The organism is Flavobacterium sp. NRK1 (assembly GCF_024054175.1).
Taxonomy (GTDB): domain Bacteria; phylum Bacteroidota; class Bacteroidia; order Flavobacteriales; family Flavobacteriaceae; genus Flavobacterium.
The window spans coordinates 2,192,836-2,248,650 of the sequence record NZ_JAMXLA010000001.1; the positions used below are offsets into that span (position 1 = coordinate 2,192,836).

The 55,815-nt window shown below is 36.6% G+C and carries 64 protein-coding genes, 1 tRNA gene and 1 riboswitch (2 of these 66 cut by a window edge); of the genes, 28 read left to right on the forward strand and 37 right to left on the reverse strand.

Features of this window, described 5'->3' with window-relative positions; all coding sequences use genetic code 11:
- Positions 1–50, forward strand: partial view of a DUF3892 domain-containing protein gene (locus NHE85_RS09905; RefSeq protein WP_252811864.1) — the end only. 280 nt of this gene lie to the left of the window's left edge; only the last 50 of its 330 coding nucleotides appear in the window; its start codon lies beyond the left edge, outside the window; it ends in the stop codon at positions 48–50.
- Positions 51–318: 268 nt separating this feature from the next.
- On the opposite strand, the gene NHE85_RS09910 is transcribed toward NHE85_RS09905, so the two are convergent.
- Entirely contained in the window at positions 319–1,767 is a 1,449-nt protein-coding gene (locus tag NHE85_RS09910; RefSeq protein ID WP_252811865.1) for a glyceraldehyde-3-phosphate dehydrogenase, read from the reverse strand.
- Between the two features lie 415 nt (positions 1,768–2,182).
- Here NHE85_RS09910 and NHE85_RS09915 point away from each other — a divergent pair, with 415 nt between their 5' ends.
- Positions 2,183–5,317: a GEVED domain-containing protein gene (locus NHE85_RS09915; RefSeq protein WP_252811866.1), complete on the forward strand. Its 3,135-nt coding sequence runs from the start codon at positions 2,183–2,185 to the stop codon at positions 5,315–5,317.
- A gap of 249 nt (positions 5,318–5,566) precedes the next feature.
- Positions 5,567–7,129: a tetratricopeptide repeat protein gene (locus tag NHE85_RS09920; RefSeq protein WP_252811867.1), complete on the forward strand. Its 1,563-nt coding sequence runs from the start codon at positions 5,567–5,569 to the stop codon at positions 7,127–7,129.
- Positions 7,130–7,372: 243 nt separating this feature from the next.
- Here NHE85_RS09920 and NHE85_RS09925 read toward each other — a convergent pair whose 3' ends face one another.
- Together NHE85_RS09925 and NHE85_RS09930 are read right to left on the reverse strand one after the other, a co-directional pair.
- A complete protein-coding gene (locus tag NHE85_RS09925) occupies positions 7,373–7,738 on the reverse strand; it encodes a hypothetical protein (RefSeq protein WP_252811868.1) in 366 nt (121 codons plus the stop codon).
- Between the two features lie 133 nt (positions 7,739–7,871).
- Positions 7,872–9,263 carry a S1C family serine protease gene (locus tag NHE85_RS09930; RefSeq protein ID WP_252811869.1) on the reverse strand — a complete coding sequence of 464 codons (1,392 nt, stop codon included), beginning with the start codon at positions 9,261–9,263 and terminating at the stop codon, positions 7,872–7,874.
- 114 nt (positions 9,264–9,377) lie between these two features.
- Between NHE85_RS09930 and dapF the strand changes: the two genes are divergently transcribed.
- From dapF to NHE85_RS09950, 4 genes are all read left to right on the forward strand, one after another.
- Complete coding sequence (gene dapF, locus NHE85_RS09935) at positions 9,378–10,160, forward strand: diaminopimelate epimerase (RefSeq protein WP_252811870.1); 783 nt, start codon at positions 9,378–9,380, stop codon at positions 10,158–10,160.
- A complete protein-coding gene (locus NHE85_RS09940; protein ID WP_252811871.1) occupies positions 10,154–10,684 on the forward strand; it encodes a GNAT family N-acetyltransferase in 531 nt (176 codons plus the stop codon). Before dapF ends, NHE85_RS09940 begins: the two co-directional genes overlap by 7 nt.
- Before the next feature lie 12 nt (positions 10,685–10,696).
- Complete coding sequence (gene mltG, locus NHE85_RS09945) at positions 10,697–11,737, forward strand: endolytic transglycosylase MltG (RefSeq protein ID WP_252811872.1); 1,041 nt, start codon at positions 10,697–10,699, stop codon at positions 11,735–11,737.
- A gap of 389 nt (positions 11,738–12,126) precedes the next feature.
- Complete coding sequence (locus NHE85_RS09950) at positions 12,127–12,774, forward strand: peptidoglycan-binding protein LysM (protein ID WP_252811873.1); 648 nt, start codon at positions 12,127–12,129, stop codon at positions 12,772–12,774.
- Positions 12,775–12,822: 48 nt separating this feature from the next.
- On the opposite strand, the gene NHE85_RS09955 is transcribed toward NHE85_RS09950, so the two are convergent.
- Entirely contained in the window at positions 12,823–13,221 is a 399-nt protein-coding gene (locus NHE85_RS09955) for a hypothetical protein (protein WP_252811874.1), read from the reverse strand.
- Positions 13,222–13,407: 186 nt separating this feature from the next.
- On the opposite strand from NHE85_RS09955, the gene NHE85_RS09960 reads away from it, so the two are divergent.
- Positions 13,408–14,721 carry a TIGR00341 family protein gene (locus NHE85_RS09960; RefSeq protein ID WP_252811875.1) on the forward strand — a complete coding sequence of 438 codons (1,314 nt, stop codon included), beginning with the start codon at positions 13,408–13,410 and terminating at the stop codon, positions 14,719–14,721.
- Here the strand turns inward: NHE85_RS09960 and nhaA are convergent.
- A complete protein-coding gene (gene nhaA / locus NHE85_RS09965; RefSeq protein WP_252811876.1) occupies positions 14,718–15,908 on the reverse strand; it encodes a Na+/H+ antiporter NhaA in 1,191 nt (396 codons plus the stop codon). The two genes, NHE85_RS09960 and nhaA, sit on opposite strands and share 4 nt — an antisense overlap.
- A gap of 65 nt (positions 15,909–15,973) precedes the next feature.
- Positions 15,974–17,491 carry a SulP family inorganic anion transporter gene (locus tag NHE85_RS09970; protein ID WP_252811877.1) on the reverse strand — a complete coding sequence of 506 codons (1,518 nt, stop codon included), beginning with the start codon at positions 17,489–17,491 and terminating at the stop codon, positions 15,974–15,976.
- Between the two features lie 271 nt (positions 17,492–17,762).
- Between NHE85_RS09970 and NHE85_RS09975 the strand changes: the two genes are divergently transcribed.
- The 4 genes from NHE85_RS09975 to arsB are packed head-to-tail and all read left to right on the forward strand — an operon-like array spanning position 17,763 to position 20,071.
- Entirely contained in the window at positions 17,763–18,098 is a 336-nt protein-coding gene (locus NHE85_RS09975; RefSeq protein ID WP_252811878.1) for a helix-turn-helix transcriptional regulator, read from the forward strand.
- Between the two features lie 11 nt (positions 18,099–18,109).
- On the forward strand, positions 18,110–18,583 hold the full coding sequence (locus NHE85_RS09980) for a DUF6428 family protein (protein WP_252811879.1): 474 nt from the start codon (positions 18,110–18,112) through the stop codon (positions 18,581–18,583).
- A 14-nt stretch (positions 18,584–18,597) separates the two neighbouring features.
- Positions 18,598–19,017, forward strand: coding sequence for an arsenate reductase ArsC (locus NHE85_RS09985; RefSeq protein WP_252811880.1), 420 nt, complete (start codon positions 18,598–18,600; stop codon positions 19,015–19,017).
- Positions 19,010–20,071, forward strand: a complete 1,062-nt coding sequence (arsB, locus tag NHE85_RS09990) for an ACR3 family arsenite efflux transporter (protein ID WP_252811881.1) — start codon at positions 19,010–19,012, stop codon at positions 20,069–20,071. Before NHE85_RS09985 ends, arsB begins: the two co-directional genes overlap by 8 nt.
- A gap of 21 nt (positions 20,072–20,092) precedes the next feature.
- Here arsB and NHE85_RS09995 read toward each other — a convergent pair whose 3' ends face one another.
- From NHE85_RS09995 to dnaA, 4 genes are read right to left on the reverse strand one after another with little or no spacing between them, the layout of a single operon-like run.
- The gene (locus NHE85_RS09995) at positions 20,093–20,809 is read right to left on the reverse strand and encodes an SAM-dependent methyltransferase (protein WP_252811882.1); all 717 of its coding nucleotides are present in this window, start codon (positions 20,807–20,809) and stop codon (positions 20,093–20,095) included.
- 5 nt (positions 20,810–20,814) lie between these two features.
- Positions 20,815–21,351 (reverse strand): STM3941 family protein, encoded by a 537-nt coding sequence (locus NHE85_RS10000; RefSeq protein WP_252811883.1) that lies wholly within the window; start codon positions 21,349–21,351, stop codon positions 20,815–20,817.
- Between the two features lie 11 nt (positions 21,352–21,362).
- Positions 21,363–21,830: a low molecular weight protein-tyrosine-phosphatase gene (locus tag NHE85_RS10005; RefSeq protein ID WP_252811884.1), complete on the reverse strand. Its 468-nt coding sequence runs from the start codon at positions 21,828–21,830 to the stop codon at positions 21,363–21,365.
- Positions 21,830–23,257: a chromosomal replication initiator protein DnaA gene (dnaA, locus tag NHE85_RS10010; RefSeq protein ID WP_252811885.1), complete on the reverse strand. Its 1,428-nt coding sequence runs from the start codon at positions 23,255–23,257 to the stop codon at positions 21,830–21,832. Before dnaA ends, NHE85_RS10005 begins: the two co-directional genes overlap by 1 nt.
- A gap of 190 nt (positions 23,258–23,447) precedes the next feature.
- Here dnaA and NHE85_RS10015 point away from each other — a divergent pair, with 190 nt between their 5' ends.
- Positions 23,448–23,852 carry a thioesterase family protein gene (locus NHE85_RS10015; RefSeq protein ID WP_252811886.1) on the forward strand — a complete coding sequence of 135 codons (405 nt, stop codon included), beginning with the start codon at positions 23,448–23,450 and terminating at the stop codon, positions 23,850–23,852.
- 142 nt (positions 23,853–23,994) lie between these two features.
- Here NHE85_RS10015 and NHE85_RS10020 read toward each other — a convergent pair whose 3' ends face one another.
- A complete protein-coding gene (locus NHE85_RS10020; RefSeq protein WP_252811887.1) occupies positions 23,995–24,600 on the reverse strand; it encodes a YigZ family protein in 606 nt (201 codons plus the stop codon).
- 166 nt (positions 24,601–24,766) lie between these two features.
- On the opposite strand from NHE85_RS10020, the gene NHE85_RS10025 reads away from it, so the two are divergent.
- Positions 24,767–25,165 carry a DUF4279 domain-containing protein gene (locus tag NHE85_RS10025; protein WP_252811888.1) on the forward strand — a complete coding sequence of 133 codons (399 nt, stop codon included), beginning with the start codon at positions 24,767–24,769 and terminating at the stop codon, positions 25,163–25,165.
- A gap of 98 nt (positions 25,166–25,263) precedes the next feature.
- On the forward strand, positions 25,264–25,863 hold the full coding sequence (locus NHE85_RS10030) for a transglycosylase domain-containing protein (protein ID WP_252811889.1): 600 nt from the start codon (positions 25,264–25,266) through the stop codon (positions 25,861–25,863).
- A 164-nt stretch (positions 25,864–26,027) separates the two neighbouring features.
- Here NHE85_RS10030 and NHE85_RS10035 read toward each other — a convergent pair whose 3' ends face one another.
- Together NHE85_RS10035 and ribD are read right to left on the reverse strand one after the other, a co-directional pair.
- Positions 26,028–26,645, reverse strand: coding sequence for an HAD-IA family hydrolase (locus NHE85_RS10035; protein WP_252811890.1), 618 nt, complete (start codon positions 26,643–26,645; stop codon positions 26,028–26,030).
- Positions 26,623–27,690 carry a bifunctional diaminohydroxyphosphoribosylaminopyrimidine deaminase/5-amino-6-(5-phosphoribosylamino)uracil reductase RibD gene (gene ribD, locus NHE85_RS10040; protein WP_256474564.1) on the reverse strand — a complete coding sequence of 356 codons (1,068 nt, stop codon included), beginning with the start codon at positions 27,688–27,690 and terminating at the stop codon, positions 26,623–26,625. The genes NHE85_RS10035 and ribD overlap by 23 nt, the downstream gene beginning before the upstream one ends.
- Positions 27,691–27,767: 77 nt before the next feature.
- On the opposite strand from ribD, the gene NHE85_RS10045 reads away from it, so the two are divergent.
- Both NHE85_RS10045 and prmC read left to right on the forward strand, forming a co-directional pair.
- The gene (locus tag NHE85_RS10045; protein ID WP_252811891.1) at positions 27,768–28,256 is read left to right on the forward strand and encodes a GNAT family N-acetyltransferase; all 489 of its coding nucleotides are present in this window, start codon (positions 27,768–27,770) and stop codon (positions 28,254–28,256) included.
- Positions 28,257–28,332: 76 nt separating this feature from the next.
- Positions 28,333–29,181: a peptide chain release factor N(5)-glutamine methyltransferase gene (prmC, locus tag NHE85_RS10050; protein WP_252811892.1), complete on the forward strand. Its 849-nt coding sequence runs from the start codon at positions 28,333–28,335 to the stop codon at positions 29,179–29,181.
- A gap of 107 nt (positions 29,182–29,288) precedes the next feature.
- On the opposite strand, the gene NHE85_RS10055 is transcribed toward prmC, so the two are convergent.
- Both NHE85_RS10055 and NHE85_RS10060 read right to left on the reverse strand, forming a co-directional pair.
- Positions 29,289–29,756 carry a hypothetical protein gene (locus tag NHE85_RS10055; RefSeq protein WP_252811893.1) on the reverse strand — a complete coding sequence of 156 codons (468 nt, stop codon included), beginning with the start codon at positions 29,754–29,756 and terminating at the stop codon, positions 29,289–29,291.
- Between the two features lie 106 nt (positions 29,757–29,862).
- Positions 29,863–31,107: an ABC transporter permease gene (locus NHE85_RS10060; protein WP_252811894.1), complete on the reverse strand. Its 1,245-nt coding sequence runs from the start codon at positions 31,105–31,107 to the stop codon at positions 29,863–29,865.
- Positions 31,108–31,273: 166 nt separating this feature from the next.
- Here NHE85_RS10060 and hisS point away from each other — a divergent pair, with 166 nt between their 5' ends.
- Positions 31,274–32,698, forward strand: coding sequence for a histidine--tRNA ligase (gene hisS, locus NHE85_RS10065; RefSeq protein ID WP_252811895.1), 1,425 nt, complete (start codon positions 31,274–31,276; stop codon positions 32,696–32,698).
- 81 nt (positions 32,699–32,779) lie between these two features.
- On the opposite strand, the gene NHE85_RS10070 is transcribed toward hisS, so the two are convergent.
- The 4 genes from NHE85_RS10070 to NHE85_RS10085 all read right to left on the reverse strand — a co-directional run bounded on the left by NHE85_RS10070 (position 32,780) and on the right by NHE85_RS10085 (position 34,865).
- Positions 32,780–33,013 (reverse strand): hypothetical protein, encoded by a 234-nt coding sequence (locus tag NHE85_RS10070; protein WP_252811896.1) that lies wholly within the window; start codon positions 33,011–33,013, stop codon positions 32,780–32,782.
- A gap of 150 nt (positions 33,014–33,163) precedes the next feature.
- Positions 33,164–33,742, reverse strand: a complete 579-nt coding sequence (locus tag NHE85_RS10075) for a hypothetical protein (RefSeq protein ID WP_252811897.1) — start codon at positions 33,740–33,742, stop codon at positions 33,164–33,166.
- Between the two features lie 78 nt (positions 33,743–33,820).
- Positions 33,821–34,438, reverse strand: coding sequence for a hypothetical protein (locus tag NHE85_RS10080; protein ID WP_252811898.1), 618 nt, complete (start codon positions 34,436–34,438; stop codon positions 33,821–33,823).
- Between the two features lie 70 nt (positions 34,439–34,508).
- Positions 34,509–34,865: a helix-turn-helix domain-containing protein gene (locus tag NHE85_RS10085; protein ID WP_252811899.1), complete on the reverse strand. Its 357-nt coding sequence runs from the start codon at positions 34,863–34,865 to the stop codon at positions 34,509–34,511.
- 128 nt (positions 34,866–34,993) lie between these two features.
- On the opposite strand from NHE85_RS10085, the gene NHE85_RS10090 reads away from it, so the two are divergent.
- From NHE85_RS10090 to NHE85_RS10100, 3 genes are all read left to right on the forward strand, one after another.
- Entirely contained in the window at positions 34,994–35,746 is a 753-nt protein-coding gene (locus NHE85_RS10090; RefSeq protein WP_252811900.1) for an SDR family NAD(P)-dependent oxidoreductase, read from the forward strand.
- A 106-nt stretch (positions 35,747–35,852) separates the two neighbouring features.
- On the forward strand, positions 35,853–36,062 hold the full coding sequence (locus tag NHE85_RS10095) for a hypothetical protein (RefSeq protein ID WP_252811901.1): 210 nt from the start codon (positions 35,853–35,855) through the stop codon (positions 36,060–36,062).
- A complete protein-coding gene (locus NHE85_RS10100) occupies positions 36,052–36,453 on the forward strand; it encodes a hypothetical protein (RefSeq protein WP_252811902.1) in 402 nt (133 codons plus the stop codon). Before NHE85_RS10095 ends, NHE85_RS10100 begins: the two co-directional genes overlap by 11 nt.
- 1 nt (position 36,454) lies before the next feature.
- Here NHE85_RS10100 and NHE85_RS10105 read toward each other — a convergent pair whose 3' ends face one another.
- Positions 36,455–36,643: a hypothetical protein gene (locus NHE85_RS10105; RefSeq protein ID WP_252811903.1), complete on the reverse strand. Its 189-nt coding sequence runs from the start codon at positions 36,641–36,643 to the stop codon at positions 36,455–36,457.
- A gap of 147 nt (positions 36,644–36,790) precedes the next feature.
- The gene (locus NHE85_RS10110) at positions 36,791–37,249 is read right to left on the reverse strand and encodes an NUDIX domain-containing protein (protein WP_252811904.1); all 459 of its coding nucleotides are present in this window, start codon (positions 37,247–37,249) and stop codon (positions 36,791–36,793) included.
- Between the two features lie 43 nt (positions 37,250–37,292).
- Between NHE85_RS10110 and NHE85_RS10115 the strand changes: the two genes are divergently transcribed.
- Positions 37,293–37,790: a DUF1648 domain-containing protein gene (locus tag NHE85_RS10115; RefSeq protein ID WP_252811905.1), complete on the forward strand. Its 498-nt coding sequence runs from the start codon at positions 37,293–37,295 to the stop codon at positions 37,788–37,790.
- Between the two features lie 7 nt (positions 37,791–37,797).
- Here the strand turns inward: NHE85_RS10115 and NHE85_RS10120 are convergent, their stop codons facing one another.
- Together NHE85_RS10120 and NHE85_RS10125 are read right to left on the reverse strand one after the other, a co-directional pair.
- Entirely contained in the window at positions 37,798–38,448 is a 651-nt protein-coding gene (locus NHE85_RS10120; RefSeq protein WP_252811906.1) for an EcsC family protein, read from the reverse strand.
- 234 nt (positions 38,449–38,682) lie between these two features.
- Entirely contained in the window at positions 38,683–38,943 is a 261-nt protein-coding gene (locus NHE85_RS10125) for a hypothetical protein (RefSeq protein WP_252811907.1), read from the reverse strand.
- Between the two features lie 218 nt (positions 38,944–39,161).
- Here NHE85_RS10125 and NHE85_RS10130 point away from each other — a divergent pair, with 218 nt between their 5' ends.
- Together NHE85_RS10130 and NHE85_RS10135 are read left to right on the forward strand one after the other, a co-directional pair.
- Positions 39,162–39,374, forward strand: a complete 213-nt coding sequence (locus tag NHE85_RS10130; RefSeq protein ID WP_252811908.1) for a hypothetical protein — start codon at positions 39,162–39,164, stop codon at positions 39,372–39,374.
- A gap of 128 nt (positions 39,375–39,502) precedes the next feature.
- A riboswitch (Fluoride riboswitch) is annotated at positions 39,503–39,567 on the forward strand.
- Positions 39,568–39,599: 32 nt separating this feature from the next.
- Positions 39,600–40,880: a voltage-gated chloride channel family protein gene (locus NHE85_RS10135; RefSeq protein WP_374676559.1), complete on the forward strand. Its 1,281-nt coding sequence runs from the start codon at positions 39,600–39,602 to the stop codon at positions 40,878–40,880.
- A gap of 426 nt (positions 40,881–41,306) precedes the next feature.
- On the opposite strand, the gene NHE85_RS10140 is transcribed toward NHE85_RS10135, so the two are convergent.
- The 4 genes from NHE85_RS10140 to NHE85_RS10155 all read right to left on the reverse strand — a co-directional run bounded on the left by NHE85_RS10140 (position 41,307) and on the right by NHE85_RS10155 (position 44,324).
- A complete protein-coding gene (locus NHE85_RS10140; protein ID WP_252811910.1) occupies positions 41,307–42,179 on the reverse strand; it encodes an alpha/beta hydrolase in 873 nt (290 codons plus the stop codon).
- 179 nt (positions 42,180–42,358) lie between these two features.
- Positions 42,359–42,934: a hypothetical protein gene (locus tag NHE85_RS10145; protein WP_252811911.1), complete on the reverse strand. Its 576-nt coding sequence runs from the start codon at positions 42,932–42,934 to the stop codon at positions 42,359–42,361.
- 268 nt (positions 42,935–43,202) lie between these two features.
- Positions 43,203–43,952 (reverse strand): hypothetical protein, encoded by a 750-nt coding sequence (locus tag NHE85_RS10150; protein WP_252811912.1) that lies wholly within the window; start codon positions 43,950–43,952, stop codon positions 43,203–43,205.
- Between the two features lie 298 nt (positions 43,953–44,250).
- A tRNA-Met gene (locus NHE85_RS10155) sits at positions 44,251–44,324 on the reverse strand.
- 150 nt (positions 44,325–44,474) lie between these two features.
- On the opposite strand from NHE85_RS10155, the gene NHE85_RS10160 reads away from it, so the two are divergent.
- Entirely contained in the window at positions 44,475–44,867 is a 393-nt protein-coding gene (locus tag NHE85_RS10160; protein WP_252811913.1) for an START-like domain-containing protein, read from the forward strand.
- A 52-nt stretch (positions 44,868–44,919) separates the two neighbouring features.
- Positions 44,920–45,759: an aminotransferase class IV gene (locus NHE85_RS10165; protein ID WP_252811914.1), complete on the forward strand. Its 840-nt coding sequence runs from the start codon at positions 44,920–44,922 to the stop codon at positions 45,757–45,759.
- Here NHE85_RS10165 and NHE85_RS10170 read toward each other — a convergent pair.
- From NHE85_RS10170 to NHE85_RS10185, 4 genes are all read right to left on the reverse strand, one after another.
- The gene (locus tag NHE85_RS10170; protein WP_252811915.1) at positions 45,756–46,316 is read right to left on the reverse strand and encodes a YqgE/AlgH family protein; all 561 of its coding nucleotides are present in this window, start codon (positions 46,314–46,316) and stop codon (positions 45,756–45,758) included. The genes NHE85_RS10165 and NHE85_RS10170 overlap by 4 nt on opposite strands.
- Before the next feature lie 118 nt (positions 46,317–46,434).
- Positions 46,435–46,713, reverse strand: a complete 279-nt coding sequence (locus tag NHE85_RS10175; protein ID WP_252811916.1) for an HU family DNA-binding protein — start codon at positions 46,711–46,713, stop codon at positions 46,435–46,437.
- Between the two features lie 189 nt (positions 46,714–46,902).
- Positions 46,903–47,850: a methionyl-tRNA formyltransferase gene (gene fmt, locus NHE85_RS10180; RefSeq protein WP_252811917.1), complete on the reverse strand. Its 948-nt coding sequence runs from the start codon at positions 47,848–47,850 to the stop codon at positions 46,903–46,905.
- Position 47,851: 1 nt separating this feature from the next.
- Positions 47,852–49,744: an ATP-dependent DNA helicase RecQ gene (locus NHE85_RS10185; protein ID WP_252811918.1), complete on the reverse strand. Its 1,893-nt coding sequence runs from the start codon at positions 49,742–49,744 to the stop codon at positions 47,852–47,854.
- A gap of 201 nt (positions 49,745–49,945) precedes the next feature.
- On the opposite strand from NHE85_RS10185, the gene NHE85_RS10190 reads away from it, so the two are divergent.
- Complete coding sequence (locus tag NHE85_RS10190; RefSeq protein ID WP_252811919.1) at positions 49,946–50,125, forward strand: hypothetical protein; 180 nt, start codon at positions 49,946–49,948, stop codon at positions 50,123–50,125.
- Positions 50,126–50,304: 179 nt separating this feature from the next.
- Here NHE85_RS10190 and NHE85_RS10195 read toward each other — a convergent pair whose 3' ends face one another.
- Positions 50,305–51,117, reverse strand: coding sequence for an SRPBCC family protein (locus tag NHE85_RS10195; RefSeq protein WP_252811920.1), 813 nt, complete (start codon positions 51,115–51,117; stop codon positions 50,305–50,307).
- 297 nt (positions 51,118–51,414) lie between these two features.
- Between NHE85_RS10195 and NHE85_RS10200 the strand changes: the two genes are divergently transcribed.
- Positions 51,415–51,909: a hypothetical protein gene (locus NHE85_RS10200; protein ID WP_252811921.1), complete on the forward strand. Its 495-nt coding sequence runs from the start codon at positions 51,415–51,417 to the stop codon at positions 51,907–51,909.
- A 209-nt stretch (positions 51,910–52,118) separates the two neighbouring features.
- Here NHE85_RS10200 and NHE85_RS10205 read toward each other — a convergent pair whose 3' ends face one another.
- The 5 genes from NHE85_RS10205 to NHE85_RS10225 form a co-directional block, all read right to left on the reverse strand.
- Positions 52,119–52,358, reverse strand: a complete 240-nt coding sequence (locus tag NHE85_RS10205) for a hypothetical protein (protein WP_252811922.1) — start codon at positions 52,356–52,358, stop codon at positions 52,119–52,121.
- Positions 52,359–52,375: 17 nt separating this feature from the next.
- Positions 52,376–52,600, reverse strand: a complete 225-nt coding sequence (locus tag NHE85_RS10210; RefSeq protein ID WP_252811923.1) for a hypothetical protein — start codon at positions 52,598–52,600, stop codon at positions 52,376–52,378.
- Between the two features lie 332 nt (positions 52,601–52,932).
- Positions 52,933–53,940 carry a glycosyltransferase family protein gene (locus NHE85_RS10215; protein ID WP_252811924.1) on the reverse strand — a complete coding sequence of 336 codons (1,008 nt, stop codon included), beginning with the start codon at positions 53,938–53,940 and terminating at the stop codon, positions 52,933–52,935.
- Positions 53,941–53,969: 29 nt separating this feature from the next.
- Positions 53,970–55,334, reverse strand: a complete 1,365-nt coding sequence (locus NHE85_RS10220) for a GH1 family beta-glucosidase (RefSeq protein ID WP_374676560.1) — start codon at positions 55,332–55,334, stop codon at positions 53,970–53,972.
- Positions 55,335–55,538: 204 nt separating this feature from the next.
- A protein-coding gene (locus NHE85_RS10225) for a hypothetical protein (protein ID WP_252811926.1) crosses the window boundary here: on the reverse strand, positions 55,539–55,815 show its 3' portion. The gene runs 8 nt beyond the window's last position; 277 of the gene's 285 nt are visible here — the last part of the coding sequence; the start codon falls outside the window, past its right edge; its stop codon occupies positions 55,539–55,541.

The following is a 55,815-nucleotide window of genomic DNA, read 5'->3' on the forward strand; positions in this document are numbered from 1 at the left end:
ACTTAAATCATCTTATAGATTATGATTGGCTCAGACCTTTGTTTAAATAAAGTAAATAGATCTTCTCTAGATCTTATAGAGTCAATATTCACGTAAGTAGAGGAATTACTATCGCCTTGCTACTGTTTGCTTCTAACACACCCCTAACCCTCTCAAGAGGGGAACAGCTTCACTCATGTGCTTTTAACCACCCCGCCTCTCGGCACCCCTCTAAGTAGGGGATGGCTTCACTCTAGTCCTAATCGATTAGGGTGTAAAACAAAAAAATCCGCAGTTGTAGCCTGCGGATTTAAGAAGAAATAGGTTGGTTTGTATCTATTAATAATAGGTATATCTCCTAACTTTTGCAATGTACTTGGCAAGACGGATAACCTGGTGGCTGTAGCCATATTCGTTATCGTACCATACATAAAGTACAATGTTTTTGCCATCGGCACTTACTATGGTAGCGTTGCTGTCGTAAATGGCAGGTTGTGCAGTACCAACAATATCGCTGGATACCAGTTCGTTGTTCATAGAGTATTTAATTTGCTCTACAAGTTCGCCTTCCAGTGCATAGTGTTTCATAATCTCGTTTACTTCTGCAACGTTTGTAGGTCTTTCCACCTCGAGGTTAAGTACAACAAGCGATCCGTTAGGCACCGGTACACGTATAGCGTTAGACGTTAATTTACCTGCTAACGAAGGCAGTGCCTTGGCAACAGCACTTCCTGCACCAGTTTCGGTAATAACCATGTTAAGGGCAGCAGCACGTCCGCGGCGATATTTTTTATGCATATTGTCAACCAGGTTCTGGTCGTTCGTATAAGCATGTATTGTTTCAAGGTGACCTTTTACAACACCAAGCGTGTCTTCAACCGCTTTAAGGATAGGCGTAATGGCGTTTGTAGTACACGATGCCGCAGAGAAAATATCTACTTCATCAGGGCTGTGCTCGTTATGGTTTACACCATACACAATGTTTGGTACGCCTTTACCCGGAGCGGTAAGCAATACTTTTTCAACTCCGTTTGAACTTAGGTGACGGCTCAGGGCTTCTTCGGTAGTAAAAGCTCCCGTGTTGTCTATAAGCAGGGCATTGTTAATGCCGTAAGCAGTATAGTCAATTTCTTCAGGGTTGGAAGCTGTTATTATGTGTACGGTTGTTCCGTTAATAATAAGTGCATTATTTTCGTGGTCTGCATTAACAGAACCTTCAAAATCTCCATGAATAGAATCGTAACGTAGTAACGAGGCTCTTTTTTCCAATAGGGTAGCATCGGCTTTATCGCGCACTACAATGGCTCTTAGCCTTAACTGGTTTCCTTTACCAATTTTGTGCATCATTTCGCGTGCAAGCAGTCTGCCTATACGCCCGAAACCGTAAAGAACAACGTCTTTTGGCTGTATGTTCCTGCTTACTTTAGCGTCTTTAAGTTTGTCTATAACAAATGCAGTAGCATCGTTATATTTATCATCTTCAAGATGGTACTCGTAAGTAAGCTTACCAATATCTATACGGGAGGGAGGTAAGTCTAGCGCCTCAATAGCACGTGCAATCTCCACAGAGTCGAATACATTAATTGGTTTTTGTACAAATTCACCCGCATATTCATGCAGGTTGATGATGTCGCTCACGTTCCTGTCTATTAGCTGATTTCTGAAAAGTACAAGCTCAATAGACTTGTCATACCACAAATCACTAACGATTTTAATGAATTCTACACCGGCTCTTCGCCTGTCAGCCTGAAAAGAAAGCTCTTTTTCGTATAAAACATTGTTGTTCATGAAGATAAAATTTTAATGGTGTTGTTTAGTGGTGCAAAAGTATAGATTTCAAACGTTTTCGTAAAAACTTTTTTGCATGTTTTTAGTTTATTTTTAAAAATGCCGCTAATTGGTTAAAACTGTGATGATAATTTCTTAACCAATAATTAAAACAATGAGTATTATTATGTTTTAGGATATTTAATTATCAAAAGCAGATTTTTTTATTTATAAAAGATCTGTAATATGTTAAAAAAACACAAGCTGTTTCTTAAATAATTCATTTAGATCTTGCTTAAAAACTCATTAATTAGGTGTTTTTTAATTGTATTGTTTGATAAATGTGAAATTTTAGTTAAATTTTTTGTTATATTTTTCATGTATTTATTAAAAATTGGTTAAATTTAGAATTCTATTAATCAACAACCTGAATTTTATGAAAAAACAATTACAATTATGGTTCAGCAGTTTTATGCTTTTATGTGCCCTTGGTATAGTCAGCACGGGGTATGCACAGGTTAATTACTCTGAAAACTTTAATGATGATGAAGGCGGCTGGGATGACCTGGATTTTTATTCCACCAGTTATCTTTCATGTGATGAATCAAGCCTTTTTGCCGAATTTTATTATTATAATGATCCTTTTTTTGGTGAACTTTCATACGCTCCTGAAACTGTTTCGCCTCTATTAGGAACTTCTAACGGTTTACCTGCTACTTTAACTTATAGCTATAAACTTTTAAACTATAGTGATGAGGAGGCTGTAACAAATGATGTTGATTGGGGAAATTTCACAGTAGAATATGGCCCTTCTGCATCAGGTCCCTGGACATTATTACAAACTATAAATAATACAAATCATGTTTCTTCATCTGACTGTGCTGTTAAAACAGTTAACTTTACACCTCCAACAGGGACGGGAGTATATTTAAGAGTTATTGCGACTCCCGGCAGTATATCTGAAACAGATATTTATTTTTTCCTGGATGATATATCAGTTGTTCAGGAATTACTTCCTTGTGACGGTACTCCTCCGGCTTCAGCAGCAGTGGCTGCCAGTACTTCTATATGTAATCAGGAAAATGCTATGTTGTCGCTTTCTCCTGCTTATACCTCTTCAGGATTAACTTTCCAATGGCAAAAATCTACAGATGGTATTACTTATACAGATGTTACTACCGATGGTACATCTGCAACATTATCTATAGCCCAAACGGTTCCAACATGGTATAAGGCAACTATTACCTGTACTGCTAGTACATTATCTGTTACAAGCACACCGGTACAGGTATTAAACAGCGGACTTAATTGCATGTGTGAAGTAGAGTTTAATTATGATATTGAACCTATTACTAATGTTACTTTTGCCTCAATAGATAATACTTCATCTAACGAAGTAAATGCTTGGCCGGCAGTAGAAGATTATAGTTCTTTGCCTCCGGCTGTAGTAACTAAAGGAATGACTTATCCTATTTCGCTGGAAGGAAACACAAATGGAGAGACTTATACGACATATTTTAAAGTATTCATAGATTTTAATCAGAATGGGACTTTGGATGATGATGGGGAATCTTTTGAAATAGGTAGTATTACGGGATCTACAGGTACTGACGGCCAAGCAGCTACAGGTACGATACAGATACCGTTAACAGCCACTACCGGAGTTACGTATATGAGGGTATTTAAGCTATACAATGTATATCCTGATAGCCCATGTGGCACAGAAGATTTTGGTTACGGACAGGTAGAAGATTATCTTTTAGATATACAGCCGTGTATGACAGAAGCTCCTGTTGCTGATGCAGCACAAACCCTTTGTGGCGGCTCTACAATTGCCGATATTGATGTAACAGGTACTGCTGTAAAATGGTATGCTGCGGAAACCGGCGGATCATCTTTACTGCCTACTCTTGCACTAACGGACGGCACAACATATTATGCAACACAAACAGAAGGATGTGAAAGTTTAACCAGGACTCCTGTTACAGTAACAATTACAACTGTACCTGTAGATGATCCTGCGGATGTTTCAGATTGCGGATCTTATATATTACCAGCATTAACAAATGGTGCCTATTATACTGAAATGAATGGTGAAGGTGATGTTGTTGCAGCCGGAACTGAAATTACAGAAACAACTACATTATATGTATATGCAACTTCTGGAACTTGTAGTGCAGAAAATGCATTTACTGTAACAATTGGTTCTGCACAAGCTGATGCTCCAGAAGATGTTACTTCATGTGGAGTATATACTCTTCCGGAACTAACTAATGGAAATTATTATACAGCTACCGGCGGAACAGGTGATATGCTTGCTGCAGGAACAACAGTAAATGCAACAACAACACTTTATGTTTATGCAAGTACTTCTCCTACATGTTTTGCAGAAAACAGTTTTACCATCACTATTTATAATGCTATAGCAGATGAAATGGATGATGTAACAGCATGTGGGTCTTATATACTTCCTGAATTAACAAATGGTGTTTACTTTACTGCAGCAGGAGGTCAGGGAGAAATACTTGAAGCCGGAGATGTTATAGAAGCTTCGGGTATTATTTATATATATGCTGAAAGTGGCAACGAAACTACTTTGTGTACTGCCGAAAATTCATTTATGGTAACTATACTTAATGCTATGGTAGATGAAATGGAAGATGTAACGGCTTGTGACTCTTATATACTTCCTGAATTAACAAATGGTAATTATTATACTGGCGGTTCAGGTTTAGGGGAAATGCTTATGGCAGGTGACGCTATTACTGAAACAAGTACTGTACACATTTATGCTGAAGAAGGTACTGAACCTAATATATGTACTGCTGAGAGTTCATTTACAATTACTATAGTAAACGTTGTGGCAGACCAGCTTGAAGATGTAACTACCTGTTCAGAATATATACTGCCGGAACTTGAAAATGGTACTTATTTTACAGAATCAGATGGTATGGGAGACGAGCTTTCTGCGGGTGATACCATAGATGAATCTATGATGGTATACATTTATGCAATGTCTGAAAGTGGTATGTGTACAGATGAAACTTCTTTCATGGTTACTGTAGCTGATGTGGATGCTCCTACCGGAGATGCTACTATAGAATATACATTAGATGCTACAGGCGGATTATTCTTATATGAGGTTGAACTTGAAGCAGAAGGTACTATTACATGGTATGCTACTGAAGAAGATGCTGAAAATGGAACGAATCCATTAACTGAAGATTTTGTTGTACCGGTAGGTACTAATACTTACTACGCAACACAAACTGTAGGGGAATGTGAAAGTGAGCCGTTTGAAGTTACTATAGATTTGTTGTTAAGCAATGATAAATTTGATTCTGCTTCTTTCAGCTACTATCCTAACCCGGTAAGTGATGTGTTAAATTTTAATTATTCTGCAAATATTACAGGTGTAGAAGTATTTAATTTATTAGGCCAGCAGATTATTGTAAAATCGTTCAACCAAAATAATGTACAGTTAAATGTTTCTCAACTGGCAGCAGGTACATATATGGTTAAGGTTTCAACTGAAAATGCTTCTAAAATAATTAAAGTGGTTAAAAAATAAGTAGTTAATTAATTTGAAATAGTTAATCTTAAGTATCTTTTTATACTAAAGATTGCATAACCCCCGAAAAATATTGTTCGGGGGTTATTTTTTTGCAATAATTAAAGCCACCCTCTTGTTTTTTATGGAAGAGACCAACTTCTTCATTATATTTGGTCATTAGAACCATAACGATGTAATTGTTAAGTGTATACTTTAAAGTCCGATAAATTATTTTTTTTCTTCCTCTGCATTTTATTGTGTATAAGATTGCATGCGCAAACTAAAATACAAGAGGCAGATTCTCTCATTCAGTTTGGCATTGATGCGATGCGGGAAGAAAAGTTCTCTAAATCTATTGAGCTGTTCACTAAGGCACGCACAATTGCAGAAAAAAATCATCTTGACAAGCAATTATTTCTTGCTTTGGTAAATATTGGAAACAATTACCAGAACATGTTTGATTATGGTGAAGCGTTAGACTATTTTCTTAAAGGTTATGCCATATCTATAAAGCTTGAACCGGAAGCAGAAATTATGGTTGTACATAATATTGCAAATGTTTATGTGCTTGAAGAGCTTTATGAAAAAGCTGAAGAATATTATAAAAAAGCTTATGAAACAGCTTTGCAGAACAATTCTGCCGATAATTTAAAAGGTGTATCTCTTGGAAGCATTGGTTATAGCATGATGCTGAGGGGAGAGGTTAAAAAATCGAGGGAATATATTGTAAAAGGGCTGAAATATCTGAAAGAATATCCGCGGGATGAATTTACTATAAAATCAATGCTTATTGAAAATACATTATTGATAGGGAATACAGCCGAGGCAAGAAAAGAAGCATTACAGTTGTATAATACCAGCCCTTATATTGATTATGGTGACGGGGGTGTTAACCTGCTTTTTATAGTAGCTAAAAGCTATTTAAAAGAAAAATCATTTGAGGAAGCAGAACGATATACCCGAAAAATTTTAGAAGAAGATCCTAATCTGGAATCTAAAAGAGAGATTTATTCGTTGCTTACAGATATATATATTCAAAAAGGCAGCCTGCTCAAAGCTTTAACCTATAAAGATTCTGTTTTTAAAATTCAGAATGAGCTTAATAATATTAAAAATGGCAGGCAGCTTGAAAACAATAAGGTAAAATTTGAGATACAGGGATATAAAAAACAGATTGCCGCTAACAAAGAGAAATTCAGGCTGGAAAGGCGTGTATATTATTCTGCCTTTGCAATAGTTCTGGCTATAATAGTTATAGTTTTTCTAATTTATAAGCAAAAAAGGGTAATTGCTGCACGTAACAGAAATTTGATATTGCTTGATCTTGAAAAAGAAAAAAACAATAATTTATTACTGGAAAAACAGGTAACCAATGCGCTTTTAGAGCAGGAGCGGCTTAAAAATGAGGTTGAAGCCCGCAACAGAAAACTCTCTGCCAAAGCACTACATCTTTCCGGCAGGAATGAACTGCTTGAAGAGATATTGGAATACCTTTCCAAAAGGCCAAAATTTTCAAAAGATCCTACATTAGCCGCTTACATACAATCTTTAAAAGACCATTTAAAGACAGATAATGCCTGGAACGATTTTATTGTTCATTTTGAACAGGTAAACTCAGGCTTTATGAACAGGTTAAAATCGGCGCATCCAACGCTTACTGTATCGGATATAAGATTTATTGCCTATATGTATATGAATTTGTCAGTAAAAGAAATTGCATTTATTCTAAATATTACCCCTGTTGCTTCTAAAAAGAGGAAGGAAAGGCTGGCAGCGAAAATGGAAATACCTAAAGATGAAGATCTTTACGATTATATAGCTTCTCTTTAATTTTGAGTTATATCTCTGTAGATTAGTATTTTATATTTTTTGTGTCACCTTTATAGACTATATATGTCGCTTTTTTATCGATTCTGTTTAGGGTTTCAATTACAGTTTACTTTTAATTTTTTGCTAATGTTGTATCAGTATAATTAAGGTTATACTGTCAGGGAAGAACGTTGATAAATAGAATGATTAATTAAGTAAGTTTTTCCTAAACTCCTGCGTTGTAATTGGCGCAGGAGTTATTTTTTATAAGAAGTTATCTTTTATATGTCTGAATTTTTTAGATGAAATATAACCCATAACAGGATATATTATTGCAGCAATTAAAAACAAATCGGGTAAAAACATTTTCCCTTCTAAATGCAGCATATAAGATATGATGAGCAGTGCAGGCGATTCCAGATAATAACAAATCTGTCGAGCCTGTTTAGGGCTTATATAAAGTGTTTTCCAAAAAATGGTTATTATAAAAATAATTACAGTAAAACTCAGTATAATTCCACCCGGAAAATATAGCCTCCTGTTCATTTCGTCGCATCCTTTTATAAGTAATACAAAGGCAGTAAGAAAATGTAGTAGTACTTCAAGTTTACGGAAAGTTTTTTTAGTCATCTGTTTTTTTGGTTTGTGCAAAAATAAATAATAAGCATGCCTTATATATTTAGCCAGGGTTATGATAAGGTTGTAAAAAAAATCCCCACTTTTTCAAGTAGGGATTCCATTTTTTTAAGCCTAATAAGGTTTCTTACATTAAGAAACGTAAAAGCTCACCGTTTTTAGTCAGCATTTGCACTCTCACTTTTTCGTTAGGGCCTTTTTGGGAAAGCACTTTAGAAACCGTTTTTATATCTGTGGCTTTTACATTGCCAATTGTGAGAATAATACCATCTTTAAGTTCATCATAGTAAGGCATAAAATCTTCATCTGTAATTTCCTTTATTCTTACACCATAATTAATTTTAAACTGCTTTTTGTCGGCTGAACTAAGATCTTCAAGCTCTAATCCGCTGTATGTATAACTGTTTATTTCATTTTTAGAAAGCTTAACGGGCAGTGTTAGTACATCACCATCGCGATGAATGGTAACTTTTACTATATCGTTAGGGCGCTTGGTAACAATGGCAGCATTAAGGTCGGCAAAGCCATTTATAGGCCTGTCGTCTATTTTTACTATAACGTCACCTTTTTGCAATCCTGCTTTTTTAGCACCCGAATTTTCTGTAACTGCATTTATATAAAAGCCCTGTGTTTCGGTAACACCAACATCTTTTGCAACAGTACTGTTCAGTTCTCCTCCTTCTACGCCAAGTACACCACGCTGCACATTACCGTATTCCATTATATCTTCAATAATTTTACGGGTAATATTACTTGGTACAGCAAATGAATATCCTACATATGAACCTGTCATAGAAGTTATCATAGTGTTTATACCTATAAGCTCTCCTCGTGTATTGACCAATGCACCACCACTATTTCCTGGGTTAACTGCAGCGTCTGTCTGGATAAATGACTGTAGCCCATCGTTGCTAAGGTTTCTGGCTTTAGCCGAAACAATACCGGCAGTAACTGTACTTGTAAGGTTATATGGATTACCTACTGCAAGAACCCATTCTCCCACCTTCATGTCGTCTGAATTACCAAAGGTCGCATACGGTAGTTTATCACTGGTATCTACTTTTAAAAGGGCTATATCCATTTTAGAGTCTGTTCCTACCAGTCTGGCTTTATAGGTTTTGTTGTTGTTAAGGGTTACTTCCAGCTCCGAAGCGTTTTCTACAACGTGATTGTTGGTAACTATATAACCATCTTCAGTAATAATTACGCCCGATCCTGTTCCTACCTGTGGCTGTGGCTGGCCTCCGCGGTAGCCATAAAAATATTCCATCATGCTTCTTGGCCCTGTAGAGTAGGTAGTGTTTTTTACGTGTACTACAGTATGTACGGCTTTATCTGCCGCTTCTGTAAAATCTACTGACTCGGGGCCGGTATAAGCTACATTTTTAGTTAAAGCTGCAGCTGGAGCAATTGATAAGGCAGATGATGGTGTGTCGTTATCAAATACCAGTTTGTAAGCTCCAAGAGTTGTGGCACCACTCATGAGTGCCACCAAAAATAATCCTGAAATTCTTTTCATAATTTAAACAGTATTTAATTTTAGTTATTTGATGATAATTTTAGTTTTTTTTAGCCGGTTGCTCTCATTCTTCATGTCATATATATTTGTACTTTTGCGGTAATACAGTAAAGAATGAAACATACTTTTTATAAATACCAGGGCACAGGAAATGACTTTGTAATGGTTGATAACCGTAATAATTTATTTCCCAAAAATGATACCAAACTTATTGGACATTTATGTGACCGTAAATTTGGCATTGGTGCCGATGGGCTTATTTTATTAGAAAACGACGGAAATACTGATTTTCGTATGGTGTATTATAATTCTGATGGAAACGAGAGTACTATGTGCGGCAATGGAGGCAGATGCATCGTAGCCTTTGCCCGTCAGTTGGGTGTAATTGACAATGAAGCAGAATTTACAGCTATAGACGGACGCCATCATGCCACAATAGATAATGACGGAACGGTATCGCTTCATATGAAAGATGTAAATGCGGTTTCGGTATATGAAAACTATGTTTTTATGGATACGGGATCTCCGCATCATGTAGAAATTGTTGAAGACCTTGAAACCTTTGATGTCAAAAAAATAGGAGCAAGCATTCGCTATAGCGGATTATACGGTGAAAAAGGCTCTAACGTAAATTTTGTATCTGCTGCAGATGATACTACTTTTGCTGTGCGAACTTACGAACGTGGGGTGGAAGATGAAACCCTTTCCTGTGGAACCGGTGTTACGGCTGTTGCTATCGCCATGCGTGTTTTAGGAAATACAGATAAGGATGAGGTGACTCTTGTTACCCCGGGCGGAGAGCTTAAAGTGTCTTTTACACAAAAAGGTAAACAGTTTGTAAATATATACCTTACAGGACCCGCAAAATTTGTATTTAACGGAACCATAGAATGGTAACCCTTACAGGAAATACAATTTATTTAAGGGCACTTGAGCCCGAAGACCTTGAATTTATTTATAGGCTTGAAAACAATGAAGCTATATGGGAGGTAAGTAATACTCAAACACCATACAGCCGTTTTCTTATCCGCCAGTATCTTGAAAATGCCCATCAGGATATTTATGAAGCGAAGCAGCTGCGTCTTGCTATATGTAAAAATGGCAGTTTTGATGCCATTGGTCTTATAGATATGTTTGATTTTGATCCTGTAAACCAAAGAGCAGGAGTTGGTATTATAATTCAGGATATAACAGAGCGTAATAAAGGTACAGGCAGTGAAGCTTTAGAGTTACTTATAGCCTATGCTTTCAATAAGTTACAACTTCATCAGCTGTATGCTAATATAGATTTGAACAATGTTGCAAGTGTGAGCCTTTTTACTAATTTTGGCTTTCAGTTAGCAGGTTTAAAAAAAGACTGGATTAAAAGAAATAATAACTATCACGACGAAGGGTTATATCAGCTTATTCGTCAGCAATAAAATTATACTACATTGAATCTTAGAAAAATTATTGGGATATTTTCCCTTGTGGTGGTAATAGCAGGAACCATTGGGGGCTACATACTGTATAAGCAGATTTTTTCTCCAAATACAAAATTCAGTGAAAACGAAGTTGCTTTATATATACCTACAGGTTCTGATTATGAAGAAGTACAGAACATTATAAGACCATATATTGAAGATATGGATAAGTTCAATTCTGTAGCTAATAAAAAAGAATATCCGCGGTATGTAAAAGCAGGTAAGTTTGTTTTTAAAAAAGGAATGAATAGTAACGACCTTGTTAACTCACTACGTCAGCCGGTGCCTGTTAATATTGCTTTTAATAATCAGGAAACGTTGCAAAGGGCAGTAGGGCGTATATCGCATCAGATAGAACCTGATAGTTTAACCCTTCTTGAAGCTTTTACAGATAAGACTTTTCTTGAAGAAAACGGTTTTAATGATGATAATGTATTAAGTATGTTTATACCTAATACGTATCAGTTTTTCTGGAATACTTCGGCTACGAAGGTGAGAGATAAGATGGCGAAAGAATACAGGAAGTTTTGGAATGAAGACAGGCTGGCGAAAGCCAAAGCGCTTAATCTTACACCGCTGCAAGTGTCTGCACTGGCCTCTATAGTACACAAAGAAACTGTAAAAAAAGATGAAAGGCCAAGAGTTGCAGGCGTTTACCTTAACCGTTTACAGAGAGGAATGAAGCTGGAGGCCGACCCAACAGTTATTTATGCCATGAAAAAACAATCGGGAGATTTTGACCAGGTGATAAAAAGGGTACTTTACAAAGACCTTGTTATAGACTCTCCGTACAACACCTATAAATATGAAGGGCTTCCGCCGGGGCCGATTGCTATGCCCGATATTACGGCTATAGATGCAGTACTAAACCCTGAGAAGCACAATTACATATACTTTTGTGCCAGTGTAACCAACTTTGGTTATCATGAGTTTGCAGTTACTGCTGCACAACACGAGGTAAACCGCCAAAAATATGTGGCATGGGTAAATAAAATGGGTATTAAGCGATAAGTTATTTAAAAATAGTTGAAAAAGAGTAGTGATTCCACTGCTTTTTTTGTTTTAAAATTTTATAAATGCACGCATATAAATCTTCCAAAATTTGACGTTTTCAGTTATTTTTGTAGCGTATAACTTACTTTTTAAACATGATATTGCATTAATAACTACTTTTTTTAAATCGACAAACTGCAAAATTTAACGTTAAAATCATTGCCGAGGCACTTCTTTGTAACTTCCTTTATTTACGGGAGTTACCAAAAATTATCACCATAATCGACATACTTAAGGTTATGTTAAAGTTATGCGTATTGTAACTAATTGTAAATCAACTTAGTATTTTTTTGTATATTTGCCCCGGAAATTTCATCAAGGTGACAGCTTATGAGAAATCAAAATATATGACAAAAAAATGGGCATACTTTTTAGGGTTAACTCTAATTATTACACTTGTAAGCTCGGGCTTTAGGCCGACAGAAGCAAGACAATTTGGAAAAATCGAAGGATTTCACTTAGCTGAAGACGAGATTACCAATTACACAGTACCAACAATTGACGAGACTGCAAAAGTCAATTTTAGCTTTCCTTTTACCGGAAAATCTTATGTAGGTTTTAAACAGGCTATAGCCATTAAAGAATCTCAGGGGCTTTATAAGCTTGTTAACAGATTTGGATATATGGGTAAATACCAATTTGGTAAAAGTGCACTTCGTGCTTTGGGAATTAAAAACACCAAAGAATTTTTAAACAATCCTAAAATGCAGGAAAGAGCTTTTAAAGCACTGCTTGCAAAAAACAAATGGGAACTTCGTAAAGAAATTCACCGTTTTAACGGACATGTTATTAATGGTGTAACTATTACTGAATCTGGACTTTTAGCGGCGGCACATCTTGCAGGAGCTAATTCTGTAAAGAGTTTTTTAAGAACTAACGGTAAAAGAACATTTAGAGATGGTTTTGGCACTTCGTTAAAAAGTTACATTAAAAAATTTGGTGGCTATGATACATCTGGTATTGTTGCACAGCCACAGCCGAAAGTATTATTGTAAAAAAAACAATTTATAAAAAAAAGACCGCCTTGTAAAAGGCGGTCTTTTTTATGCTATCTCAGGCTTTTCAAATAATAATTTTTTTTCTATATCATCTAAATGTTTTTCCTGCTCATCTAGCAGTCGTCCTGTTTTTTTTAGAAAAAATATGTTACTGCTATTCTTTAACTTTACGTAGGTCTTTTCAGAGAGATATAATGAATGTGCTTTTTTAAGCTTTCTCATAAATTGCCCATAAGTCAGGTCAGGTAGAAAATTGTCGTCTAAAGCATCATTAGTAAGTATATATTTGCTGATACTATCCTGAATCTCTAATGATTTTGTGCGTACACGACGGTATTTAGTTAAAAGCAAAAGCTTCTCTTTCTTATACTTAGGCCGTAAAAAGTATAAGAATGCTGCTACTGTAATTGTTGCAGCTATAATAATTTCTGTTGTGTAAGGCATGTTATCTATTGTTGGGATAGCTAAGGTAGTAAAATTTGTTAATTAACTAGGTTATCTAAATAATAAATAATTAATTTTTGTTAAAAAAAGGCTAAATTTAAAGTAATATAAGAATTTTTTTATGAAATTAAACGTTTGTTTTTAATTCAAAATGTATAAATTGTTGCATAATCTTTAAGTGGTATCATGAGTTTTTTTAAGGATGTTTTAAATTTAAAAGAAGGCGAAAACGATAGGGAAAAAACCCTTGAAAGTATTAAAACTAATATATCGTTTAAAGGTGCAAACCTCTGGACCTTAGCCTGTGCTATAATAATTGCTTCTGTGGGGCTTAACGTAAATTCTACCGCTGTAATTATAGGAGCAATGCTTATTTCTCCTTTAATGGGTCCTATTGTGGGGGCAGGTTTTGCATTGGGTGTGTTTGATTTTACGCTTTTAAAAAAATCGTTAAGAAATCTTCTTAACGCTACTTTAGTAAGCCTGATAGTATCTACCCTTTATTTTTTAATTAGTCCTTTTAAGGATGTTCAGTCTGAACTTTTATCCCGCACGTCACCTAATATTTACGACATTTTTATAGCCTTTTTTGGTGGATTGGTTGGTGTTATTGCGGTAACCCGTACAGAGAAGGGAAATCCTATTCCGGGGGTTGCTATAGCAACAGCATTAATGCCTCCGTTATGTACCGCCGGTTATGGCCTTGCAACATTGCAATGGTCGTATTTTTTTGGGGCTGCTTACCTTTACTGTATAAACTGTGTATTTATAGGTATTGCCACATTTATTATAGTGAAATACCTTAAGTATCCTCCTAAGAAACAAGTTGATGAAAAACAGCAGCGTCAGGTTAAAATAATGATATGGGTACTTACTACAGTAATGCTTTTGCCAAGCAGCTATCTGGCATACTCGTTATATATGGAGCAGCAGTTCAGGAAAAATTCTAACATATTCATAGAAAATGAATTTGCCGATAAAGGCTATACCGTAGTGTTTAAAAAGATAAATTTTAAAACGGAACCAAAAACTATTGAGCTTGCAATGCTTAATAAAAGATTTGAAAAAAACGAAATAGCTGACCTTGACAAAAAAATTAATGAAAATCGCTATCTTAAAGGAGCTGATCTGATTATAAGGCAGGATACTACTGATCGACTATCAGCGCTTAAAGGTGATATATTGAGACAGGTTAAAGGCGACGAAAATGAACTTAACCAAAAGGATGTGAAAATTATCCAGCTTGAAAAAGAGCTTGAAAAGAACCACTTTGACAATAAAAAGCTATTAAAAGAAGCCAGGGCAATTTTTCCTGCTATTAATTCACTGTCAGTTTCTAATCATGAGATGGCTACGGGAAAAGACAGTTTATTTACCATAACGGCAGTTATTTACCAAAGCAATAAAAAACTGCCCGATGCAGATAGTAAAAGATTTAAAAACTGGCTCAATGAGCGCCTTTCAGTTAAAAATGTTCAGGTTTTTAACGAAAAAGATTAATGGGCTGCTGCCTCTTTTTTTCTTTTTTTGTTATACAGGCTAAGCAATGTAAATCCTGCAATACCAGATAATACAGAAGCTATAAGTATGGCAAATTTAGCCTCGTTTTGCAATGCCGGAATTTTAAAAGAAAGTAATGCTATAAAAATAGACATTGTAAATCCTATGCCACCCAGCAAGCCTAATCCGGCAACGTGAATCCAGTTGGTTTCATCCGGCAATGATGCAATTTTTAATTTTACTGACAGCCATGACATAAAGAAAATACCAATTGGCTTACCTAAAAATAAACCTAGTAAGATGCCCATGCCAAGGTTACTGGCAAGCCCTTCTACCATACCGCCCTGAAAAGTAATATTTGTATTGGCTATGGCAAAAATGGGCATTATAATAAAGTTTACCGGTGTAGCAAGAGCATGCTCCAGTTTTTCCAGCGGAGATTCTGTATCATCATCGGTTGTAGGGAGTGTAAGTGCTGTTATTACACCCGCTATGGTAGCATGTATGCCTGAATGATGAATAAAATACCACATAACAATACCGGGAATGATGTATAAAAATATATTTTTAACTCCAAACCGGTTAAAGGCTATTTGCAATGCAAACAAACCTCCGGCATATGCCAGATAAATTAAATGCAGTTCTGATGAGTAAAATATGGCAATTACAAGTATTGCCATAAGATCATCTACAATGGCAAGCGCTGCTAAAAATATTTTCAGTCCGGTAGGTACTTTATTTCCCAACAATGATAGTATGCCTAAAGCAAAAGCAATATCTGTTGCCATAGGTATTCCCCAGCCCTTTAATGTGGGCTGCCCGCTATTTACAATGCTGAATATAACAGCCGGAACAATAACACCGCCAATAGCAGCCAATACAGGTAATGAAGCCTGTTTTAATGATGAAAGTTCTCCTTCAACGATTTCCCTTTTTATTTCTAATCCTACCAATAGGAAAAATACAGCCATAAGACCGTCATTTATCCATATTATTACCGGATAATTAAGGTGTAATGCTTTAAAAGAAAATCCTATATCTTCATTTAAAAAACTATCAAATCCTGAAGCAAGACTTGTATTTGCTATAGTTAATGAAAGAGCAACGCACAATAAAAGCAGTATTCCGCCTGAAGAAGATGATTCAGAGAATTTCTTGAATATTTTAAGGTTAATGAGTTTTGCCATATTTGCAAATTTAATAAATACTGCTTGTTGTAAAAACTTACAATAAAGTTAAAGTACTAATTATTTTAAATTGTAACAGTATAAGCCGGATCTTCTATAATATTAATATCTATAACTGCTTCTGCATTTTTAAGCAGCTGCCTGCAATCGGGACTTAGGTGTTTTAAATGTACGGTTTTGCCCGCCTTACTATATTTAGAGGTAATAGTGTTTAATGCTTCTATTGCTGACATATCTGCAACACGACTTTCTTTAAAATCGATCACTATTTCCTGCGGGTCTTTTTCTATTGTAAATTTTTCGTTGAAAACAGAAACAGATCCAAAAAACAGCGGACCGTATATCTCATAATGTTTAACGCCATTTTCGTCTAAATAATGTCTTGCCCTTATACGTTTAGCGCTTTCCCAAGCAAATACCAGAGCAGATATTATTACGCCTATAAGTACAGCAAGTGCAAGGTTATGCAGTAATATTGTAATAAGGGCTACAACTATACCTGTAAAAATGTCCTGTTTAGGCATTTTGTTTATTATTCTGAAACTTGCCCATTCAAACGTGCCTATAGCAACCATTATCATTACCCCTACAAGTGCAGCTATAGGAACCATGCCTATAAGCGGTGCGCCAAATAATATTATAATTAAAATGGTAATAGCGGCAATAATACCCGATAACCGTGCTCTTGAACCTGCTGAAAGATTTACCAGTGTTTGCGCTATCATTGGGCATCCACCCATTCCAAAAAAGAAACCATTGGCAATATTGGCAGTTCCCTGTGCAATACACTCGCGGTTGCTGTTGCCTCGTGTTCCGGTAATTTCGTCAACAAGGTTAAGTGTAAGCAGTCCTTCGGTTAATCCTACTGCGGCCATGATCAATGCATAAGGAAATATGATTTGAAAAGTATCAAGATTAAAGGCAATTTGAGGTACGTGAAAAGGAGGGAAGCCGCCACTTACAGAAGCTATATCCTGAACGGTTTTAGTTTCAATACCAAAGCCTGCCACTACTAAAAACACAACAATTATAGCGACCAGTGAAGCCGGTACTGCTTTTGTAATTTTAGGAAAAAATATAACAATAGCAATGGTTAAGGCAATAAGGCCAAGCATAATATACAATGTGCTGCCGGTTAGCCAGCCACCTGCTGTTTTTAGTTGTTCTAACTGCGACATAAAAATAATAACAGCTAATCCGTTTACAAAGCCATACATAACAGGCTGCGGTACTAAACGGATGAACTTGCCAAATTTAAATACGCCTATAAGTATTTGTATTATTCCTGCCATTGCTACGGCTGCAAATACGTACTCTATACCGTGCGATTTCATAAGGGCTATAAGTACCACTACTGTTGCACCGGCTCCGCCCGATACTAATCCTGGCCTTCCGCCAAGAATTGCGGTTATAAGCCCCATTGTAAACGCGGCATAAAGCCCCACAAGGGGTGGGAATCCGGCAAGTATGGCAAATGAAAGTGATTCGGGTATCATGGTCATGGCTACAGTAAGCCCTGCCAAAATTTCGTTTTTATAATTTACTTTTTGTGAAAAATCGAATAGATTGAAAAGTTGTTTCATGAATGTAAAAGGGTTGTAATGTTACCTCGGTTAAAAAATAACACCTGTATGTTTTTGTAAAAAAAATAAAGGGTTTGTTTTCCTGATTTACGGACTGTAAATCAGGGCGGGGTAACTTTTATAAAGTCTGCTGTACTTTTCATAGTGCAAAAATAAGGCTTTATTCTGTAAAAGGCAATCAAAATGAATTGCTTAGAGGTTTAAAAAATCATGAATTTTTTTCTTGTTGAATTGTTATTTATCGTAATATTGCAATATAACAATATATGAAATGGGAGCATCTAAATCAGATCAGTTTACTGAGCATCAAAATAAATTGTCAAACATGGCTAAAGCACTTGGTCATCCTGCCCGTATAGCTATTATAGAGTATCTTTTAAAAGTAGATGCCTGTATTTGTGGCGATATAGTAGATGTATTGCCTTTGGCACAGCCAACAGTATCGCAGCATTTAAAAGAATTAAAAAATGCCGGGCTTATAAAAGGAAGTATTGAAGGAACGGCTATTTGTTATTGTATAGATGAAAAAGGATTTGAAATGATACAGTCTTTTTTTAGTCATATTCAGACATCGTTAGAAAATAAGAATAAAAATAATTGTTGCTAAAACATAATAGTATGAGACTATCAGAAATTAAAGAACATCTTGCTACAGCTCAGACTGTAAATTTCAAACTTGAGGATGGTACCTATGTGCCTGAAAATTTTCATGTAACCGAAGTTGGTTTGGTTACTAAAAACTTTATAGACTGCGGTGGGGTGGTAAGAAAAGAGAATACAGCCAACTTTCAGTTGTGGAATGCCGATGATTATGATCATCGTTTAAAACCACAAAAACTTCTGAATATTATAGCATTGTCTGAAAAGATATTGGGAATGGAAGACAGTGAAATAGAAGTGGAGTATCAGCAGGGAACAATAGGTAAGTATGGTCTTGACTTTGATGGTAAAGATTTTATACTGAAAGCAAAACAAACGGCATGCCTTGCCAGCGAAAGCTGTGGGCAGCCTGCACCTAAACAAAAAATTAAGCTAACTGATTTAAGTAAAAATAATGAGCCTTGCTGCAATGTAGAAGGCAACTGTTGTTAACCAAAAATTATAAAATGAAAAACTTACTTGTTTTATGTACCGGCAATAGTTGCCGCAGCCAGATAGCCGAAGGTTATTTAAGACATTTTGCTGATGAAAATATTACTGTTTACAGTGCAGGTGTTGAAACGCATGGGGTAAACCCTAAGGCTATTGCTGTTATGGCAGAAGATGGTATTGATATATCAGGGCATACCTCTAATAATGTGGATGAGTATTATGATGTGAATTTTGACTACATTATTACGGTTTGTGATAATGCCAAAGAAAACTGTCCTTTCTTTCCTTCTAAGGCGGAGCGTTTTCATTATAATTTCCCGGATCCTGCCAAAGCACAGGGTACAGATGAAGAAGTTATGAACGAATTTAGAAGAATAAGGGATATGATTAAGGCTTATAGCCATGATTTTATAAAAGAACATAGTAATGGATAATTGTGCTCCGGTTGTAAACAGAAAACGACTTGGTTTCCTGGATCGTTACCTTACATTGTGGATTTTTACTGCTATGGCACTGGGTGTTTCCATAGGCTATTTTTTTCCTTCATCATCCGGTTTTATAAATTCTTTTTCAAGCGGATCTACCAATATTCCATTGGCTATTGGGTTGATACTTATGATGTATCCTCCGTTGGCAAAGGTGGAGTACGGTAAAATAAAAGAGGTGTTCTCTAATACAAAAGTATTGGGTATGTCGTTGTTTTTAAACTGGATAGTAGGGCCTGTGCTTATGTTTTTTCTTGCTATTCTGTTTTTGTCAGACTATCCGGAATATATGACAGGGCTTATACTTATAGGTTTGGCACGATGCATTGCTATGGTGGTAGTATGGAATGATCTTGCCGATGGTAATCGCGAATATGCAGCCGGACTGATAGCATTAAACAGTATTTTTCAGGTATTGCTGTATAGTGTATATGCTTATGTATTTATTACACTGCTGCCTCCTTTGTTTGGTCTTAAAGGTGCTGTTGTTGATATTAGCATACAAGAAATTGCCAAAAGCGTGGGTATATATTTAGGAATACCTTTTGCTGCCGGGCTTGTGTCGCATTACGCACTCATAAAGTTAAAAGGCAGAGAGTGGTTTACTACTAAGTTTGTTCCGTTTATATCGCCTATAACACTTATAGCATTGTTATTTACTATTGTGGTTATGTTTAGCCTGAAAGGCGAACTTATAGTACAGCTACCTATGGATATTGTAAAAATAGCCATTCCGTTAGTAATTTACTTTGTACTAATGTTTGTAGTGAGTTTTGTTGCCGGTAAAAAAATGGGCGCCGATTATTCTAAAAATACAGCGATAGCTTTTACGGCAACCGGCAATAATTTTGAACTCGCCATTGCTGTAGCAATAGGAGTATTCGGAATTAATAGCGATCATGCCTTTGTTGGGGTTATTGGTCCTTTGGTAGAAGTGCCTGCTTTAATAGCTTTGGTTAATCTTGCTTTTTGGTTTAAAAAGAGATATTATAAAAACACTTAAAAGCACGGCTAACTGAACCTTCTAAAACTTGTGCACAATAAAAATACAAGGTCTGTTGTGAAGATCTACCTTTTCTTTTTTCCATTGGGCAATGGTTTTGGTTTTGATGTATTCGGTAGATAACGTAATATCGCATGCAATGCATAAATGGGTGTTAGGCTGAAGCGTGTTCAGTATATCCTGCATTAGCTTATTGTTACGATATGGTGTTTCAATAAACAGTTGCGACTGGCTTTTGTTTTGCGATAACGACTCAAAGTTTTTTAGTGCGCTTTTCTTGTCAGATTTGTCTATTGGCAAATAGCCGTTAAAGGCAAAGCTTTGTCCATTCATGCCGCTTGCCATAATAGCCAATAAAATGGATGATGGACCAACCAGTGGTACTACCTGAATTCCTTTTTCGTGGGCAATCTTTACGATAGCTGCACCGGGATCGGCAACCCCGGGGCATCCTGCTTCACTCATTAAGCCAACATTTTGTCCGCTAAGGCAGGGCTTAATAAAATCAGGATGTTCAGATGGTTCGGTGTGTTTGTTTAAAACAGAAAGCTTTAGTTCAGGCTGTTTTTTAGTAGGTAGTATTGCTTTTATAAAACGGCGTGCCGTTTTCTCATTCTCTACAATATAATGGTCTATAAACTCAATAGTGCGTGCTATAGTATCAGGAAGTACTTCTTTTGGGTCGGCGTCATCGCCAAGGGGTACCGGTAATAAATATAGTTTGCCTATTTTGTTCATAATGTCTATTTTAAATTTAGTTTACTAATAATTGCAGCCCTGTTTTCAGGTTGCTCGGCACATAATTGTTTTATAGCGCTTAATAGTTTTTCATCATTTACTTTAATATCGCTCACACTTATACTTGCTTTTTGGGCTCTAACTTTACGATTAAAATTTTCTACCCATTTAGGTGCTATTCTCTTTTTTGAAATTTCCGGTTTTAAAGCTAAACAAATGAAAGAATGCGATTTCAGATTTAAACGTGGTGTTCTTACGTGGAATGGATAAACTTTAATTATATCATCCCAAAGAAGAGTTTCAAATTTAAGTCTTCTGTCCCAGATACCTTTATTGTTAATGATTATTTGTGGTCTTCGGTCAAATAAATTACTAAAACCTACCACATAGCCAAGGCTAAAAATTCCAGCAAATAACCAAAATATGAATTTAGGATTGTCACCGCTGAATATAAAATAAATACAAGGAAGTACAAACAGTGATGTTAAGGCAATCATTCGTAACGCTCTCAGCGGCGATTTGTAGAGTATAATTTCACTCATGCCTGTAATCTCTAAGAATGCTCCTTTATAAGTTTTTTGGCTACCAGTTCACAGGCTTCGTCCAGCATATCATAAACTTTATCAAAACCTTCGGGTCCGCCGTAGTAAGGGTCGGGTACATTGATTTTTTCTCCCGGAAAAAGTTCATCCATCATCAGTTTTACTTTGGCTTTCGCCGAAGCATTGGGTGCCAGTTGCTGCACATCTTTAAGGTTAGATGTGTCCATAACATAAATATGGTCAAACTCGGTAAAGTCAGAAACTTTTATTTGGCGTGCCTTCTGACAGCTAATATCGAGTCCGCGGTTTTTTGCAGTAGCAACAGAGCGATGGTCGGGTTGCTGTCCGGCATGCCAGCTTCCTGTTCCTGCAGAATCTACAATAAAATCACCTTGTGGTAATTTAGATTGCAATATGCCTTCAGCCAGGGGAGAACGGCAAATGTTTCCCAGGCAAACCATTAAAATCTTAACGGGCATTATACTGATAGTTTTTTGTTGATATCATCAACAAATTTACGAAACTGTTTATCTGTAGTAACAAGATTGTCAACCGTTTTACAGGCATGCAGTACTGTAGCGTGATCGCGGTCGCCAATTTGCGAACCGATGTTTGCTAACGATGCTTTTGTGAATTTCTTTGCAAAAAACATAGCAAGCTGTCTTGCCTGTACTACGTGGCGTTTTCTGGTTTTAGATTGCAGTGTATCTACATCAAGCTGGAAATAATCCGATACTACTTTTTGTATATAGTCAATAGATATTTCACGCTTAACATTTTTTACAAATTTCTCTACAACCTGCTTAGCCAGTTCAAGGTTTACTTCGAGGTGATTGAAAGATGATTGCGCTATTAATGATATAATGGCACCTTCAAGCTCACGCACGTTGCTTTTAATGTTTTTGGCAACATACTCTACAATTTCGTCAGGCATAACAACGCCGTCACGGTATAGTATGTTGTTCAAGATGGATATCCTTGTTTCATAGTCCGGCTGGTGAAGTTCCGCAGAAAGCCCCCATTTAAATCGGGACAATAAGCGTTGTTCAATATCCTGCATATCTACAGGTGCCTTGTCTGATGTAAGGATAACCTGCTTGCCGTTTTGGTGCAGATGGTTAAAGATGTGGAAGAAAACATCCTGCGTACCAGTTTTTCCCGAAAGGAACTGTACGTCGTCAATGATCAATACATCTATAAGCTGATAGAAATGAATAAAGTCATTTCTTGTATTTCTTTTAACCGAGTCTATATATTGTTGTGTGAATATTTCAGCACTTATATACAGTACGGTTTTTTCAGGATATTTATCTTTTATTTCAATACCAATAGCGTGGGCAAGATGGGTTTTACCAAGACCAACGCCTCCAAAAATCAATAGTGGGTTAAAAGATGTTCCTCCCGGTTTGTTGGCAACAGCCATACCTGCAGAACGTGCAAGCCTGTTAGAGTCGCCTTCAAAAAAGTTGTCAAAGCTGTAATTTGCATTAAGCTGCGATTCAATTTTAAGATTTCTTATACCGGGAATGATGAACGGGTTTTTAAGCTCCGGATTTTTGTTTTGCAAAGGAACATCTACTTCCTGTGGTTTAACAGGCGAACGATGGGCACTTGGCAGCTGCTCTGTAAAAGGCTGCTTATTACCATAAGTGTTTTCCATCTTGATTTTATAAAGTAACTTTGCGCTGTTTCCAAGTTCTTTGGTAAGGGCTACCTTTAACAATTTTACATAGTGCTCCTCAAGCCATTCATAAAAGAATTTACTTGGCACCTGAATGTAAAGTGCGTTATCAGTTAACTCAACTGCTTTGATCGGTTCGAACCAGGTTTTGTATGCCTGATCCTGTATATTGTCTTTTATGAAAACAAGACAGCTTTCCCATACCGATTGCGCAGTTTTAGTCATATATACTGAATATTAGATGTTTATTAATGGTTGTCCTACAAATAGAAGGAGCCTATAGAATGCCCCTGTTTGGGAGAACAAATATGGAAACAAATTTTTGTAAAAAAAAACTATTACCATATTGATTTTATAAAAAAAATATTGTAAGTATTAAAGTAAAGATTTAATAAAAAATTAACAATTTTAAAATATGAATTTTCATGAATTTAAAGTAAGAGTGCGGTATGCCGAAACGGATCAGATGGGTGTTGTATATCACGGCAATTACGCGCAATACTTCGAAATGGGGCGTGTTGAATGGCTTAGAAATCTGGGGGTTAGCTATAAGTCTATGGAAGAGGAGGGAGTTATGCTTCCTGTTGTTTCCTTAACAATGAATTATAAAAAACCTGCACGTTATGATGATTTGTTAACAGTGCGTACCATACTAAAAAAACAGGAGTCGGTTAAGATAGAATTTGACTATGAAATTAAAAATGAAGAAGGAGAGTTATTAACAACGGGCAACTCAATATTGGTATTTGTAAACATGAAAACAGGTCGTCCTTCACTTCCTCCGGAATACATTTTAGAGAAGCTAAAACCTTTAGTTTAGAGTGTTTTTCGTCGGATTTAATTACCGTTCGTCGTAATTATTGGTTGTCTGAAAAATTTGATTGTTGATAGTTATTAGTTGTCGGAAGTTTCACTCCGTTGTAATAAGTTTAGCAATTTTGAAATCCAATAACTGATAACTATTAACCGACAAACAATTCCACTTCATATAAATTTTCAAATGCCTCTAATACCATAGGGGCATTTTTTTTTCGGGTAGAAATTACCATCTCGCAATCCATTTCCATTTTCTGGGAAATAATATCAAGGTTCTTTTCTTTAATAACACGCATCACTTTGTTCATATTCTGGTAGCCGAATTTCAGGGTATAATGCACATCTATAGTTTTCTCTATAATGTCCGAAGCTTCCAGTGCCATTTGTGCAGAAGTTTTATAAGCCGATATAAGCCCGCCTACGCCAAGCTTTACCCCGCCAAAGTATCTAACAGACACGATGAGTACATTGGTTACGCCAAAGCTTTGTATCTGTCCGTAAATAGGCATGCCCGCCGAGTTGTTGGGTTCGCCATCATCGTTAGCGCGGTAGTATATCTTATCTGTACCCAACTGAAAAGCATAACACCAATGGCGCGCCGAGTGGTGTTGTTTTTTTAAGTCTTCAATAATGCTTTTTACCTCCTCTTCATTGTTTATAGGAAACGCATAGCCAAAGAACTTACTGTTCTTTTCTTTAAACAGTGTTTCTTCAGAAGGCGAAGCAAGCGTTTTATATATATCGTTTTCCATAGGGACAGCAAAGGTAGAAAAGTTTCTTTATTGTGAGTTTCGGAATTGCAAAGTCTCAAAGTTGCAAAGTTTGAGTGAAGCTTATTCCCCTCTTGAGAGGGGTTAGGGGTGTGTTTCTATTTTGAGTTAAAGAAAAATGAGTATACTTGTAAGTAAATAATTATATATGATTGATACGACAGGATATGTCTATTTTGCTATTAAAGCCGAAGATAGCGACTTTGACCTCGCACTCTTTAATAGTTTCCTTACGATACAACCAACCCATTACCAAAAGAAATTCGAAAAAGGCAGTGTGCCTGTTTGTACGATATGGGAGTATGGTACAAAAAAGCTTGCAAATCCTTTTTATTTTGAAGCAATAGAGCAATTGATAGATGTGTTAGAAAATCATACGTTGGAATTCTTGCGGCTTAAAAAAGATTACCCTTCAGTAGAGTATGTTTTAGAAGTTGTAATTTATTTAGGTGATGAAACACCTGGACTGAGTTTTAGCAACCGAACCGTAAAGTTTATTAATGATGTTGGAGGAATAATTGATTGCGATATTTATAATTCTAAATAATTGCCATAAGGAATTAATGGTTTATAGTTGAAAAAGAAAATAAGTATACTTGTAGTAAGATAATTCTGTATATGAAAAGTTATATGGTTGGCATAATTATGAAAAAAGTATTTAAAATATTTGTTTTATCTATCCTGCTTATAGTAGCAGCTTTTTTTACGTATATACGATTTGGCGGATATTGGATTGAAAGTAAAAGCGATCGTGATAAAATGATTGATTTTGTAAAAACGGCTCATCCCTTGCCGGATAATTTTATAAATGTATATCGGGATTTATATCCTGAAGCTATAAATAATAATGGATGGAAATATATTTTTAAAAGTGCTGGGTTTGATAAAGCTTTGGAAAGCCCATCAATAAGAACAGTGGAATATTTTGCCATTTCGCGTTTTCATGGCTCGTTCTTTTTTATAGCGCAGCTTAATTTTGTGCTTGAAGACAATGTTACACAGCTGCAATGCCTTAATAGAAATCTTAGTGTGATGGATTTTACCAAAGGAGTGATTGGTATAGAAAATGCATCGAAGCAATACTTTAGTAAGCCTTTAGAAGAATTAAACGAAGATGAGATTTTAGAAATAATTACACGTATTTATAATCCGTCTTTATATAATAAAGAGAGGAGACCTGAAATTTTTCAGAATAAACTTAATGCACTTAAAAATCGGTTGGTAAAGAATAGGTCGAATCGTTAAATGTAATGATGTCTGATACTCGCACCGCCATTGCAGTGCTTTCATTTTGAGCGCAGCGCAGCGAAGTCGAAAAATCTCATATATATAATATGCTTAACGAAACAAACTAGGTACTCTTACAAGCATAAAAACAGAAACGTTTAATTTTGAACACTGAACACTGTTTACACCTCGTCCAGATTAATCACTTTCTTTTCAAACAGATCTACTACGTCTTCGGTTTTAGGGTCAAGGTTCCAAACCTGAAAACCTAAAGCGGCAGCGGCATCAGTGTTGTATTTTTTATCATCTATAACAAGGGTACGTTTCGCCTGAATATCATGTTTGTTCAGTACAAAATTAAAGGCTTCGGCATCGGGTTTGCGATATCCAATTTCGTGCGAAAAATAAACCTTCTCAAAACACTGATAAAAATCCATGTAAAAAGAGGCTTCCACATCGCGTTCAAACTTTTCTATATGTATAGGGTCGGTATTGCTAAGCAGGAACAGGCGGTATTCTTCCGATAGTTTCTGTAAAAATTCGAGGCGGTACAGCGGAAAATCGTCTATGCCGGCATTCCAGGCTGCCTTAATTTCTTTAAGGGTAGCATTAGGAATGTCTTTATGCAGGGCTTTTAAAAAGCCATCGGCAGAAATCTTTCCGGTTTCAAATTTCCTTTCCAGTTTATCATGTTCTTCTGTCCATTCGGCAAGGCCAAGATCGGCAAGTGCCTTGTCTTGTGCTTCTTTATTTTTATTTATGAAGATATCACCAAAATCAAATAGTATTGCGTTCACCATAATTTCTGTAAATTATAAGTTCATCCTCTAAAATTGTTTCCCTGTGCTGTACAGTTGCCTTAAAAACGGGTACAGGTGTGCCTTCTGTAAAAACAGCCTTACCCCTAAAAACTCTTGCTTCGTCCCACAAGCCTGCATCAATAAAGGTCTGTAGGGTTTTACCTCCTCCCTCTATAATAACAGATTGCAGGTTGTGCCTGTATAAAACTGCTGCAATTGTACGCGGCAGGTTTTCATCAAAAGGCACTGTTTCATAAACAAGGGTATCTAAGTTAGGTAAATTGGATTTTTCTGTCAAAACAATTGTCTTTATTTTGTGATTTTTAACAAAATACGAATCGTTTATCTTTCCGGTACGGTCTAAAACTATGCGTACGGGGTTGGTTCCTGTCCAGGTTCTTACGTCCAGTTGAGGGTTGTCATCCAGTATGGTTTGCGTGCCTGCCAGAATAGCCATTTCTTCACTGCGCCATTTGTGTACAAGCTGACGCGAATAAGCATTGGTAATCCAAACCGGACTTTGTTCTGATTTGTGTTTCGGACTCAAAAAGCCATCGGCACTTTCTGCCCATTTTAAAATAATATACGGGCGTTGCTTTTCATGAAACGTAAAAAAGCGTCGGTTAAACTCACGGCATTCGGCTTCAAGAACGCCTACAGTAACATTTTTACCGGCTTCCTGTAGTTTTTTTATACCATTGCCGGCTACCTTTTCGTTAGGATCTACAGTGCCAATAATAATGTTTTGTATTTGCTCATGTATAATCAGGTCGCAGCAGGGCGGTGTTTTGCCATAGTGACTGCATGGTTCTAAGCTAACATATAAAGTAGATAACGGAATGAGATGCCTGTCGGCTTCGGCTACCGAATTAATACAATTTACCTCGCCGTGAGGTCCGCCAAAAGGGGAGGTGTGGCCTTCGCCAATAATACGGTCGTTATATACCAGTATTGCACCTACCGACGGATTAGGCATAGCCTCGCGAAGCCCGTTATGGGCAAGCTCAAGGCAGCGCAGCATATAATGTTCGTGGGATGTTTTCAAATTACAGTGTTGCAAAGTATCAAAGTTACAAAGTTTTTAAGGTTAAATAATAGTAGATTTGCATCAAGTATAGGTTTATGGATATAATTATAAGAAAAATACAGCCTCAGGATGATGCAGCAGTTGCTGCTTTAATACGTAATGTACTGATAGAACACAATGTGCCAAAAGTGGGTACGGCATACGCCGATGCTTCGCTGGACTGCATGTTTACTACCTATTCGGCACCAGGTGCAGCTTATTTTGTGGTAGAAAAACAAGGCCGACTTATAGGGGGTGCCGGTATTGCTCTGCTTGAAAACGGACCTGAAGATGTTTGTGAACTGCAAAAAATGTACTTTTTACCCGAAGCACGAGGCACAGGTATGGGAACAAAAATGATGGAAGAATGCCTTGAATTTGCAAGATCTGAGGGGTTTAAATTCTGTTACCTTGAAACAATGCCTTATATGGAGGCTGCCCAAAAGCTATACCGCAAAAGCGGATTTGAATATCTTGATGCTCCAATGGGTAACACAGGTCATAACTCGTGCCCGGTGTGGATGATTAAGAGTTTAAAGGTATAAGATTATAAAGTTTAAAGCTTTGGTCTGAAGTTGGTGAATAATCAAATCTAAATCCGTATCAACTGCATTTATAAACATGAAACTAAAACAATACAGAACCTACTTTATAGAAAAACTTACACCGCTATACGACAGTATGGAGGCAGAGAGCTTTTTTGCTATTGCCCTTGAAGAGCTTAAAGGCTGGAAACGAACCGACCTTGCCCTGAATCCGGATGCGGAGTTGTCTGCCGATGAAGTGGAAAAATGGAATGTAATAGTAAATGCCCTTGAAAAGCAAAAACCAATACAGTACATTTTTGGTAAAGCGCATTTTTATGGTCTTGAATTTGAAGTAAACGAAAACACGCTTATCCCGAGGCCAGAAACCGAAGAGCTTGTAGAATGGATCATCGGCGAAAGCAAGCATAAAGGACAAATTAATGTTTTGGATATCGGGACAGGTACGGGGTGTATTGCCATTTCGCTGGCTAAAAACCTAACCGATGCAGCGGTATCTGCAATAGATGTTTCTGAAAAGGCTTTGACTACAGCCAAAAGAAACGCGCAGCATAACAACACGCAGGTTAACTTTATACTAAAAGATATACTGGCAGCCGAAACATTACCCCAAACTTATGATGTGATTGTTTCCAATCCGCCGTATGTGCGTAATCTTGAAAAAGCAGAGATCAAAGAAAACGTATTAAAATATGAGCCTCATTTAGCTTTGTTTGTAGATGATAACGATGCTCTTATATTTTACCGTAAAATAGCATTGTTAGCAAAAGCACAGCTTTCGCCCAATGGCAGGCTCTACTTTGAGATCAACCAGTACCTCGGAACCGAAACGGTACAAATGCTCGAAGATTTTGGTTTTACCAACGTAGTGCTTAAAAAAGATATGTATGGCAATGATAGGATGGTAGCTGCGGGTTTACAGTAATGTGGGTATGTTTGCTGGTCTCTATCGCTGGTGCGAGCGTCACGCTCATACCAATATAAAGCACGAGCGTGACGCTTGCGCCAGCGGGATGCATTCTCTAGGTTCAATCATTTTAGGCTTTTGATTATAGAATGAGATGGGAATAAAAGGTTATAGTTATAATTTTTATCTGTCGATAAAGGTTTATATTTCTTTTTATATTTTTTTTTCTTCAAATCAAAAATTTCAATTACACAAAAAAATGCCTTATTATCATAATGCTCAAAAATTGCGTTTTCAAGTTGAATTTCATAATAATTTCTAATATCTTTTTTATAATCCTCTACAACCGTAAATGTGAGAAAATATTTTTCGCGACTACCTATGATTTGAGAATACAATTGCTCATTTAAAGATAAATTTCCAGGGACATATCCTACAGATTGAAAGGTGTTTTGGTGCTCATCATTGATCTTTAAATCTTCAATATTGACTAAAAGCTTGTCATTTAATACCATTATAATATTAAAATCTTTGTTTTGAGAAATTGAAATATGAGAAATAAACATGAAAATTAATAATATTTTATTTTTCATCTAAAATTATTTATACTCCGCTCGCTGGTGCGAGCGTCGCGCTCGTACCAATATAAAGCACGAGCAAGATGCTCGCGCCAGCGGTGACATGACAAAATTTTACAACCTACTCATACCTTAACGCTTCAACCGGATCGAGCGAAGCTGCTTTAATTGCCGGGTATAATCCTGAAACAATAGTAACGGTAATAACGGTAATGAGTGCTGCAATAATAGCCATCCAAGGCATTGGGAATGCTACTTGAAAAATAAGCGATGCGCCAACACCACCTACAAGCACGCCGAGCACTATACCTACAAATCCGCCAATAATACTAATTACAAGTGTTTCGGTAAAAAACTGCATAGCAACAGTGGTTTTTTTGGCTCCTAACGATTTTCTTACCCCTATTTCGCGGGTACGTTCGGTTACCGATACCAGCATGATATTCATAAGTGCTATAGAAGATCCGAAAACAGTGATTATACCAATCACCCAGGCGGCTATATTAAGCGTTTCGGTTTCAGACAGAAGTTGTTTTAGTAATTCGTCACTGCGTTCCATGCCAAAGTTATTATCTTCAACAGGGTTAAGTTTTCGCACACGGCGCATGGTAATTATGGCTTCATCTACTGCCGAACCCAGCATGTCGTGATTACCTATCATAACTTTTATTTCATAGTCAATGTTAGGAGCGGTAAACAGAGAGCGTGCAACCTGAATAGGAATGATAAGTCTTAGATCCTGACGGTTGCCAAAGGTGGAACCTTTTTCTTTCAGCACGCCTATAACCTTAAAGCGGGCACCGCGAACAGATATAATTTTGTCTATAGGGTTAACATCTTTAAGCAGACCTTTGGTAAAGTCAGAGCCTACAATACATACATAATTGTTATTGCTGATGTCGAAATTATTAAAATTCCTGCCCTGAGTAGTTTCCAGTCCCGAGTTAGGCAAAAAGTATTCATCTGCACCAACAATGGTAATTTCCGGATCGGTTTTTTCGGCCTCATGTTTTACCTCTGCACCGCTTGCTGCCGTAAACGACAACGATGTGGTAGCGGTAGGGTAGTTGTACTTTTCCTGAAATTCTTTTGCCTGCGGATAACTTATAACAGGATTTACCTTTGTTTCGCCATTATTATGACGAATCTGGTTAGAAAAGTCATAACGGCTTATAGAAAATGTATTGGTACCCATAGAGGCAAAGTTGCCCGTTATTGTGCTTTCAAGCACGGCTACGGCAGCAAGTATGCCTACAAGGGCAAATATACCCAGGCCAATAATAAATACTGTTAATGTGGTGCGCAGCATTTGGCTCCTGATCGAATCAATTGCTATTTTGGTGTTTTCCCTGAACAGATTAAACATAGTTCGTTTTTTGATGCCACTAAAATAACGAATTTGTTTAAGGTTTCAGATTTAAAGTTGCAAAGTTTGAACTTATAGTATTCATAATTTTCCGGATGTAAGATAGTGGCTTTGCTGCTCTGAAACTTTGAAACTCCTTATATTTGCAGTCTAAATAATTTTAAAAATGGCAACAAAACCGGGAATTCCAAAAGGTACAAGAGATTTTTCACCTGCTGAGGTGGCTAAGCGTCAATATATTATAGGGGCGATAAAGCATCATTTTGAGACTTTTGGTTTTCAGCCTATAGAAACGCCATCATTTGAAAATTCAGATACCCTTATGGGTAAATATGGAGAAGAAGGCGACAGGCTTATTTTTAAGATTCTTAATTCGGGTAATTTCTTTTTTGATAAAAATAAAATAGAACTTCCAAAATCACTGGATGAGTTGCTTGTAAATTCGTCAGAAACCATTAGCAAAGAGCAACTGGTAGAGCTGAATAAATATACTGCCAGAATATCTGAAAAAGCCCTGCGTTATGACCTTACTGTGCCTTTTGCACGTTATGTAGTACAGCACCAAAACGATATTGAGTTTCCGTTTAAGCGTTACCAGATACAGCCGGTTTGGAGAGCAGACCGCCCGCAAAAAGGTCGTTTCAGAGAATTCTTCCAGTGCGATGCCGATGTGGTAGGTTCTACATCGCTGTGGCAGGAGGTAGAGCTGGTACAGCTTTATGATAATGTTTTTACAACTCTTGGACTTAACGGAGCCGTAATAAAAATAAACAATCGAAAAATACTTAGCGGTATCGCCGAAGTTATAGGTGCTAAAGACAAACTGATTGATTTTACTGTTGCGCTTGATAAGCTTGATAAAATAGGCGAAGACAGTGTTAAAAAGGAAATGCTTGAAAAAGGCATTACCGAAGAGGCTATTGTTAAAATACAGCCGTTATTTAATTTTACAGGTTCTATAAATGAGAAACTGACAAAACTGTCTGATCTGCTTTCTACATCGGAAGAGGGGATGAAAGGAGTAGAGGAGCTGCGTTTTATTTGTGATAATGTATCGGAGATAGGACTTGGAAAATCAATACTTGATCTTGATGTTACCCTTGCCCGCGGACTTAACTATTATACAGGTGCCATATTTGAAGTTACAGCACCTAAAGAGGTAGCTATGGGGTCTATAGGTGGTGGTGGTCGTTATGACGACCTTACGGGCATTTTCGGACTTAAAAATATGAGTGGGGTAGGTATATCTTTTGGCCTTGACAGAATTTACCTTGTTCTGGAAGAACTTAACCTTTTCCCTGAAACAGTAACCGAAGCTACCAAGGTATTATTTATAAACTTTGGTAATAAAGAGGCATTGTATGCCATGAAAGCTATTGCAGCATTAAGAGCTGAGGGTGTTAAGGCAGAATTATACCCTGATGCTGCTAAAATTGGCAAACAATTTACGCATGCCGATAAACGCGGTATTCCGTTTACGGTAGTTAGCGGTGAGGAAGAGATAGCTGCTGGAACTTATAAAATAAAAGATCTTTCATCTGGAGAACAGCAAATTGTGACCCTTGAGGAACTGATTAAAAGATTAAAATAAAAATTAATTTTTAGGATATAAAAAACCCACGCCAATTGCGTGGGTTTTTGCTTTTAAGTAAGATGATAAGTCTGTAAGAGCTTATTGAACCGTGTTCAGGGTATGGATGTGGCTTCTTGCCACGCTTCCTGTATTATCCTGAAGGATTTCTATCCCTAAAATTTCAAAGGGACGTTCAATCTGGTTACCGTTCGTATCCAAATACTCCAGAACCAGTTCATCAAAACTGTCAGGATGAAGTGAAATGGCTACGCTGTCGGTTAGCTCCTGTTCGATAATGTAATTACGCATTGCGTCTAAAGTAATTTTCTCCATGTGAATTAAGTTTAGGTGAGATAAAAATAGCTATTAGAATGAATGAATAATTATTTAATATGTTAAAAAAATTAACTTTAACACTTGTATAGTTTTAATGTTAAAAATTAATATATAAAATCTGATTAAATGCTGTTAAATCCTAAATGGCTAATCACGGGTTGTGCGCACCTTAAAATGAAATGTTCCTGTTATAGTTTTTACGTTAGTTTCATTGTTTAATTCGTGCGCCATCATAGCATAGCGGCACTTTACTTTAAACAGGGCATAATTACCTTCGGTGCCAATATAGTTTATAGCGGTTACTTCATTATAACTGGTATCTGAGAAACCTTCGGAGCTGATAAGATACTTTTCGCTGCCCTGTGTAACAGGCACTTTTTGAGAAAACTCAAACGGATTTTGGTTTTGCCCATAGTTGCTGATGCTGTATTTTTTTAAATTACCCGCTGCTACCATGGCTGAACTGTCTTTAGGAATAGAGAAATAAAAAGATTCTTTCGTAGATGCAGAAGTTGCCGAAACATAATTGGTAGTTTCATTTATAGGATAGCCAAACAGATCAAGCTGTTCACAGTTAATAAACCTGTCCCAGTCAGGTGTCTTAAAGCTAAGGTGCAGGGTGTTGCTTACTTCAGTATTTCCGGAAACATCTCCCGGATCGTCCGAATCTCCTGAGCAGGCAGTAAGTAAAGCCAAAAGGCATACGGTGCTAAGTATTGATTTCATAATAAAAGGTTTACATGTTTATTCCATAAAATTAACACACGTAAACCTTTTATAAAATCCCTATTTTTAGGTAATTTATTACCTAAAATCTATAATACCTTCTCCAGTGTCGCCTTTTTTGGCAGTTTTATCTGTTGCAAGCTTCCAGTCTATATTTGGATATTTCTTTTTCAGTTCGGTAAGATCGCGGTCAAAACGGTCATAAACCACAATACGTGGTGAGCCGGGTTCGGAAAGGTCGTTGTATGACAATTCGCCAAGATAGGTTATTTCTCCTTTTTTGATCTCGAACGGAATTGCATATTTTTTACTGAAACTTACCTGCCCCATAGAACCAATACGGTTTAAAACGGTATGCTGATTAAAGGCATACTTTCCCGGTTCACGCTCAATAACAAAAACATACGATTGTCCTTCAGCAAAGTCTCCGGTAAAAGCACGGTCATTTTTTTCATTACGTGCCTTGATCATTATTTTTCCGTCATTTTTTTTAATAAACTTCTTATCGTCAGATGTAGGCTCATAAAAAAAGCGGTAAATATCATTTTTGGGTGTTTTGCTTTCAAAAGTGATAGTTCCTACTGCGAGTCCCTTTTCAGATGATGCTGCAAAGCTTTCCGGAGCTTTATCGGCAGGAGCAGAACTGCATCCTAACAGTAATAATAGTAATGGCAGCAGTAAATATGATCTTTTCATTAGTAGTAGTAAGTTTAGAAACGTAAAGATAAGGAAGTTTTGAGTATTGGATTTTAGTTTCTGCCTTAGATTAGTCTTCACACGAAAAACCTTCATTTTTTAGCTGTTTGTTACCCCAATTATGTAGATGCTTTATGAACGGAATCAGTTCTTCTCCGGTATGGCTAAGAGAATATTCTACTTTAGGCGGTACTTCATGATACATTTTTCGGTTTATTAATTTATCGTCTTCCAGTTCGCGTAAAGTCTGGGTAAGCATTTTAGTAGTAATATCAGGCAGTGTCCTGCTCAATTCACCGTAACGCAGTACCTTCTTTGAGCCAAGGTGCCACAAAATTCGGGCTTTATATTTCCCACCAATACGTTTAAATGCATAATCAACCCCGCATGGCTGCAGTTTTTCAGGGATACCTGATTTATTTTTCATTTTTATTATAATTTAAATAATTGATAATCAGCAATACATACTTTTTGGTAGGTAACATACAAAAAAGTACATACTTGACACAAAGATACGTGTAACGTAGCTTTGTAGTTCATTAAAAAGTAAATAAAATGGACTTAAAATTAAAAGATAAAGTAGCTGTAGTTACCGGAGCGTCAAAAGGAATTGGTGCGGGAATTGCAAAAGCATTTGCAGCAGCAGGCGCAAAAGTTGTAGTAAATTATGCAATTGATAAAGCAGGAGCAGAAAAAGTTGTTAGTGAAATTGCGAAAAAGGGTGGCGAGGCTATTGCCGTTCATTGTGATGTTACAAAAGCAGCAGATGTAAAAAGGCTGTTTGAGGAAACAAAAAACACTTTTGGACAACTGGATATACTTGTAAACAATGCCGGGGTTTTTGCTTTTGAACCTTTAGAAGCAGTTTCAGAAGAAAGTTTTCACAGACAGATAAATACGCACGTTTTAGGTAATTTATTATGTTCACAGCACGCCACGGAAATGTTTGGTAACCGTGGTGGCAGCATTATAAATATCAGCTCTACAGTAAGCGCAAACCCAATGGCAGGACTAATTGTGTATTGTGCAGCTAAAGCGGCTGTTGATACTTTTACAAAAGTGTTGGCTAAAGAACTTGGCGATAGAAAAATACGCATAAATACTCTTGCACCCGGTGTTACCGATACCGAGGGAAATCATACTGCGGGAATAATAGGGGGGGAACTTGAAAAACAAATGGTTGCTCAAACTCCATTAGGAAGGACAGGCCAACCTGAAGATATTGCAAAGGTTGCCGTTTTCCTTGCATCTGATGAAGCTGGTTGGGTAACAGGTGAAAGAATTACAGTTGCCGGTGGCTTACTGTAACTTGTTCATGAATTTAAAAAAATGCTGTCTGTAAAGGCAGCATTTTTTATTAAGAGTAGTAGTATAGGTTGTTTGTGTTTTGTAAAACGCTATATTTGTTTTACTTATGAAAAAACTATTACTCTTATTTACGTTTGTACTACTCACTTCTTTTTCGGCAGATCCTGATGTGTACCTGTGCAATACTAAGGGCGGAAAGAAATATCATTTTACAAAAGATTGCCAGGGATTACGAAACTGTAAAGGTGAAATAATAAAAGTAACGCTAAAAGAAGCGAAAGAAAAAGGGAAGACAATTTGCGGGTATGAGGATTAACAAGTCATTTTCAAATTGGGATCGTTCCATAATTATTACCTCACTACTGGCATTAATTATAATCAACTACGATTTTTTCGTAACCCGTTCACTTTTTCTTGAAGATACTTTTTTACTAAGCCTAAGCCTGCTGTTGCTGTTTACCGTTGCAGTAAGAACAGTTGCTGCTTTACGCGAAAACAGAATAATTCGCATAGTTATAAACCTCACGCTGTTTTGTGTTTGCGGGGCTGGTTTTTTCTACCTGTTATTATTATTCTGGGGAGCCGGTTTTACACACAGGCACGTGCCTTTTACCTATTACCTTTTGGTAAATTGTAATTGTGTATTGTTTTTAGGCGCATTCCGGTCTCTATGGAGTCCAATTATAGCTAATGATACAGAAGAATAGTCTAAAATAACTCTGCCAGGGCGTAAATTTGCTTATCGGTATATTCTTCTTCATTCCTGCCTTTAATGGCAGAGCAGGTATAGGTAATTAAGCCTTTCGCGTCTCTGTTTATTTTCCAGACAAAAAGAGCAACACGTAGTCCAAATTTCCCTGCTTCATACACCTCGTCGTTAATAGCAAACTTTTTCATTATAAGTGGTTTATGCGTAAAGGTAGGTATAATAAAACCGGCAATGCTATAAAGCTGCATTTATATTCTATAAACAATACATTGTATTCGTTTTTATAACTATAAAGTAACCACTTTGGCTTTCAGCCATCATTCCAAAGGCTATATTTACTTATTAAGTCTGTTCACTACCTCTTCTAAAAAAGCAGCCTGTTTATCGTTAATAAGAATTATGGCATCTGCCAATGTAAACCAGCCTGCTTTATCTACCTCGGGGAATGTTGCCATTTTACCCGATCTTGGCGGCCATTCTATACTAAAAGTATTGCAGGTTATAGTATCGGCATTAAGATTGCCCTCTGCATACCATGCCATCACTTTTTTTCTACCTTTTTGGGTTATGGGTTGCAGTTCGGTAAACGGCCCCGTAGGGGTATAGCCTGTTTCTTCGTTAAATTCACGTATAGCACACTGTAAAGGTGTTTCATCCGGCAGGAGTTCACCTTTGGGTATTGTCCACCATCCTACGTGCTTTCTGGCAAAAAAAGGTCCACCCGGATGCACCAGAAAGAATTCGGTTTCTTCGCCTGTATTTCGGTATAAAAGTATTCCTGCACTTCGCTTCATAATATGTAAATATAGTTTTAATTTTGTGTATTATCTTACTTATATGGAACAGCGTCCTCTACTAAAAATACAGCCTAAACCGACAGACAAAGCACTTGAAATAGTTGCCTTTGCGGCTCTTGTAGCGTTATGGCTATTTGTATGTTATTTATACACCAAAATGCCACAGACTGTTCCTACGCATTTTAATGGTGCCGGCAAAGCAGATGGCTTTGGCGATAAAGAATCTACCTTTATTGCTCCGGCTATCGTTACTGTCCTGTTTATCGGACTAACGTTTTTGCAGCGAAAACCGCATTGGTACAATTACCTGTCTGAGATTACATCCGAAAATGCAGAAAAGCAGTATACTATTGGTGTAAAAATGTTGCGTGTGCTTAAATTAGCACTTGTTATTGTTTTTGGACTTATAGAATTTTCCAGCTATAAAGTAGCAACAGGAGATGCGGAAGCCTTAGGGAAATGGCTTTTACCTATGGTTTTTGGTTTAGTTTTTATACCTATATTTTACTTTTTAATACAGTTTTCTAAAAATCAGTAGCAGGATATTAATCGGTTACAATATAATCGGTGGTGTTACCGCCAAAATAGTCGTTGGCGTATTTGCCAAACCGTTGGAGTGTTATGTAGTTAAACGATCCGCCTACAATGGCACCTATACCAAAAGGAATAAGTGTACCCAATGCTGCGCCACCACGTTTAGAACCATATTTGGTAACCATTTTACGGGCAATTTTTTGGTTCATACGATTTTTGATCCTTTCGGCAATATGCTTGTCAAAATGATTAACAGATACTTTATCGCCTTTAGCCAGTGCTGCCTTTTCGGGTATAACCACGCCAGACCACAGTCCTAATACCATTGTGAATTCTTCTTCAAAATTGTCTTTTATATCGTGTCCGTATATAAGGCTGATGCCGTAGCAAATGCCTGCCATCCAGCGGAGCATAAACGCAACATCGGTAGAAATAGCACCTGCTTCTACAGCAACCTGTGCTACTGTGCCTAAACCGGGTATTATACCGGGTAAAGCCGTAACTGCCCCTACAGATGCATATTTATTCCTTAACTTATTGATGTATAGGCGGGATAATTGTGCCTGGGTTTTACCCGGGTTCTCAAACTGCAGTTTGCGCACGTTTCGTTCTATATCCTGAAACGGAGGCATAACCTTTAGTATTATTTTGTGGAGATCCATATACGTAAATATACAATAACCATTCCTTAAATGGTTTAGGGGGTATAATAAAAAAGCGGACTCGTAAAAGTCCGCTTAATGTAATGATCATCTGTTTATCTTTCGTCCCCCAACTCAGATAGACGACCCTACTTGTTTTATTCCCAAAAATTACTTTTTCTGAATGGTGTAAAAATACAACATTCAAAAATGTGTTAATATACCTATCAGTGGGTATTTTTACAGGAATGTAAGTTATTGTTCTTTAGTGTTTTTGTTTATCTCTAACGGATATTTCTCAAGGTATTTTTCAAGCAGGCGGCCCTGTTTAAAACTCAGTTTCCATAGTATTTTATTAGTGATGGTATGGCACCATAATTCAACATAAAAATTATTAATGGCGTAGAGTAATTTTTTTACATGCCCTTCAAGGCAGGCATCTATAAGTATACCTTCTGTCCAAAGTATTTGGTACTGATGTTCTTCGCTTAGTTTCTTATAATCGTACAGCTTCATATATCCTTAAAGTTACGGTTCTTTCTGCATTTAATCAAATACGTGCTTCACTTAATTATTTTAACGCGGATAATATGGCTAATAGTGTAACTATTGTATGGAGGAAAGTGTTAGGCAAATATAACACTTTAAAAATTAAGTATTTATTAGCGTTTGGTTAGTAAAAATTATGATTTACAATCATGAAATTGCGGTATGTAAATTTAATGCCAATTACTATGAAACTGCTGATGTTATTACCCAATTTTATACTTATAGCCATATCGGGCTTTAATATTTCTAATGAAGTATCAAGTGAAGGAGCAAACAACCTTGCTGTAATAGTGCTGCATACTTCAGTACTGCTAATGTGTACGGTGTTTGTTGCGCTAATTATAAAATCTATGTTTCAGGTTGTTGAAATAGAAGAAAATATTCTTGAGGCACAATAAATCCGGCTATAACAGCTGTTTCACAGCGCCTATATATAAACGAAGAACCCGAAAGCAACTACTTTCGGGTTCTTCTATTAAAATTGTGCTGTAATTTTTTACAATAAGGAGGTATATTATTATATTTGCCCTTATATGGCAATGATGTCTGCCCTGAACCGCTTGAAATTAAGCTGATGACGTCTATTAATAGCTTATGCTACAGGTAGCGTATTTAATAGCGTCATGAATATGGAAAACAGAAAACTAACATCAGCAATCCCACAACTTACTTATTTGGCATTTACTGCCCGCTGGCTTTTAATAGCCTGCCTTATAGGCGGACTTGTAGGCTCTGTGTCGGCATTTTTTCTGGTATCGCTGCAATGGGTTACTAATTATCGTGAAAGTCATGTGTGTATAATTTCACTTTTGCCAGTTGGCGGATTAATTATAGGGCTTACCTATCATTACTTTGGGTCATCGGTAGTAAAGGGAAATAATATGCTGCTGGAAGAAGTACACAGCCCTAAAAAGATAATCCCTTTCAGAATGGCACCTTTAGTACTGTTTGGTACTTTAGTAACGCATCTTTTTGGAGGATCTGCCGGACGTGAGGGAACCGCAGTACAAATGGGTGGTGCCATTGCCGACCAGTTTACCAAATGGTTTAAGCTAAAAAACCGCGACAGAAAAATACTCATTATAATGGGTATTAGTGCCGGTTTTGCTTCGGTATTTGGTACACCGCTGGCAGGAGCCGTTTTTGCCCTCGAAGTTTTAATAGTAGGGCGCATGCGCTACGAGGCATTGCTGCCAAGTATTATAGTAGCTCAGATTGCGCATTATACCTGCCTGGCGTGGAATGTTTCCCACACCCATTACGCAATACCTTTTGTACCCGAAATGCAGGCTATAGACCTTTTATATACCGTTGTTGCCGGAATATTATTCGGACTGGCAGCATTATGGTTCTCTAAGTCGGTGCATTTTTTTGGTAATAAGTTTAAAGAACTAATAAGTTATCCGCCGTTGCGCCCCGTAATTGGGGGAGTGGTTATAGCTCTTTTGGTATGGCTTATGGGTACAACAAAATATATAGGACTTGGCGTGCCTACTATTGTAGATGCCTTTAGCCAGGACTTACCTTCTTACGATTTTGCCATAAAACTACTGCTTACTGCTTTTACGCTTGGTGCGGGTTTTAAGGGCGGAGAGGTAACCCCTTTATTTTTTATAGGTGCAACATTAGGTAATGCCCTTTGCTTTTTTGTGCCTTTACCTATAGCTTTAATGGCGGGTATGGGCTTCGTGGCTGTTTTTGCCGGAGCTACCAATACTCCGCTTGCCTGTACGCTTATGGGGATAGAACTTTTTGGTGCCGAATGCGGAATGTATGTAGGTATTGCCTGCGCTGTGGCTTATTTATTCTCGGGGCATACGGGTATATACAGCTCGCAAATTGTTGGCAGCCCTAAGCATCTTCTTTTTGGCAGGATAAAAGGCAAAACACTGGCAGGGAAGTAGTTTTAATTTACTGATCTTCTGACTAATATAAATTAGTGTATGTACTCTTGCGGTCGTTGATATTTAAACTTATTGTGTAAAATATTTAATTAATACATAAATAAAATAAACAGTTACAATTATAAAAAATATAATACTAAATAGGTTGTTGCCTTTAATTGCTTTTTCTTTTTTGTATTTATAATTAATTATTAAAGAACTACTTATCAATAACGCTGAACTTATAATTATAAATTTTGTTGAAAGATAATCTGGTGCAAAAAGAACTGCAACAAGTTGAATTAGTAGTAAAGTAAGAACAGAATAATATAGGATTGTTATATATTTCATGAACTATATAAAGTTAATTATTGCGTATTATCGCTCTGCTGACGCGCGCGTCATGCATGTGCCTAAGACGGTTCTTTGTTTTATATCAAGTTTTTTCTATTCTTTTGTTTGTATTGGATATAAAAGTCTAAATGAATTTGAAACAGCTTGATGCATAATTGTTGCATGATTTTCTTGAGGTAAATAGTCAAAGAATACTTTCACTTTTTTGCTTTTTGAACCTTTAATTTTTTCAGTCAGAAGATTTGCATCAACTTCCATAACTCTTGGTATTTCAGTAGGTGTAAGTCCTTCTTTTCCAACGCCAATGTATATGTCTGTTTGTTGATTAAAATCCTTTTTCAATAAATTTGAATTCTGATTTAACAACGAACCATTGTCCCACCATAAACTTGGGCTAACGATAATGTATTTGTTGAAAAGTGTCGGTTTTTTTAAAAGGACTTCTGTTGCAAAAAGTCCACCTAATGATTGTCCGATTATAGTCTTGTCGTTGTTCGCCTTGTATTTGGTCTCTATATAAGGTTGCAATTCCTTTTCAATAAACGAAATGAATTTGTCAGAGTGTCCTGTTGTTGGATAAGTATTTTTGTCTGCCTGAATTGTAGTCGGAAAAGTATAGTCTCGTTTTCTGTCAACTGTGGCAATACCTACAATAATTGATTTTGGAACTTGGCTTATCCATTCAAAACTATTGAATTGTACTAATCCAACAATATGTATAAAATCTTCGTCTGCTGAACCGTCCAATAAATAAATTACTGGATATTTTATTGTGTCATTTTGATTATAACCTTCTGGAAGATAAATATTCAAAACTCTTATTTCTGCAAGTTCTTTTGATTGGATTTCATCAATCACACCGAGTACAAATGGTTTTGAGGTTTCTATTGGTTTCACTTTCTGTTTCTGCCCAAATGCGAAAACTGAAAAGAAAGTCAAGGTAAAAAGTATAATATTATTCTTCATTTTTTCTACCAGTTTCTTGTCTATTATGAGGTTCGTTACAATTATGCACAACTTGGCGATATGCGGATTAAGAAAGTCTTAACTTTCAACTAAAATACAAACTTCTACCGAAGCATAAGACGTGAATTGAAGACTTTTCTCCCGCTATTGCCAAACACTTAGTTGTTACCTGCTGTTTTTTATCGTGAGCTGGTTTCCCACATTAATTTTCCATCAAAATCTATTTTATATTTGTTTTTAGCAAAGTCAGTCAGTAAAATTCCGTCATTTTCAATCTTAAATTCTTCTTCTTCGTCAATTGACACAAAAATGTCCGAACCTCCAAACTCCCATTTTACATTTCCGTCTTTGTCCAGTTTTGTCACTTGTAACTCTCCGTGAATAATATACTCATCTTGGTGTTGAAATATTTTAAAACAAGTGGCTTGGTCGGATCTTGTTTTCCATTTTAGGTCTAAATTTGGAAGTGTCAAACAAAATATGGTATCACAACAACATAAAAGAAATTGTTCATTGTCAAGTAGAGATGAAGAGTTATGAATTCCTGTTGCACCCCCTGAACCAATTATTATACAATTGTCAATGATTTGATTATTTTGATAAATTTTTATTCCGTGTTGGGAAGTTGGATATTCTTTCGCTCCATCGCCAAAGTAATGTTTTGAATAAATGAATTTATTGTCCATCGAGTTAAGCGTGTAAGTCGGTTCGTCAATTAATTCTATTGTTAAATCTCTATATTGGTGGCGTTTCATTTTGTTTTTGGTGCGTCGTTCTAAAATAGTGCACAACGTTTGTGCGCTTGGCGATGTGGCGGATTAAGAAAGCCTTAACTTTCAACTAAAATACAAATTTCTACCGAAGCACAAAACGTGAATTGAAGACTTTTCGCCCTCCCCGCTGGCGCGAGCGTCTCGCTCGTGTCTAAGAAGGTAAGCAGGAAATATTTAGAGAAAACACAATTTTAGATATTGACAATTAGTGTGCGCACGAGCAAGATGCTCGCGCGAGCGGGTGATGGCTTTATTTTTTTTCAAGTATTTCGTCTTTAATTTTTTGTTTCTCTTTAATTTCTTCTTCGTATGATTTCATATTAAATATTCTGTCATAACTTTCAAGCAAAGCAAAGAATTTATAACCATTTTCAGAAGTTTGAATAATATAAGAGTTTATATTTCCGTCAGTATTATTGTCAATTGATGGAATTTTTTCGCACAGTCCAAAAGACATTAATGTTGGTCCTAAATTATAATGTAAAAAATCTCCTTCGTAAGTTGGATGATTCCAACCAATTCCAAAATTAAATTGTGCAATAAATATTCTAAAAGCAGTTAATAAATCTAATTCCTTCATGCCAACTTGATATTGCATGTGTCTTGGAAGTTCAATATAACTTGTCAATAAAATATTATTTAAGTCTCCAAATCTATAATTACCGACCATTTTGGTTAAATAGTATTTTTCGCCTTTCTTTTTGTTTTGGAAAAATTTTAAATAAATAAAATAGATTAAAAGTATTGTTAGTGTAATTAATATCAAAATGTAAAGTTTGATATCTAATTGTAGAAAATTTATAAAAAAGTCACTAATAGATTTTCCATCTAAAAATTTCACTATTATTGCACTTATAATAGGTAATGATACTAAAATACCCGTTGCTATTAATTGACTAAAAACAGAGTCTTCCCAAAATCTTAAAATAAAATTTTTCGATTCAGCTTTATTCGTTTCTTCTTTAGTTATATTATTGAATTTGTTTTCTTCTTCTTCCATTTATCTCAATTTTTCGGTTTCTGCGGACAGCTTGCCACTAACTTGTATATACCCGAAACAACCTTCTATATACACCCAAAATCAGAAGGTTTATTTCACTTATGTTATAATCAAATATATTTATTTTTTCTTACAAATCATCCTGATTGACAAGTCATAAACAAAAAGATGCCGTTGCATCTATTCCTCTGCTGGCGCGAGCGTCTCGCTCGTGCCTAAGACAGAATAGTAGTAATTTTTGAAATATTCTATAAAAGAAAAAACGCTTTGAGCTGATACTCAAAGCGTTTTATTTTCGTAGCGAAGACGGGAGTTGAACCCGTGACCTCAGGGTTATGAATCCTGCGCTCTAACCGACTGAGCTACCTCGCCATTTTCGGTTGTTATTGCATCTCTCAATGCGGGTGCAAATATAGGGTTTTATTTAAATGTTCCAAATAAATTTTGCAGAAAAAAATTATTTTTCAAAAGGCTTTTTTATGAATGTTAATTATTATATATTTCCAAAAATTTTAAACACCAATGGACGAAAAAATCAAATATGAACTTGAGTTCCCTATAACATCGTCGCCGCAGCTTTTGTTCCAATATATATCTACTCCTTCAGGACTTTCGGAGTGGTTTGCAGACAACGTAAATTCCAGAGGAGAGTATTTTACATTTATCTGGAATGATAGTGAGGAGAAAGCAAGGATTTCCTCAAAAAAAACCGGGGAAAAAGTAAAGTTCCGTTGGATTGACGAGGATAATAAAGATGGAGAATACTATTTTGAACTGCGCATACAGGTTGACGAAATAACGAAAGACGTTTCGCTTGTGGTGGTTGATTTTGCTGAAGAAGACGATATGTCAGAATCTAAACAACTTTGGGAAAACCAGATATCAGACCTTAAGCATGTTTTAGGATCCGTTTAGGAATTCTTTCTATTATAAGCTATATTTGCCCTGAATTTTCAGGGCTTTTTTTATGATTAACTTCAACGGTACCCTTGTAACCGAATCTGATATTGCGATTCACGAAAACAGGGCATTTCTTTACGGCGATTCTATTTTTGAAACTTTAAAAGTACTTGATGGCAGAGTGCTTTTCCTGGAAGATCATTATTTCAGGCTTATGGCATCCCTGCGTATTGTAAGGATGGAAATTCCTATGAATTTTACCATGGAGTATATGGAAGAACAGGTAATGCTGCTTGTAGATACGCTGCCTGCTGCGCCTTCTTACAGAGTGCGTATGTCGGTATTCAGAAAGCCTGGAGGGTATTATTTGCCTGTAAATAATAATGTTGAGTTTATAGTTACGGCATCAGTGCTTACAGAGCCTTTGTATTCGTTTACCGATGCTGCTTATGAAGTAGATCTTTTTCGTGATTTTTACGTTACCAAACAGCTCCTTTCTACGCTTAAAAGCACAAACAGGATGGTGCAGATTACCGGAAGTATCTATGCCCATGAAAACGGACTTGAAAACTGTCTTATTCTTAACGATGATAAGAATGTTGTAGAAGCGCTTCAGGGTAATTTGTTTATGCTTACCGGCAATAAACTGGTAACACCACCTATAGCAGACGGCTGTTTAAATGGCATAATGAGGAAACAAATACTTGAGCTTGCTAAAAAAATTGAGGGACTGGAAGTAACAGAATCCTCTATATCGCCTTTTGATCTTCAAAAAGCCGACGAGCTGTTTATAACAAATATTATTAAAGGCATACAGCCAATAACCAAATACCGTAAAAAAGAATTTGTAAATATTCTTGCGTCAGACCTTTTAAAAAAGCTAAACGCAAAAATACGATTCAGTTAATTTAATGTAGGGTTTTCCGGAGCGTTAGACCATATAAGGTATTCGCCTCCAAGTTCCATAATTTTTTCTTTCCAGAAAGAGGTGCTGGATTTACCTATGATTTTATTGTCATAGCTGTTTTCGGTTACTATCCAGGAGTTTTCCTCTAACTCTTCATCAAGCTGGCTAGCCTCCCATCCTGTATATCCTAAAAAGAAACGGATGTTGTTCTTCTTTATAAGGCCTTTATTTATAAGGTCTTTTGTAGATTCAAAATCGCCACCCCAATAAATACCATTTGATATTTCTATACTGCCCGGTATAAGTTCGGGTATATTGTGGATGAAGTATAGATTGTCCTGCTCAACAGGCCCACCATTGTAAATTTTGAAATTCCCCCTGATTTCCGGAATCAAGTCGTGAATTGTGTACCCTAATGGTTTGTTGAGTATAAAGCCAACAGACCCCTCGTCATTATGGTCGGCTAAAAGTATTACCGACCTGTTGAAAGAAAGATCTCCGATAGTGGAAGGTTCTGCGATTAACAGATGGCCTTTTTTGGGTCTTAATGAAATCATATTCTTATCAATTTGTAATAAATTTAATTGAAAAAAAACTGACTGCCAAAAGTTTTACAATTTTTTACAAAAAAAGCCTCCCATCGGGAGGCTTCAATATTTTTTCTGTAATAAAATACTATTTAGTGTTTACAGATCCGTCAAGTTCTGCTCCCGGCTTGAATTTTACTACGTTTTTAGCAGCGATGCTGATAGATTTTCCAGTTTGAGGATTTCTTCCTTCTCTTGCAGCCCTGTTAGATACAGACCAAGATCCGAAACCAACTAATGATACTCTTCCACCTTTGCTAAGAGCTCCGCTTACGTTGCTAACAAAAGATTCTAACGCTTTTTTTGCAGCACCTTTAGAGATTCCTGCATCAGCAGCCATTGCGTCGATTAATTCTGATTTGTTCATAATAATTGTTATTAATTGTTTGGTTAAAATTATTGTTTTTACAATTCCTGTCCTACAAATTTAATAGGAAATCCATACCACGCAAGCGTTTTCTCTATTTTTAGGCAAGATTGTTAATAACTTTTAGCTGAATGTTGACAATGATGCTTGTTTTTCTTAAAATTTTGTGAAAGTCCTGTATTCAGGGGGTTACACTGCTTTTGCTTTCTCCGAAAATGACATTCCGTTGAGTAATTCTTTACTTGTCATTTTTTTCTTACCGGGAAACTGAAGGGCGGTTATTTTTATATAACCATCCTGTGTAGCAACTTTTATTTCTTTTTTATCTATGATTATTGTGCCTGGTGTTTTATCATGGACTTCCTGCATAAATTCAGTTTCGTAAATCTTTACGTTCCATTCCTGCCCGTTATCTTTAAAAAAACACCATGCAGCAGGGTAGGGACTAAGTCCGCGAATAAGGTTATGTATTTCGGCTCCAGGTTTTGTCCAGTCTATTTTACAATTTTCGCGATTTAGCTTGTACGCGGTTTTAATATCGTCATCATTAGGCTGAATGGTGGTCTCAGCATTGCCATTCTCTATAAGGTTAAGCGTTTTAATAACAGCGTCTTTACCTAAATCCATAAGGCGGTCATGCAACTGGCCTGCATTTTCATTTTCTCCTATTTCTAAAGACGATTTTAATATCATAGCACCGGTATCTATTTTATCATCTATAAAAAAGGTAGTAACACCCGTAGTGGTTTCTCCGTTTATAATAGCCCAGTTAATAGGTGCTGCACCGCGATACTGTGGTAATAATGATGCATGAAGGTTAAAGGTGCCAAATTTTGGCATTTTCCATACTGCTTCAGGCAGCATCCTAAAGGCTACTACCACCTGTAGGTTAGCTTCAAGGCTTTTTAATTCGGCAAGAAACGCCTCGTCTTTAAGGTTAGTGGGCTGTAATAGTCGTAATCCTTTTTCAAGGGCATATTCTTTCACTGCCGAATATTTTATTTGTTGTCCGCGGCCGGCAGGTTTGTCGGCAGCAGTAATAACTCCAACAATATCGTAGTTATGCTGGTATATAGTGTCTAGTATCCCTACTGCAAATTCGGGAGTCCCCATAAATACAATTCGTAAGCGTTCCATTTTATTTTAGTATATATAAATTGTTGTTGTTTATTGTAATCCTGTTATTTTCCAGTAGTATCTGTAATGCAAAAATTGTTTCATCAGGAGTAAGCCCCAACTGCTCTTCCAGTTGTTTAGAGCTTTGTGCCGATTCTTTAAGCAATGCAAGTATGGCGTTTGCCGATTCCACCGGACTTGCCGGTTTTCGGTTTTTATTAATGCAGTAGGAGCAGATGCCACAGTCGGCATTATCTTTCTCATCAAAGTAATCCAGTATCTGTCTGCTTTTGCATTTATTGTTGTTGGTAACATACTGTATGACTGCTTCAAACTGCGCGGCCTTTATTTCGTTCCGGGTTTCTAAAAATTTAGATATACGGTTTATAGTGTGCTCATCTTCTCTTACTTCATTAAAGGTAATAGAACTATCATTACCACTGCTTCGTAAAGTTATTATTTCTTTAGCTGCAAGCCGATGCAGCAGGTTTAAAAGCTGCTCTTCTGTAACTTTGGCCTTTTTGGTTATGAGGGTGGTATTTAATGCTGTTTCTATATCAAAAACACCTGTATAATTACGCAGTATAGCCAGTACCATCTCTTCATCGGCAGGATTAAGGCTCATGTAGCGCATTACCTCTTTACTGGGAATGATAAACTGAATGGTAACTTTTTCTGTAAATTGCTGCGATAGCGTTAGCACACCCTGCCTGTCCAAAAACTGAAGGGCATTATATGTTTTTGTTGCCGGTAGTTTATAGTGCAGGCAAAAGTTATTAAAGTTAAACTGATAGGTTTGATCTATACCTTCGCCATAGGCAATCTGTAAAAAACTATTGAGTCTTAAATAGACTTCTTTAAGAAATTTTTTATCGGGTAGTACATCCAGAAACTGCTGTTTGCCAACTTTTACATCGGATGGATTCACCAATAGAACCCCAAAAGATTTCTGACCATTCCGCCCAGCACGTCCTGCCTCCTGATAATAGCTCTCCAGGTTTTCGGGAAGCTGTATATGTATTACCGTTTTTACATTTGCCTTGTCTATTCCCATACCAAAGGCATTTGTGGCAACAATAACCTGAGCTTTTTCTTTAATCCACGCGTCCATGTTGGCTTCTTTTTCTTTTTCCTTTAGTCCTCCGTGGTAAAAGGTAGCTTTAAAGCCTAAAGCCTGAAGCTGCGCGGCCATATCGTGACATGCCTTGCGGTTGCGCACGTATATTATAGATGGTTCGGTATTTTTGGTGAGTATTTGCTGTATGCGGTGGAGTTTGTCTTCAGTTTCAAACACCATATAAGCAAGGTTTTCGCGGGCGAAGGATTTTTTAAACAGGGTAGGAGTATCTAATCCTAATTGAGTGGTAATATCCTCCTGAACCCTTTGTGTTGCTGATGCGGTTAATGCCAGAAAAGGCACATGGGACAAATGTTTTTTTAAAGCCGAAATTTTCAGATAGGCAGGCCTGAAATCATGCCCCCATTGCGACACACAATGTGCTTCATCTACAGCAACAAGGTTTATGGGCAGTTCTTTAATACGCTCTATAACCCAGTCGGCCTGCAGCCTTTCGGGTGAAAGGTATAAAAACTTATAGTTACCAAACATGCAATTATCCAGTAAATCGCTAAGCTCATCGGTAGAGATACCTCCTGTTAAGGCAATAGCTTTAATATTGCGTTCGGCAAGATTGGCAACCTGGTCTTTCATAAGGGCTACCAATGGTGAGATAACCAGGCAGAGCCCGTCTTTCATCATGGCAGGAACCTGAAAGCATACCGATTTGCCGCCACCGGTGGGCATAAGTGCAAAAGTATCTTTACCTTCAAATACCGATTGGATAATTTTATCCTGCGGTTCTCTAAAGGTATCGTGCTGCCAGTATTTTTTAAGGATATCGAGCGCCTGCTGCATAATTATTTTAAGTCAGCACGAAGTTAATAAGAATTTGGCACTTTTTTTGTTTGTACAACAGTATTAACAGCGCAAACTTTTTGAGTTTAAAATAGGGAGTAGCAGAGTGATAAATAATAATACTTTGTTAAACACTTTTTTTTATGTTAAAGCGTTGTATATATTTACAGGGAATGATATTAATGATTAACGATTTGCACTATGAAAAAGACATCACACTCAGCATTTAATAAGGCTCAGCTTATAACGGCAGGTAAAAAACGATACGTACACTATTTTGAATTTGCTAAAAAAGATGCCATAATAAAATATATTGAAATTACAGGCACCATTGCTATTGCTGTTATTGTAGTAGCAGGGTTATATGGTTTTTTCAATTAAAATTTTGAATTAATTTGGGTTAAAAAGGTACAGTGTTTTCTGTGCCTTTTTTTGTACCTACCATTCGTCAGGAAATAAGTTTAAACATTCAGCTGATATGTAAATACAAGAAAAATAAAAGGCGCAGTTTTTTAAACCGCGCCCTTCAATCACAAATAGGAAATTGCACTATTGTATTTTTATGATGCTGAAACCTCAAGAGTACCATTCTCAATATATTCTTTAAAACCTTTAATATCTTTTTCAAGCATATCCTCAAATTTTGAAGTAAAAAGTTTAGCTACAGCTTCTCCGGCTTTGCCTAGTGGTGCATGATAAGCAATACTTACTTCAATATCAGTTGTTGCGCCGTTAGAAATAAAAGCTACCTTTCCTGCATTATGCACGGTTGAACCCGGTAATGACTGCCACGTTAAAAGTTCATTTGGTTTGTCTGATAATATTTCCGCTTTCCAGCTCAGAGTTCCTATGCCTCCTGGTATTCTTGCTTTCCATTTAGATGTTTGCTCATCAATTACCTCAACACTACTCAAATGTTTCATAAATTGCGGTAAGTTGCTAAGCTGTCTCCATGCTTTATATACTTCCTCAACAGGTTTATTTATAGTGTACGAAGTTGTTATGCCAACGCTATTGCCTTTAAGCATACCTGTTTTATCTATCAGGTCATAGGCAGGGCAATAACCACTAATACCTCTAAAAAGCATAGTTCCTGCTGTTAGGCCTTCAAGTGTTTTTTTGGTTTTGCTTTTGTGGTTTTTTAGAGCATTGTATAATAAATAAGAACCTGCTGCAACCATTAGTATACGTTCGGTTTTACTCATATTAACCCTTAAGCCTGGTATAATACTTTTTTTGTTTTTGTGGAGATAAGTATCAGCTTCTTCAGCGTTGGAAACAGAAGCATATCTGTTTGGATCGGTACCTGAAACGTCATATTTTGAAAAATTTTGTTTCGCCCCTTCTGTAATGGTGTTATTATTGGTTTCCATAATAGGTTTTTTTTATGTTTATTACTGATATTAAAGTTACTCAATATAAGTAGCTGGCTATGATAATGATATGGTAAAGTATTCTTAAGGTTGTTATAAATACTCGGCATTTATAAAGCAGATGTCTAATTCTGATTATAAAATGTTATTAAGCTTCTGATTGTTTTAACCTCATTTTAGGATTTGGTCATAAATAAATGGTAAAGAGGCAGGGAATGCTATAGTTTCGCCTGTTTTATAATTAAATTTGATACACCTTCCTATATACTCAAACAGTATTACTTAAAAAATTTAGCTATGAAAAAATTAATATTCTCATTGCTGTTTGCCCTGCCTGTTATGGCACAGGATGGTTTTAAGAACGATAACGGCAACCTGGTTTGGCAATACACTTACCCGTCTGTAACTAATATGCAGGCAATGATAGACAGCAAACCTGATTTGCAGGTTACTGCATTTATAAATGATACCTACACAGGATTGGTAAATAAGGTAAAAAACACCTGTACAGAAGGAAGCCCTGTTATGAGGAATGATTGCAGTTTTGATTTTGAAATTCGAAGTGAAAACGGTAATTATATTGCTGTTATAAGTAATATAAAAATTATAGAAGTTATGGGGCCTATGCGTGCCAGAACTATAGAAAGCCGTTGCGAAAAGTATTTTGTAGATGCGGCTCTGAAATTGAAAAAAGATGTGCGCACACAAAAGGATATGAAATGCCTCGACAGTTTTTTAACTTCGGTCTTTTCAGACGCTATTACTACTACAGTAACCCTTTCTGCTAATTAATATAAAATTAAAGATTATGTTTCAAAGGTGCTTATTTAAGTGCTTTTGATTCTGACCAAGGAAGAATCTCGTATAAGCTAAAAATAACTGAGATTCTTCACTTCATTGTATTACGTTCAGAATAACACCATTTAAGCAAATGATTTTAGACATAAAAAAGCCATCCCTAAAGATGGCTCACCAATAAAGTATTTATCAGTTTGTTTTATTTATGATGCCGCCAGCGGCATTACATATATATTGTTCTTTTTAACTTCATCGGCAGTATCTTCTAATACTGGTACGCCAAGAATTTCAAAAGACCGGTATATCATGATGTTATTTTCAGTGGCATATTCAGAGGCAACAGCATCATAATCGCGCGGATGCAATACTATTGCGTCGTTTTCGGTTAGATCGTGCTCTAAAATATATTCCTGTAAAGAATCGTAACTTATAGAGAGTCTCATAATTATTTGTATGAAAGTTAGTTAAATTTCACTTCAAGAACGTCAATTTCACCCTCACTAATTTCGTTGTTATCGTCTGCAATAACATTTATTCCCGACACGCATAATGCCTTTGCTTTTTTCTTTCCTGTAGTTGCAAGTTTTTCAAAATTTGAAGGGTGCAGCATCAGCATCACATTTTCACTTAAGGCATTTGTCAGAATAAAATTTTTGATTGTGGCTAAGTCAATTGTCTTTTTCATAATGTATAGTTTTAGGTGGTTAGTGATACAAAGATGAGCTATATACCTTTAAAAATATGATAACTAAATGCCAAAAAAATATTAAATGTTTTTAAGAAAATACTTAAGTTATTATTATTCAGTTAAAAGGAAAAGTTCCGTACACATGGTACGGAACTTAAGAATAATGATTAACAATTGCTATCCCCCAATAAAAATTGTTATCACACCAATAACTCAAAATTATAAGCTATTTGATGCAACGTAAAATGAATAAAAATTAAGCTGCCAAAACAGCGTACTTTTACCTGTTTTTAATTAAATATTAAATAATTGTATTTAAAATCAATGATTTACATTTCGTTTTCAGGAAAAGGTAAATGTTTTTTTACAATCCCGTCTATAATTTCCTGTGTCATATCTTTATAATCTACAGGTATAGGCAGACCATTTTCTAACCAGTCTTTAATAGCGGTATCGTATTTAGGTTTAAGGCTTTTAATAACCGGTACTCCCATTTGTGCCAGTGCTGCTGCATTAAGCTGTTGTTCGTACTGGTTTTTCATAGGTATAACCAGTAATTTTTTGCCAAGGTATAATGCTTCTGCAGGTGTTTCAAAGCCTGCACCGCATAAAACTCCTGCTGATGCCGCCATGCTTGCTGTAAACATCTGATTATTTATTGGCTGGACAATTATGTTTTTTTGTACGATCTCTTTTTTGTTGTGTTTAGAAAAAATATCCCACTTTACATCTTTAAATTCCGATAGTCTTTTTATTAGTGTTTTGTCATCGTAAGAAGGTAAATAAACCGTGTAATGCCCTCCGTTTGTAACGGTGTGGTTTCGCACCTGCTGGCGGATCACGGGAGTGAAAATATTTTCATTATCCCCATTAAAATGAAAGCCGTATTTTACATCAGCAGGAGCGTAGTGCTTCAGTATGAACCTGCCTGTTTTATCTGAGCTTTTAGGTAATGGATAGCGTGTATCTAATACTGCCGCCTGATGGCTTAACGCTATACAGGGTTTGTTTTTAAGGCTGCATGCCCAGGCAGAAACGGGTTCAAAATCGTTTATTACCAAATCATAATCTTCTACAGGCAGCTGTTTTATGCTTTTAAAAAGTTTGCGGGTGTCGGTTTTTGCAAAAGTTTTCCAAAGGTCTACTCCGCCTTTTTTTCCGAAAATAAAGCTAAGTCCTTTTAGTTCATATTTAACAGGGAAAGGAAGTTTAATATCACCCTGTATGCCGCTAACAAGTATATCTACCTCGCCATGTTTCTGCAGGCACGGAATAATGTCTATGGCACGGCTCAGGTGACCGTTGCCGGTACCCTGTACTGCATAAAGAATTTTCATGTTTTATAGTATTATAATTTGGGAGGGATTTATTTCTCATCAGATAAAAAACGGCTGAACCACAAGCCCGACTGTTTTATTGTTCTTTGCTGTGTATCAAAATCTACGTGAATAAGACCAAAACGGGCATGGTAGCCTTCTGCCCATTCAAAATTATCCGTAAGGCTCCATACAAAATAACCGTGTACTTTAGCGCCTTCCTGTTTGGCTTTAAGCACTTGCTCTAAATGATCCTGTATGTATTTGGTACGCTGCGTATCGTTTACCTCACCATTAATTAGAGTGTCCGGAAATGCCGCTCCATTTTCGGTAATAATTATTTTTTTAATGGCATCGTACTTATTAAACTTTTTAAGAATATGGTATATAGCCGGCGGATATACTTCCCATTTCATTTCGGTAATAAGCGGTACTTTACGTTTTTGTGCTGTTACCAGCCTTGCTCCTATATAAGGGGTAAGCATAGACGAACGTACTACTTCGCGGGTATAGCATTGCAGGCCTATAAAATCAAAATCAAAAGCTATGTTGTCTAAATCACCCGGCAGTATATGGCGGTTAAGTTTATTGAGCACCGGTAAGTCATCCTGAGGATAACCCATGCCCAGTATAGGCTCTACAAATGTTCGGTTAAGTAATGTATCTACGCGTTTTGCGGCGGCTACATCGCGTTTTTTATCTGATGCAGGTTCTATGTGTGTACACGAAAAAGTAGTACCTATACTTGCATCAGGAAGAATTTCACGAAGTGTTCTTCCTCCCGCTGCGGTTGCCATAGTTACATGATGTAAAGCTTTAGAAAAGTTACTTAACCCTCTTTTACCCGGAGCATGCACACCTAAAAAATAGCCGGCTCCTGTAAATACAGATGGTTCATTCATTACCATCCAGTTTTTAACCCTGTCGCCAAAATTTTTCGCGCAAAGTGCAGTAAATTCGGTAAACCAGTTAATGCATTCGCGGTTTGTCCATCCGCCTTTAAGTTCAAGTGTATGAGGTAAGTCCCAATGGTATATAGTAACCCAGGGTTCAATACCGCATTTAAGCATGTGGTCTATAAGGTTATTATAATAATCTATACCGGCCTGGTTAACTGTTCCGGTGCCGTTAGGCAATAGTCTTGACCAGCTTATTGAAAACCTGAAATTAGGAATATTAAGCCGGTTAATAAGTTCAATATCTGTGTGGTAAGAAGCATAAAAATCACAGGCCGTTTTAGCATGATGACCACTTTTTATTTTGCCTTTCTGAGCTGTAAACACATCCCATATAGAAGGGCCTTTACCATCGGCATCATGAGATCCTTCAATTTGAAAGGCAGCCGTAGAGACTCCCCATTTGAAATCGTTTCCAAACTGTTCTTTATTCAATCCTGTACCATTTTCTAACTCCATCAAAAAAGCAACTGTCTAATTTTTTGAGAAATACTAATGAAGGAAAGAAGATTGCATAGCTCTTAAAAAAAGCCATTCCTTAAAGGAGATAAGGTATTTTAATATAAAAGATTTCATGCTTAAAGTTTTATGTAAAATAAAACCAGCAATATGAAATGGTAGTTATGGGAGGGTTAATAAAATATTAATTATCAAACAATTGTGCTACCATACAATCATTTTCATAAAATAATCAACATCGTTAGAATGGCGTTCTTCATTAATATTAATGGCTATTATGGTGTAAGCCTCGGTTTCATGTTTTCCCTCAATTTCAAAGCTTGTACTTGCCTGATGGCGTTCTAAAAACTCTGCAACATCAAGATGTTCTGTTTCATGCTTAGGCAGTAGCACAAAATAATCTATAAGAGTGTCTTCTCCTTTAAATGTGGCTCTGCCTTCAAAGCTTTTAAGTTCTTCAAAAACATCTTTTGCGTCAAGG

Coding starts and splice junctions, on each gene's coding strand:
- NHE85_RS09910 (WP_252811865.1), bottom strand. CDS start 1,767: ATGAACAACAATGTTTTATACGAAAAAGAGCTTTCTTTTCAGGCTGAC.
- NHE85_RS09915 (WP_252811866.1), top strand. CDS start 2,183: ATGAAAAAACAATTACAATTATGGTTCAGCAGTTTTATGCTTTTATGT.
- NHE85_RS09925 (WP_252811868.1), bottom strand. CDS start 7,738: ATGACTAAAAAAACTTTCCGTAAACTTGAAGTACTACTACATTTTCTT.
- NHE85_RS09930 (WP_252811869.1), bottom strand. CDS start 9,263: ATGAAAAGAATTTCAGGATTATTTTTGGTGGCACTCATGAGTGGTGCC.
- dapF (WP_252811870.1), top strand. CDS start 9,378: ATGAAACATACTTTTTATAAATACCAGGGCACAGGAAATGACTTTGTA.
- NHE85_RS09940 (WP_252811871.1), top strand. CDS start 10,154: ATGGTAACCCTTACAGGAAATACAATTTATTTAAGGGCACTTGAGCCC.
- NHE85_RS09950 (WP_252811873.1), top strand. CDS start 12,127: ATGACAAAAAAATGGGCATACTTTTTAGGGTTAACTCTAATTATTACA.
- NHE85_RS09955 (WP_252811874.1), bottom strand. CDS start 13,221: ATGCCTTACACAACAGAAATTATTATAGCTGCAACAATTACAGTAGCA.
- NHE85_RS09960 (WP_252811875.1), top strand. CDS start 13,408: ATGAGTTTTTTTAAGGATGTTTTAAATTTAAAAGAAGGCGAAAACGAT.
- nhaA (WP_252811876.1), bottom strand. CDS start 15,908: ATGGCAAAACTCATTAACCTTAAAATATTCAAGAAATTCTCTGAATCA.
- NHE85_RS09970 (WP_252811877.1), bottom strand. CDS start 17,491: ATGAAACAACTTTTCAATCTATTCGATTTTTCACAAAAAGTAAATTAT.
- NHE85_RS09975 (WP_252811878.1), top strand. CDS start 17,763: ATGGGAGCATCTAAATCAGATCAGTTTACTGAGCATCAAAATAAATTG.
- NHE85_RS09980 (WP_252811879.1), top strand. CDS start 18,110: ATGAGACTATCAGAAATTAAAGAACATCTTGCTACAGCTCAGACTGTA.
- NHE85_RS09985 (WP_252811880.1), top strand. CDS start 18,598: ATGAAAAACTTACTTGTTTTATGTACCGGCAATAGTTGCCGCAGCCAG.
- arsB (WP_252811881.1), top strand. CDS start 19,010: ATGGATAATTGTGCTCCGGTTGTAAACAGAAAACGACTTGGTTTCCTG.
- NHE85_RS09995 (WP_252811882.1), bottom strand. CDS start 20,809: ATGAACAAAATAGGCAAACTATATTTATTACCGGTACCCCTTGGCGAT.
- NHE85_RS10000 (WP_252811883.1), bottom strand. CDS start 21,351: ATGAGTGAAATTATACTCTACAAATCGCCGCTGAGAGCGTTACGAATG.
- NHE85_RS10005 (WP_252811884.1), bottom strand. CDS start 21,830: ATGCCCGTTAAGATTTTAATGGTTTGCCTGGGAAACATTTGCCGTTCT.
- dnaA (WP_252811885.1), bottom strand. CDS start 23,257: ATGACTAAAACTGCGCAATCGGTATGGGAAAGCTGTCTTGTTTTCATA.
- NHE85_RS10015 (WP_252811886.1), top strand. CDS start 23,448: ATGAATTTTCATGAATTTAAAGTAAGAGTGCGGTATGCCGAAACGGAT.
- NHE85_RS10020 (WP_252811887.1), bottom strand. CDS start 24,600: ATGGAAAACGATATATATAAAACGCTTGCTTCGCCTTCTGAAGAAACA.
- NHE85_RS10025 (WP_252811888.1), top strand. CDS start 24,767: ATGATTGATACGACAGGATATGTCTATTTTGCTATTAAAGCCGAAGAT.
- NHE85_RS10030 (WP_252811889.1), top strand. CDS start 25,264: ATGAAAAAAGTATTTAAAATATTTGTTTTATCTATCCTGCTTATAGTA.
- NHE85_RS10035 (WP_252811890.1), bottom strand. CDS start 26,645: ATGGTGAACGCAATACTATTTGATTTTGGTGATATCTTCATAAATAAA.
- NHE85_RS10045 (WP_252811891.1), top strand. CDS start 27,768: ATGGATATAATTATAAGAAAAATACAGCCTCAGGATGATGCAGCAGTT.
- prmC (WP_252811892.1), top strand. CDS start 28,333: ATGAAACTAAAACAATACAGAACCTACTTTATAGAAAAACTTACACCG.
- NHE85_RS10055 (WP_252811893.1), bottom strand. CDS start 29,756: ATGAAAAATAAAATATTATTAATTTTCATGTTTATTTCTCATATTTCA.
- NHE85_RS10060 (WP_252811894.1), bottom strand. CDS start 31,107: ATGTTTAATCTGTTCAGGGAAAACACCAAAATAGCAATTGATTCGATC.
- hisS (WP_252811895.1), top strand. CDS start 31,274: ATGGCAACAAAACCGGGAATTCCAAAAGGTACAAGAGATTTTTCACCT.
- NHE85_RS10070 (WP_252811896.1), bottom strand. CDS start 33,013: ATGGAGAAAATTACTTTAGACGCAATGCGTAATTACATTATCGAACAG.
- NHE85_RS10075 (WP_252811897.1), bottom strand. CDS start 33,742: ATGAAATCAATACTTAGCACCGTATGCCTTTTGGCTTTACTTACTGCC.
- NHE85_RS10080 (WP_252811898.1), bottom strand. CDS start 34,438: ATGAAAAGATCATATTTACTGCTGCCATTACTATTATTACTGTTAGGA.
- NHE85_RS10085 (WP_252811899.1), bottom strand. CDS start 34,865: ATGAAAAATAAATCAGGTATCCCTGAAAAACTGCAGCCATGCGGGGTT.
- NHE85_RS10090 (WP_252811900.1), top strand. CDS start 34,994: ATGGACTTAAAATTAAAAGATAAAGTAGCTGTAGTTACCGGAGCGTCA.
- NHE85_RS10095 (WP_252811901.1), top strand. CDS start 35,853: ATGAAAAAACTATTACTCTTATTTACGTTTGTACTACTCACTTCTTTT.
- NHE85_RS10100 (WP_252811902.1), top strand. CDS start 36,052: ATGAGGATTAACAAGTCATTTTCAAATTGGGATCGTTCCATAATTATT.
- NHE85_RS10105 (WP_252811903.1), bottom strand. CDS start 36,643: ATGAAAAAGTTTGCTATTAACGACGAGGTGTATGAAGCAGGGAAATTT.
- NHE85_RS10110 (WP_252811904.1), bottom strand. CDS start 37,249: ATGAAGCGAAGTGCAGGAATACTTTTATACCGAAATACAGGCGAAGAA.
- NHE85_RS10115 (WP_252811905.1), top strand. CDS start 37,293: ATGGAACAGCGTCCTCTACTAAAAATACAGCCTAAACCGACAGACAAA.
- NHE85_RS10120 (WP_252811906.1), bottom strand. CDS start 38,448: ATGGATCTCCACAAAATAATACTAAAGGTTATGCCTCCGTTTCAGGAT.
- NHE85_RS10125 (WP_252811907.1), bottom strand. CDS start 38,943: ATGAAGCTGTACGATTATAAGAAACTAAGCGAAGAACATCAGTACCAA.
- NHE85_RS10130 (WP_252811908.1), top strand. CDS start 39,162: ATGAAACTGCTGATGTTATTACCCAATTTTATACTTATAGCCATATCG.
- NHE85_RS10135 (WP_374676559.1), top strand. CDS start 39,600: ATGAATATGGAAAACAGAAAACTAACATCAGCAATCCCACAACTTACT.
- NHE85_RS10140 (WP_252811910.1), bottom strand. CDS start 42,179: ATGAAGAATAATATTATACTTTTTACCTTGACTTTCTTTTCAGTTTTC.
- NHE85_RS10145 (WP_252811911.1), bottom strand. CDS start 42,934: ATGAAACGCCACCAATATAGAGATTTAACAATAGAATTAATTGACGAA.
- NHE85_RS10150 (WP_252811912.1), bottom strand. CDS start 43,952: ATGGAAGAAGAAGAAAACAAATTCAATAATATAACTAAAGAAGAAACG.
- NHE85_RS10160 (WP_252811913.1), top strand. CDS start 44,475: ATGGACGAAAAAATCAAATATGAACTTGAGTTCCCTATAACATCGTCG.
- NHE85_RS10165 (WP_252811914.1), top strand. CDS start 44,920: ATGATTAACTTCAACGGTACCCTTGTAACCGAATCTGATATTGCGATT.
- NHE85_RS10170 (WP_252811915.1), bottom strand. CDS start 46,316: ATGATTTCATTAAGACCCAAAAAAGGCCATCTGTTAATCGCAGAACCT.
- NHE85_RS10175 (WP_252811916.1), bottom strand. CDS start 46,713: ATGAACAAATCAGAATTAATCGACGCAATGGCTGCTGATGCAGGAATC.
- fmt (WP_252811917.1), bottom strand. CDS start 47,850: ATGGAACGCTTACGAATTGTATTTATGGGGACTCCCGAATTTGCAGTA.
- NHE85_RS10185 (WP_252811918.1), bottom strand. CDS start 49,744: ATGCAGCAGGCGCTCGATATCCTTAAAAAATACTGGCAGCACGATACC.
- NHE85_RS10190 (WP_252811919.1), top strand. CDS start 49,946: ATGAAAAAGACATCACACTCAGCATTTAATAAGGCTCAGCTTATAACG.
- NHE85_RS10195 (WP_252811920.1), bottom strand. CDS start 51,117: ATGGAAACCAATAATAACACCATTACAGAAGGGGCGAAACAAAATTTT.
- NHE85_RS10200 (WP_252811921.1), top strand. CDS start 51,415: ATGAAAAAATTAATATTCTCATTGCTGTTTGCCCTGCCTGTTATGGCA.
- NHE85_RS10205 (WP_252811922.1), bottom strand. CDS start 52,358: ATGAGACTCTCTATAAGTTACGATTCTTTACAGGAATATATTTTAGAG.
- NHE85_RS10210 (WP_252811923.1), bottom strand. CDS start 52,600: ATGAAAAAGACAATTGACTTAGCCACAATCAAAAATTTTATTCTGACA.
- NHE85_RS10215 (WP_252811924.1), bottom strand. CDS start 53,940: ATGAAAATTCTTTATGCAGTACAGGGTACCGGCAACGGTCACCTGAGC.
- NHE85_RS10220 (WP_374676560.1), bottom strand. CDS start 55,334: ATGGAGTTAGAAAATGGTACAGGATTGAATAAAGAACAGTTTGGAAAC.